53 protein-coding genes and 4 tRNA genes (2 of these 57 running past the window's edge) are annotated in these 56,683 nt (G+C 67.1%); 41 read left to right on the plus strand and 16 right to left on the minus strand.

The genetic code is table 11. From position 1 onward, the window contains the following. The 3 genes in view from ACZ5QD_RS17855 to ACZ5QD_RS17865 are tightly spaced (at most 42 nt apart) and all read left to right on the plus strand, a layout consistent with a single transcriptional unit that may run on beyond the window. A protein-coding gene (locus ACZ5QD_RS17855) for an enoyl-CoA hydratase (protein WP_006894353.1) crosses the window boundary here: on the plus strand, positions 1-331 show its final stretch. The gene continues 446 nt to the left of window position 1, outside the view; the window shows 331 of its 777 coding nt (coding positions 447-777); the start codon falls outside the window, past its left edge; it ends in the stop codon at positions 329-331. A 22-nt stretch (positions 332-353) separates the two neighbouring features. Continuing rightward, the gene (locus tag ACZ5QD_RS17860; protein WP_006894354.1) at positions 354-1,046 is read left to right on the plus strand and encodes a TetR/AcrR family transcriptional regulator; all 693 of its coding nucleotides are present in this window, start codon (positions 354-356) and stop codon (positions 1,044-1,046) included. 42 nt (positions 1,047-1,088) lie between these two features. After that, entirely contained in the window at positions 1,089-1,745 is a 657-nt protein-coding gene (locus tag ACZ5QD_RS17865; protein ID WP_045538042.1) for a PaaI family thioesterase, read from the plus strand. Between the two features lie 16 nt (positions 1,746-1,761). Here ACZ5QD_RS17865 and ACZ5QD_RS17870 read toward each other — a convergent pair whose 3' ends face one another. Continuing rightward, entirely contained in the window at positions 1,762-3,012 is a 1,251-nt protein-coding gene (locus ACZ5QD_RS17870) for a saccharopine dehydrogenase family protein (protein WP_045538043.1), read from the minus strand. Between the two features lie 173 nt (positions 3,013-3,185). On the opposite strand from ACZ5QD_RS17870, the gene ACZ5QD_RS17875 reads away from it, so the two are divergent. Then, a complete protein-coding gene (locus ACZ5QD_RS17875) occupies positions 3,186-4,760 on the plus strand; it encodes an HNH endonuclease (RefSeq protein ID WP_045538045.1) in 1,575 nt (524 codons plus the stop codon). Here ACZ5QD_RS17875 and ACZ5QD_RS17880 read toward each other — a convergent pair. Beyond that, the gene (locus ACZ5QD_RS17880; RefSeq protein ID WP_464366987.1) at positions 4,697-5,314 is read right to left on the minus strand and encodes a class I SAM-dependent methyltransferase; all 618 of its coding nucleotides are present in this window, start codon (positions 5,312-5,314) and stop codon (positions 4,697-4,699) included. The two genes, ACZ5QD_RS17875 and ACZ5QD_RS17880, sit on opposite strands and share 64 nt — an antisense overlap. Positions 5,315-5,409: 95 nt before the next feature. Between ACZ5QD_RS17880 and menD the strand changes: the two genes are divergently transcribed. The 3 genes from menD to ACZ5QD_RS17895 are packed head-to-tail and all read left to right on the plus strand — an operon-like array spanning position 5,410 to position 8,259. After that, a complete protein-coding gene (gene menD / locus ACZ5QD_RS17885) occupies positions 5,410-7,095 on the plus strand; it encodes a 2-succinyl-5-enolpyruvyl-6-hydroxy-3-cyclohexene-1-carboxylic-acid synthase (protein ID WP_464366988.1) in 1,686 nt (561 codons plus the stop codon). Further along, entirely contained in the window at positions 7,092-7,520 is a 429-nt protein-coding gene (locus tag ACZ5QD_RS17890; protein ID WP_006894363.1) for a hypothetical protein, read from the plus strand. The genes menD and ACZ5QD_RS17890 overlap by 4 nt, the downstream gene beginning before the upstream one ends. Before the next feature lie 10 nt (positions 7,521-7,530). Then, on the plus strand, positions 7,531-8,259 hold the full coding sequence (locus ACZ5QD_RS17895) for a demethylmenaquinone methyltransferase (RefSeq protein WP_006894365.1): 729 nt from the start codon (positions 7,531-7,533) through the stop codon (positions 8,257-8,259). Between the two features lie 12 nt (positions 8,260-8,271). Here the strand turns inward: ACZ5QD_RS17895 and ACZ5QD_RS17900 are convergent, their stop codons facing one another. After that, positions 8,272-9,531 (minus strand): geranylgeranyl reductase family protein, encoded by a 1,260-nt coding sequence (locus ACZ5QD_RS17900; RefSeq protein ID WP_464366989.1) that lies wholly within the window; start codon positions 9,529-9,531, stop codon positions 8,272-8,274. 98 nt (positions 9,532-9,629) lie between these two features. Between ACZ5QD_RS17900 and ACZ5QD_RS17905 the strand changes: the two genes are divergently transcribed. Together ACZ5QD_RS17905 and htpX are read left to right on the plus strand one after the other, a co-directional pair. Continuing rightward, a complete protein-coding gene (locus ACZ5QD_RS17905) occupies positions 9,630-10,649 on the plus strand; it encodes a polyprenyl synthetase family protein (RefSeq protein WP_006894368.1) in 1,020 nt (339 codons plus the stop codon). Positions 10,650-10,776: 127 nt separating this feature from the next. Continuing rightward, on the plus strand, positions 10,777-11,646 hold the full coding sequence (htpX, locus tag ACZ5QD_RS17910) for a zinc metalloprotease HtpX (protein ID WP_464366990.1): 870 nt from the start codon (positions 10,777-10,779) through the stop codon (positions 11,644-11,646). Here htpX and ACZ5QD_RS17915 read toward each other — a convergent pair. From ACZ5QD_RS17915 to ACZ5QD_RS17925, 3 genes are all read right to left on the minus strand, one after another. Beyond that, positions 11,634-12,104 carry a hypothetical protein gene (locus ACZ5QD_RS17915; RefSeq protein WP_006894372.1) on the minus strand — a complete coding sequence of 157 codons (471 nt, stop codon included), beginning with the start codon at positions 12,102-12,104 and terminating at the stop codon, positions 11,634-11,636. The two genes, htpX and ACZ5QD_RS17915, sit on opposite strands and share 13 nt — an antisense overlap. 1 nt (position 12,105) lies before the next feature. Then, the gene (locus ACZ5QD_RS17920; protein ID WP_464366991.1) at positions 12,106-12,315 is read right to left on the minus strand and encodes a helix-turn-helix transcriptional regulator; all 210 of its coding nucleotides are present in this window, start codon (positions 12,313-12,315) and stop codon (positions 12,106-12,108) included. A gap of 78 nt (positions 12,316-12,393) precedes the next feature. Next, positions 12,394-12,885 carry a YajQ family cyclic di-GMP-binding protein gene (locus ACZ5QD_RS17925; protein WP_006894373.1) on the minus strand — a complete coding sequence of 164 codons (492 nt, stop codon included), beginning with the start codon at positions 12,883-12,885 and terminating at the stop codon, positions 12,394-12,396. Positions 12,886-13,011: 126 nt separating this feature from the next. Here ACZ5QD_RS17925 and ACZ5QD_RS17930 point away from each other — a divergent pair. The 10 genes from ACZ5QD_RS17930 (at position 13,012) to rplA (ending at position 17,723) form a co-directional block, all read left to right on the plus strand. Next, positions 13,012-13,092 (plus strand) — tRNA-Tyr (locus ACZ5QD_RS17930). Between the two features lie 122 nt (positions 13,093-13,214). Further along, positions 13,215-13,287: transfer RNA gene (locus ACZ5QD_RS17935), tRNA-Thr, on the plus strand. 36 nt (positions 13,288-13,323) lie between these two features. Continuing rightward, a tRNA-Met gene (locus tag ACZ5QD_RS17940) sits at positions 13,324-13,397 on the plus strand. Positions 13,398-13,478: 81 nt separating this feature from the next. Next, positions 13,479-13,646 carry a 50S ribosomal protein L33 gene (gene rpmG, locus ACZ5QD_RS17945; protein WP_006894375.1) on the plus strand — a complete coding sequence of 56 codons (168 nt, stop codon included), beginning with the start codon at positions 13,479-13,481 and terminating at the stop codon, positions 13,644-13,646. Positions 13,647-13,846: 200 nt separating this feature from the next. Beyond that, positions 13,847-14,932, plus strand: coding sequence for a fused (3R)-hydroxyacyl-ACP dehydratase subunits HadA/HadB (locus tag ACZ5QD_RS17950; RefSeq protein ID WP_006894377.1), 1,086 nt, complete (start codon positions 13,847-13,849; stop codon positions 14,930-14,932). 147 nt (positions 14,933-15,079) lie between these two features. Continuing rightward, a tRNA-Trp gene (locus ACZ5QD_RS17955) sits at positions 15,080-15,152 on the plus strand. A gap of 39 nt (positions 15,153-15,191) precedes the next feature. Then, positions 15,192-15,575 (plus strand): preprotein translocase subunit SecE, encoded by a 384-nt coding sequence (gene secE / locus ACZ5QD_RS17960; RefSeq protein WP_006894379.1) that lies wholly within the window; start codon positions 15,192-15,194, stop codon positions 15,573-15,575. 55 nt (positions 15,576-15,630) lie between these two features. Further along, on the plus strand, positions 15,631-16,380 hold the full coding sequence (gene nusG, locus ACZ5QD_RS17965) for a transcription termination/antitermination protein NusG (protein WP_045538057.1): 750 nt from the start codon (positions 15,631-15,633) through the stop codon (positions 16,378-16,380). A 91-nt stretch (positions 16,381-16,471) separates the two neighbouring features. Continuing rightward, a complete protein-coding gene (gene rplK / locus ACZ5QD_RS17970; protein WP_006894383.1) occupies positions 16,472-16,906 on the plus strand; it encodes a 50S ribosomal protein L11 in 435 nt (144 codons plus the stop codon). A gap of 106 nt (positions 16,907-17,012) precedes the next feature. After that, positions 17,013-17,723 carry a 50S ribosomal protein L1 gene (gene rplA, locus ACZ5QD_RS17975; RefSeq protein WP_006894385.1) on the plus strand — a complete coding sequence of 237 codons (711 nt, stop codon included), beginning with the start codon at positions 17,013-17,015 and terminating at the stop codon, positions 17,721-17,723. 58 nt (positions 17,724-17,781) lie between these two features. On the opposite strand, the gene ACZ5QD_RS17980 is transcribed toward rplA, so the two are convergent. From ACZ5QD_RS17980 to ACZ5QD_RS17990, 3 genes are read right to left on the minus strand one after another with little or no spacing between them, the layout of a single operon-like run. Further along, on the minus strand, positions 17,782-18,450 hold the full coding sequence (locus tag ACZ5QD_RS17980; RefSeq protein WP_039866639.1) for a response regulator: 669 nt from the start codon (positions 18,448-18,450) through the stop codon (positions 17,782-17,784). Further along, positions 18,443-20,104: a sensor histidine kinase gene (locus ACZ5QD_RS17985; RefSeq protein WP_278126121.1), complete on the minus strand. Its 1,662-nt coding sequence runs from the start codon at positions 20,102-20,104 to the stop codon at positions 18,443-18,445. The genes ACZ5QD_RS17980 and ACZ5QD_RS17985 overlap by 8 nt, the downstream gene beginning before the upstream one ends. Positions 20,105-20,142: 38 nt before the next feature. Then, entirely contained in the window at positions 20,143-21,567 is a 1,425-nt protein-coding gene (locus ACZ5QD_RS17990) for a CitMHS family transporter (protein ID WP_045538059.1), read from the minus strand. A gap of 209 nt (positions 21,568-21,776) precedes the next feature. Between ACZ5QD_RS17990 and ACZ5QD_RS17995 the strand changes: the two genes are divergently transcribed. Continuing rightward, entirely contained in the window at positions 21,777-22,610 is an 834-nt protein-coding gene (locus ACZ5QD_RS17995) for a DUF2786 domain-containing protein (protein ID WP_433820336.1), read from the plus strand. Continuing rightward, positions 22,604-23,101 carry a TIGR04338 family metallohydrolase gene (locus ACZ5QD_RS18000; RefSeq protein WP_039866641.1) on the plus strand — a complete coding sequence of 166 codons (498 nt, stop codon included), beginning with the start codon at positions 22,604-22,606 and terminating at the stop codon, positions 23,099-23,101. The genes ACZ5QD_RS17995 and ACZ5QD_RS18000 overlap by 7 nt, the downstream gene beginning before the upstream one ends. On the opposite strand, the gene ACZ5QD_RS18005 is transcribed toward ACZ5QD_RS18000, so the two are convergent. After that, positions 23,098-25,161 carry a CocE/NonD family hydrolase gene (locus tag ACZ5QD_RS18005; protein ID WP_045536578.1) on the minus strand — a complete coding sequence of 688 codons (2,064 nt, stop codon included), beginning with the start codon at positions 25,159-25,161 and terminating at the stop codon, positions 23,098-23,100. The two genes, ACZ5QD_RS18000 and ACZ5QD_RS18005, sit on opposite strands and share 4 nt — an antisense overlap. A 117-nt stretch (positions 25,162-25,278) precedes the next feature. Continuing rightward, entirely contained in the window at positions 25,279-26,475 is a 1,197-nt protein-coding gene (locus ACZ5QD_RS18010) for a glycoside hydrolase family 76 protein (protein ID WP_045536580.1), read from the minus strand. Between the two features lie 317 nt (positions 26,476-26,792). On the opposite strand from ACZ5QD_RS18010, the gene rplJ reads away from it, so the two are divergent. The 16 genes from rplJ to ACZ5QD_RS18090 all read left to right on the plus strand — a co-directional run bounded on the left by rplJ (position 26,793) and on the right by ACZ5QD_RS18090 (position 48,620). Continuing rightward, positions 26,793-27,323 carry a 50S ribosomal protein L10 gene (rplJ, locus tag ACZ5QD_RS18015; RefSeq protein WP_006894397.1) on the plus strand — a complete coding sequence of 177 codons (531 nt, stop codon included), beginning with the start codon at positions 26,793-26,795 and terminating at the stop codon, positions 27,321-27,323. Positions 27,324-27,423: 100 nt separating this feature from the next. After that, positions 27,424-27,810 (plus strand): 50S ribosomal protein L7/L12, encoded by a 387-nt coding sequence (gene rplL / locus ACZ5QD_RS18020; protein WP_006894398.1) that lies wholly within the window; start codon positions 27,424-27,426, stop codon positions 27,808-27,810. A gap of 498 nt (positions 27,811-28,308) precedes the next feature. After that, a complete protein-coding gene (locus tag ACZ5QD_RS18025) occupies positions 28,309-29,529 on the plus strand; it encodes an ABC transporter ATP-binding protein (protein ID WP_045536583.1) in 1,221 nt (406 codons plus the stop codon). Further along, complete coding sequence (locus ACZ5QD_RS18030) at positions 29,526-30,332, plus strand: MlaE family ABC transporter permease (RefSeq protein ID WP_006894400.1); 807 nt, start codon at positions 29,526-29,528, stop codon at positions 30,330-30,332. Before ACZ5QD_RS18025 ends, ACZ5QD_RS18030 begins: the two co-directional genes overlap by 4 nt. 2 nt (positions 30,333-30,334) lie before the next feature. Beyond that, on the plus strand, positions 30,335-31,207 hold the full coding sequence (locus tag ACZ5QD_RS18035; RefSeq protein ID WP_039866591.1) for an MlaE family ABC transporter permease: 873 nt from the start codon (positions 30,335-30,337) through the stop codon (positions 31,205-31,207). Positions 31,208-31,212: 5 nt separating this feature from the next. Continuing rightward, the gene (locus tag ACZ5QD_RS18040; RefSeq protein WP_006894402.1) at positions 31,213-32,529 is read left to right on the plus strand and encodes an MCE family protein; all 1,317 of its coding nucleotides are present in this window, start codon (positions 31,213-31,215) and stop codon (positions 32,527-32,529) included. After that, entirely contained in the window at positions 32,526-33,611 is a 1,086-nt protein-coding gene (locus tag ACZ5QD_RS18045) for an MCE family protein (RefSeq protein ID WP_006894403.1), read from the plus strand. Before ACZ5QD_RS18040 ends, ACZ5QD_RS18045 begins: the two co-directional genes overlap by 4 nt. A 2-nt stretch (positions 33,612-33,613) precedes the next feature. Beyond that, complete coding sequence (locus ACZ5QD_RS18050; RefSeq protein WP_006894404.1) at positions 33,614-34,699, plus strand: MlaD family protein; 1,086 nt, start codon at positions 33,614-33,616, stop codon at positions 34,697-34,699. After that, complete coding sequence (locus tag ACZ5QD_RS18055; protein ID WP_006894405.1) at positions 34,696-35,943, plus strand: MCE family protein; 1,248 nt, start codon at positions 34,696-34,698, stop codon at positions 35,941-35,943. The genes ACZ5QD_RS18050 and ACZ5QD_RS18055 overlap by 4 nt, the downstream gene beginning before the upstream one ends. After that, positions 35,940-37,295, plus strand: coding sequence for an MCE family protein (locus ACZ5QD_RS18060; RefSeq protein WP_006894406.1), 1,356 nt, complete (start codon positions 35,940-35,942; stop codon positions 37,293-37,295). The genes ACZ5QD_RS18055 and ACZ5QD_RS18060 overlap by 4 nt, the downstream gene beginning before the upstream one ends. Further along, positions 37,292-38,533: an MCE family protein gene (locus tag ACZ5QD_RS18065; protein WP_006894407.1), complete on the plus strand. Its 1,242-nt coding sequence runs from the start codon at positions 37,292-37,294 to the stop codon at positions 38,531-38,533. Before ACZ5QD_RS18060 ends, ACZ5QD_RS18065 begins: the two co-directional genes overlap by 4 nt. Before the next feature lie 79 nt (positions 38,534-38,612). Continuing rightward, positions 38,613-39,491: a hypothetical protein gene (locus ACZ5QD_RS18070; RefSeq protein WP_006894408.1), complete on the plus strand. Its 879-nt coding sequence runs from the start codon at positions 38,613-38,615 to the stop codon at positions 39,489-39,491. Next, positions 39,491-40,252: a hypothetical protein gene (locus ACZ5QD_RS18075; protein ID WP_006894409.1), complete on the plus strand. Its 762-nt coding sequence runs from the start codon at positions 39,491-39,493 to the stop codon at positions 40,250-40,252. Before ACZ5QD_RS18070 ends, ACZ5QD_RS18075 begins: the two co-directional genes overlap by 1 nt. A gap of 319 nt (positions 40,253-40,571) precedes the next feature. Then, the gene (rpoB, locus tag ACZ5QD_RS18080) at positions 40,572-44,072 is read left to right on the plus strand and encodes a DNA-directed RNA polymerase subunit beta (RefSeq protein WP_006894410.1); all 3,501 of its coding nucleotides are present in this window, start codon (positions 40,572-40,574) and stop codon (positions 44,070-44,072) included. A 37-nt stretch (positions 44,073-44,109) separates the two neighbouring features. Further along, a complete protein-coding gene (locus ACZ5QD_RS18085) occupies positions 44,110-48,066 on the plus strand; it encodes a DNA-directed RNA polymerase subunit beta' (protein ID WP_006894411.1) in 3,957 nt (1,318 codons plus the stop codon). 107 nt (positions 48,067-48,173) lie between these two features. Next, positions 48,174-48,620, plus strand: coding sequence for an SRPBCC domain-containing protein (locus ACZ5QD_RS18090; RefSeq protein ID WP_433820342.1), 447 nt, complete (start codon positions 48,174-48,176; stop codon positions 48,618-48,620). A 13-nt stretch (positions 48,621-48,633) separates the two neighbouring features. Here ACZ5QD_RS18090 and ACZ5QD_RS18095 read toward each other — a convergent pair whose 3' ends face one another. Then, positions 48,634-49,623 (minus strand): alpha/beta hydrolase, encoded by a 990-nt coding sequence (locus ACZ5QD_RS18095; RefSeq protein WP_372452497.1) that lies wholly within the window; start codon positions 49,621-49,623, stop codon positions 48,634-48,636. A 251-nt stretch (positions 49,624-49,874) separates the two neighbouring features. Here ACZ5QD_RS18095 and ACZ5QD_RS18100 point away from each other — a divergent pair, with 251 nt between their 5' ends. Both ACZ5QD_RS18100 and ACZ5QD_RS18105 read left to right on the plus strand, forming a co-directional pair. After that, entirely contained in the window at positions 49,875-52,379 is a 2,505-nt protein-coding gene (locus tag ACZ5QD_RS18100) for a hypothetical protein (RefSeq protein WP_464366992.1), read from the plus strand. A gap of 32 nt (positions 52,380-52,411) precedes the next feature. Next, on the plus strand, positions 52,412-53,515 hold the full coding sequence (locus ACZ5QD_RS18105; protein WP_433820344.1) for a DNA polymerase IV: 1,104 nt from the start codon (positions 52,412-52,414) through the stop codon (positions 53,513-53,515). A gap of 37 nt (positions 53,516-53,552) precedes the next feature. Here ACZ5QD_RS18105 and ACZ5QD_RS18110 read toward each other — a convergent pair whose 3' ends face one another. The 3 genes from ACZ5QD_RS18110 to ACZ5QD_RS18120 are packed head-to-tail and all read right to left on the minus strand — an operon-like array spanning position 53,553 to position 54,839. Further along, positions 53,553-54,056: a nucleoside deaminase gene (locus tag ACZ5QD_RS18110; protein WP_045536606.1), complete on the minus strand. Its 504-nt coding sequence runs from the start codon at positions 54,054-54,056 to the stop codon at positions 53,553-53,555. Between the two features lie 31 nt (positions 54,057-54,087). Then, complete coding sequence (locus ACZ5QD_RS18115) at positions 54,088-54,573, minus strand: SixA phosphatase family protein (protein WP_006894417.1); 486 nt, start codon at positions 54,571-54,573, stop codon at positions 54,088-54,090. Further along, positions 54,570-54,839, minus strand: a complete 270-nt coding sequence (locus ACZ5QD_RS18120; protein ID WP_039866595.1) for a hypothetical protein — start codon at positions 54,837-54,839, stop codon at positions 54,570-54,572. The genes ACZ5QD_RS18115 and ACZ5QD_RS18120 overlap by 4 nt, the downstream gene beginning before the upstream one ends. A 127-nt stretch (positions 54,840-54,966) precedes the next feature. Here ACZ5QD_RS18120 and ACZ5QD_RS18125 point away from each other — a divergent pair, with 127 nt between their 5' ends. Together ACZ5QD_RS18125 and ACZ5QD_RS18130 are read left to right on the plus strand one after the other, a co-directional pair. Beyond that, positions 54,967-55,506 carry an OsmC family protein gene (locus ACZ5QD_RS18125; RefSeq protein ID WP_006894419.1) on the plus strand — a complete coding sequence of 180 codons (540 nt, stop codon included), beginning with the start codon at positions 54,967-54,969 and terminating at the stop codon, positions 55,504-55,506. A gap of 55 nt (positions 55,507-55,561) precedes the next feature. Continuing rightward, the gene (locus tag ACZ5QD_RS18130) at positions 55,562-56,422 is read left to right on the plus strand and encodes a DMT family transporter (RefSeq protein ID WP_039866598.1); all 861 of its coding nucleotides are present in this window, start codon (positions 55,562-55,564) and stop codon (positions 56,420-56,422) included. 32 nt (positions 56,423-56,454) lie between these two features. Here the strand turns inward: ACZ5QD_RS18130 and ACZ5QD_RS18135 are convergent, their stop codons facing one another. Next, positions 56,455-56,683: the 3' portion of a flavodoxin domain-containing protein gene (locus tag ACZ5QD_RS18135; RefSeq protein ID WP_045536613.1), read on the minus strand. 224 nt of this gene lie beyond the right edge of the window; 229 of the gene's 453 nt are visible here — the last part of the coding sequence; the start codon falls outside the window, past its right edge; the stop codon is at positions 56,455-56,457.

Raw genomic sequence — 56,683 nt, forward strand, 5'->3', positions numbered from 1 at the left:
AGCAGTCGGCAAGGCCAAGGCGATGGACCTGGTCCTCACCGGGCGGCAGATGAAGGTTGACGAGGCGGAGCGGGCGGGTCTGGTGTCGCGCGTGGTTCCGACCGACGAGGTGGTCAGCACCGCTCGCGAGGTCGCGGCGACCATCGCGAGCAAGTCGTTCATCGCGGCGTCGTACGGCAAGGAAGCGGTGAACCGCGCGTTCGAGTCGAGCCTCACCGAAGGCGTCCGCGCCGAGCGGAGCCTGTTCTACTCGCTGTTCGCCACCGCCGATCAGACCGAGGGCATGGCGGCCTTCGTGGAGAAGCGGGAACCGGAATTCAAGCACCGCTGATGCGCGAGACGGGACCGGCGTCGTGACGGCGGCGCGGGGGCAGGCCGGATCGAAGAGCGACCGCACGCGCAGCGCCGTGCGTGCGGCCGCCGCGGAGTGCTTCGCGGAGTCGGGCTTTCAGGCGGCTACCACCGCCGAGATCGCCCGGCGTGCGGGAGTGTCGGAGGGCACCGTCTTCCTGCACTACTCCAGCAAGCTCGGCCTGCTCACCGCCGTCACCCGGGAGTTCTACGAGGGGCTGCAGGGCCAGGCCGAGGCGGTTCTGGCGCAGGACGGCGCGACGCCGTCGGAACTGCTGCGCCGCCTGGTCCACGATTGGTGTGCGGTGATGGCGACGCAGTGGGACCTGGTGCAGGTGTACATCCACACCGCCCAGGCGTTTCCCGGCACGGAGCTGGCGTCGGTCGTCATCGATTCCAACCGCCGCTACACGAGGCTTTACACCGCGGTCATCGACGACATGAAGCGGTGCGGAGAAGTGGACGCCTCGCTTCCGTCGGCGCTGGCGCGCGACATGATCTTCGGGACGCTGGAGCACAGCGCGCGCGGCCAGCGATACGCCGGGCGTCCGGTGCACACGGCAGATGTGGGACGGCAGATCGTCGATCTGCTGATCGGCGCCGGCCACGCCGACGCCCGGCGGTCGTCCGACGACGAGAGGCTCGCTCGTATCGAGACCAAGATCGACAGGCTGCTGTCGCAGGGGGAAGTCTGAGCCGACCACAGGAGGCGGTCGCGCGGAAGATACGGTGAAACGATGACGGGCGCAACCGAACAGCAGTCGAGCACAGAGGCGTCGGAGACGTCACCGCACCAGGGCGGGTTCCGCGCCGACTTCGAGGTCACGACCGAACGCGGGGGACCGAGCTACGGCGAGATGGTCGAGCAGGTCCGCACGTTCATGGACAAGGTGCGGTACGCGTCGCCGACCCCCGAGTTGGCCGACGAGGTGATCGAGGACCTCAAGAAGCTCAACGCCAAGCTCGACACGACCCTCGTCGACGAGTGGACGTCACCGTCGGGGACCCGGATCGACCTGCCGTCGCGGGGCAACATCACCCTGCCGCCGTACGAGGTGCGCAACGGTGGGCCGGAGGGGGTGGACGCGGAGGTGACCTTCCGGCGGTTCCATCTCGGAGGCAACGGTGTGGCGCACGGAGGGCACGTCGCGGTCGCCTTCGACGACCTCGGTGGCATGGCTGCGGCTCTGCGAGCCGGCCGGCCGGCGCGGACCGCCTATCTGACGGTGAACTACCGGTCACTGACTCCGTTGGAGACACCACTCGTGCTGCGCACCTGGGTGCACGAACACGACGGTCGCAAGAACTTCGTCCGCGGCACGCTGCATGACGGCGACCGCCTGTGCGCGGAGATGGACGCACTCTTCATCGAGCTGAGGCCCGGTCAGGCGTAGCCGCGACGGGTCGGGCTCACGCCTTCAGTTCGTGCGCCTCGACGACGAAACCCGCCGCCTGCAAGCGATCGATCAACACATCGCCCATCGCCACCGCGGGGGTCAGGACGCCGGCGCGGTCGGGGAGCCGATCACGATCCAGAGCGAGAGCCAGCGATGCCTCGCCGAGCATCACGGCGGTCGCCTTGTATCCGGGGTCGCCGTGCGCGCGCATCTGTGAGCGATACCGGCGTCCGGTGGTCGTGGTGGTGAAGGTCTGGGTGACGAAGTTGCCCGTCTCGCGGGACTTCTCTCCGGGGCCGCTGCCGGGCTTGGGGAGCACCATGTCGAGGACCTTGCGGGTGGGTGCGAAGCTCATCGCGCCGAGGAATGCTCCGGTTCCGACGGTGACGATCCCGGCCAGTGCGGCCGACAGGCCGGGCACGCCGCCGACCGACATCGTCTCCTGGTAGCGGAACGCGTCACCGTACGCACCGTCGAGAAGGTAGTTCGAACGACGCACCACGCGGGTGTTGTAAGAGGACATGAAGAACGGTGCGAGCGTGCCCCGCAGGCTGGGGTCGACCTTCTTCGCGTCGACCGGCGTCATATCGCTGGGCTCGGAGTTGAGGCCCGCGCGCGGAGTCTCACCCGACCCGCCGGAGAGCGCCTGCGGGTTCATGATCAGGCTTCTGGTGTCCGCGTCTTTCGCCATCTCTGCGATCACCCGGACCGAGTCGACCGTTCCGCCGGAGACGCCGCCGCGCAGCGATGTCACCACCATGGTGGTGTCGGTCATCTCCCCCGCGCCGTCTTCGGCGATCGTTCGGTGCAGCAGATACGCGCCGAGGTCGGACGGGACCGAATCGAATCCGCAGGAATGCACGATTCGCGCGCCGGACGCGGTGGCCAGTTCGTCGGCCTTGTCGATGGAGTGCCGGACGAACGGGACCTCGCCGGTGAGGTCGACGTAGTCGGTGCCTGCGGTCGCGGCAGCGATCACGAGATTCTCGCCGTAGCGCAGGTACGGACCCACCGTGGTGCAGACCACCTGCGTACGTGCGCACATCGCATCTAGCGACGACGGCGAGTCCGAGTCGGCCACGATCAGCGGCCAGTCGCGTGCGCGCTCGCCGAGGCGTCGTCGCACCGCGGCGAGTTTGGTCTCCGACCTCCCGGCGAGAGCGATGCGAGTGCTCGCCGGTGCATGGTCGGCGAGGTACTGGGCGGTGAGCTCACCGACGAAACCGGTGGCTCCAAATACGACGACGTCGAATTCGCGACTCATGGGGTCGACCCTACTGGCATCCCGACCGCCGACCCGGTATCTACACCGCCGGCACGAACTGTCTGCGTGCCTGTTCGATTCATCGATCAGTTGTGTCATAGGTGGGTGATAGCGTTCAGGTAATCAAGAAAATATGGTGTGACCAGCTGAAACACTCGGGGGAGGTGGCAGCGATGAGCGATCCGTTCGCTGATTCGATCGCCACCGGCGTGCTGCCGGAGCGGCCCGCCGAACTACTCGCACTGATCGATGCCGCGGCGGTCAAACTCGCCGAGACCTCGCTGTCACCGGAGACCGAACCGGAACTGCTGGCCCACACGCAGATCGCCGAACGGATTCGGCGACGCTGGGACGGCGTCTCCGCAGCAATCCTGGTGGAGGTCTCCGATCGCAACGCGCACCGAACCGCGGGCTATCTGAATCCGCACCAGTACCTCTCGCAAGGGCTGCGGCTGGGAACCCGGGAGGCCAGCCGGCGGCTGCGGATGGCTGAGGCGATCGGCGAGTTCTCCAACTTTCAGGGGCAGACTCTGCCTCCGCGCAAGCCGGCGACCGCCGCGGCGGTGGCGGCCGGGACTGTCGGCGCCGAACACGCGTTGGTGATCTCGGCCGTTTTGGCGAAAGTACCGGGCTGCATCTCGCCGGAGGTCAAAGTCCGTGCTGAGGCGGAGTTGGCCGAGGCTGCGGCTGGGTTGAATCCGGATGATCTGGGCAAGGATGATCTGGGCAAGGTCGGTGACCGGCTGCTCGCTCACCTGGATCCGGATGGTCAGGAGAGCGATCACGTCGACCGGCAACGCCAACGCGGAATCAGCATCCTCCCGCAGGATCGTCAGTTGATGAGCAGAGTCCGTGGCGCGATGACTCCGGAGTTGCGGGCGAAGTTCGAGGTGATCTTGACCGCCTGGGCCGCACCCGGGATGAACAACCCAGCCGACCCGGATTCACCCACCGGAACCATCGACGCCGACGGCATCGACGCCGAGGCTCTGGCGGCGGCGCGGGGCCGGGATCTGCGCAGTGCCGCCCAGCGCACACACGACGCGCTGCTGGCCCTGTGTGATTACGTTCTCGCCCACGGCGGACTCGGAGCACCGACCCGGATACCGGCCGAACTCGTCATCACCGTCGCCGATCAAGAACTCGCCGTCCACGCCGGAATCTCCCTGACCGCCACCGGCACCCGCATCCCGATCGGTGAACTCGTGCGGCTCGCCGCCGACGCCGTCCCGCACCTGGCCGTCTTCCGGAATCACACCAGCGAAGTCCTTTACCAGGGCCGTGGTGCACGGTTTGCGAGTAGAGCGCAGCGGTTGGCGTTGTTCGCCCGCGACCGCGGCTGCACCGCCCCCGGCTACGACCGCCCCTTCGCGCAAACTCAAGCCCATCACGCACCGGACTGGATCACCCCGGGAGGGCGCACCGACATCGACGCCCTCGGCGCCGCCTGCGGGCGCCACAACCGCGCCGTCGGCACCAACCGCGGACAATGGGAGACCACCATCCTCACCGACGGGCCCGATGCCGGACGCATGGCCTGGCGACCAGCCACCACTAACGGACCCTGGCGCCTGAACCCCATCCACCACGCCGGGCAGGCACGGCACCTGCACCCGCGAGAACGGCATCGGCAAGAATCGGGCCCACCACCGGAAAGACCTTCGGAACCCGGCGGACCCGCGAGCTACCGATTCCGGGCCCAGCCGAGCGAGAACGCCGCGAAGGGCTTCGGCGCCGCGTCGGCGTAGAAGGAGTCGAGCGCCACGATCTCCCAGCCCGCCTCGGTCAACATCGTGGGGATGTCGCGGGTGAGGTGGCATCCTCCGCCGAGACGCTTCTGGATCGGCTCCAGTCGGCGCTGCCATCGGCGTACGCCGGGGTCTGGAGCCCTGCCGTGCTCGAGGAAGGCGAGAATCCCGCCGGGTTTGACGACCCGCCGCAGCTCCGCGAGCGCCACGGGGAGTTCCGGAATGGTGCACATGGTGAACGTCGACAACGCCGAGTCGAACGAATCGTCGTCGAAGGGCAGCCGCTGCCCGTCCAGACCACCCCGCTCGATCGGCACGGACGACGCCGCGATCCGCGCGGCCCCGAGCCGCCAACCGGTATCACTCGGCTCCACCGCGGCGACACGCCTCACATCCGCCGGATACCGGCCGACGTTGAAGCCGGACCCGAAACCGATCTCCACCACATCGCCGGACAGCGGCTCGCAGGACCGGCGCCGCAGATCGTCCATCGCGGGCATCCCGCAGGTCTTGACGATGATCCGCGGCAGCACGTGCTCGGAGTAGAAGCCCATGTGCCGACGATATTTCATGGCCGCTTCCGGAGGGCGCGGAGTCGGAGCCGACCTTCGGATCGGCTGCCCCGTCCCGGCGCATAGGGTCTATATCCATGAACCCGTCCACCCTGCAGGCGCGTGTGATCGTCGACGAACTGATCCGCGGCGGTGTCACCGAGGCCGTGCTGTGCCCGGGATCGCGGAACGCGCCGCTGGCCTTCGCGCTGCATGCGGCTGACACGCAGGGCCGCCTTCGGCTCCATGTCCGCATCGACGAGCGGTCTGCCGGATACCTCGCACTCGGATTGGCCGTGGCCTCCGGCCGCCCGGTGCCGATTGTGATGACTTCCGGCACCGCTGTCGCGAACACCGGGCCCGCCGTCTTCGAAGCGAACTACGCGCGGGTGCCGTTGGTCGTGATCAGCGCCAACCGGCCGTACGAGCTTCTGGGCTCGGGCGCCAATCAGACCATCGAGCAGTTCGGCATGTTTGGCACCCAGGTGCGCGCAGCCATCAGCCTCGGGCTCGCGGAGGAAGACCTCGATACCAACTCCCAGTGGCGGTCGGCGGTGGGCCGGGTCCTCGCATCTGCGCGCGGCGCGCGCACCGGCAACGCCGGGCCGGTGCAGTTCGACATCCCGCTGCGTGAGCCGCTGGTGCCCGACGCGGGGGACCTTCCGGACACCGACCTCTCGGTCCTGGATGACGGACGTTTCGCCGGGCGCCCCGGCGACGCTCCGTGGACCTACGCGCCGGTCGGCAAGCTCGACATCCCCCTGGAGATCGACCTCTCGCGCGACACCGTCGTGGTGTCCGGGCACGGCGCCGGAGTTCATCCCGAACTGGCAGCACTGCCGACCGTCGCCGAGCCGACAGCGCCGAGCGCGGCGAACCCCCTGCACCCGCTCGCACTCGGCAAGCTGAGACCGAAACAGGCGATCATCTGCGGGCGCCCGACTCTGCACCGCTCCGTGTCGAGGCTGCTCGCCGATCCGTCGGTGGAGGTGTTCGCGCTGACCACCGGCCCGCGGTGGCCCGACGTGTCCGGCAACGTGGTCGCAACCGGCACCCGGGCGGTGGCCACCGGTGATCCCCGGCAGACATGGCTCGACGAGGCCGCGCGAGTCAACAACCTGGTGGAGCAGGCGGTGACGACCGAGCTCGACGCCTCACACCAGAGCACGGGTCTACACGTGGCTCGGGCCGTCGCCGCCGCGATGACGCCCGGCGACACGCTCGTGGTCGGTGCGTCGAACCCGATCCGGGACATCGCGCTCGCGGGCACCGTCGCCGACGGAGTCAAGGTGATGTCCAATCGCGGGGTCGCCGGCATCGACGGAACCAACGCCACCGCGATAGGCGCGGCCCTGGCCCGCGGACGGACCGTCGCGCTGATGGGCGACCTCACGTTCATCCACGACGCCACCGGTCTCGTCATCGGCCCGGATGAGCCGCGCCCCGCCGATCTGCGCATCGTGGTCGCGAACGACGACGGCGGCGGCATCTTCGGCCTCCTGGAACAGGGCGATCCGCGTTTCGCGCGCGACGCCTACCTCGGCGTCTACGACCGGATCTTCGGCACCCCGCACCGCACCGACCTCGCCGCGATGTGCGCGGGATTCAACATCGGCCACCGCCGCGTGCGACTCGACGAGCTGTCCGACGCTCTCACCGGCCCCGCGCCCGAGGGCGGCATCGAAGTTCTCGAGGTGCGCACCAACCGTGACGGTCTGCGCGAACTCCACGCCCGGATCGCCGCCGGGCTCGACGCGGCACCCGACTATCCTGAGCAGTCATGACCCGGACAGTGCAGCGGCGCATTCAGATCGCGCTGGTGGCCGTCGGCGTCGTGGTGAGTCTCATCGGCGCGGTCATCATCGCCGGCGCCTACCGCAACGACTCGAAGATCGACGCCAACAAGGCCACCGCCGTCGCCGAGGTGATCTCCGCCGACCGCCTGCACGCCGCCGTCAACTTCGTGACCCCGGACGGGGTACTGCGCAACCCCAAACTAGGCCTGCTGTACCCCACGCATCTGTCCACCGGGCAGCGCATCCTCGTCGACTACGACACCACCGATCCCGACAACCTCGCCCGGCCGGTCGGCCGCGATGCCCAGTTGTCGATCGTCCCCGCACTGTCGGTGATCGCCGCGGGCTGGGCGGTGGTGATCGTCCTCATGGTCGGGGTGGCCGAGACCGGGCGCCGCACACGCCGCGATTAGGCTGGACTCCATGACAGACAGCACCGACCACGGCGCCGGAACGCGCGCGAGCCTCGAGAAGGAGCCGTCCGAGGTCGCCGAGATGTTCGACGGCGTCGCACGCCGCTACGACCTGACGAACACGGTGCTCTCATTCGGTCAGGACCGGCTCTGGCGGCGCAACACCCGCCGCGCGCTCGACCTGAAGCCGCGCGACGTGGTCCTGGACCTCGCCGCGGGCACCGCCGTGTCCACCGTCGAACTCGCGGCCTCGGGTGCCACGTGCATCGCCGCCGACTTCTCACTCGGCATGCTCCGAGCAGGCGCGAACCGCAAGGTGCCAAAGGTGGCCGCGGACGCGCTGCACCTGCCCTTCGCGGACGCCTCCTTCGACGCCGCGACCATCTCATTCGGTCTCCGTAACGTCAACGACGTGCCCCTGGCCCTGTCGGAACTCAATCGGGTGCTCAAGCCCGGCGGCCGGCTCGTGATCTGCGAGTTCTCCACTCCGACGCTCAAGCCCTTCCGCACGGTCTACATGGAGTACCTGATGAAGGCGCTGCCCGCCGTCGCCACAAAGGTGTCGAGCAATCCCGCCGCGTACGTGTACCTCGCCGAGTCGATTCGCGCGTGGCCGGACCAGGCCGCTCTCGCGTCGATGATCGGCGACGCCGGATTCGGCGAGGTCACCTGGCAGAACCAGACCGGCGGAATCGTGGCGATCCACCGGGGCGTGAAGAGCGCGCAACCCGCCGCGTGAGTCCCGGACCGGTCAGGTGAACGGCGGCCGGTCCTCCAGAGTCGAAGCGATGCGGCCGGCGCCGCGCCAAGCGCGGGCGATGAGATCGGAGTCGTCCGGGGTCAGGAGATTGCCCATCACGCGCACCACCGCCGACATCAGCCGAGCCGAACGGATCCCGGGCCGGCCGAGCAGCGGCACCGTCTGCGGGACGGTCAGCAGACCCGCGGCCCGGCGCGCCGCGGCGAATGCGACACCGTACTCCGACCGCAGCAGCCCCGGCCATGCGACCGAGTAGTCGTTCTCCGACTCCAGCATGTCGACCGCCAGGGCGGCCGTCTCGATCGCGTAGTCGATCCCCTCGCCGTTGAGCGGATTGACGCACGCGGCGGCGTCACCGATCAGCATCCAATTCGCTCCGGCCACTCCGCTCACCGCTCCGCCCATCGGCAGGAGCGCCGAAGCGATCCGTTGCGGCGCCGACGTCAGCTGCCAGTCACCTGCCACCATCCGCGCATAGTGCTCCACCACCGGGCGCAGAGCCATCGACGCCGGCCGGCCCGCCGTGGCCAGAGCCCCGACCCCGACGTTCACCGTTCCGTCGCCGAGCGGAAAGACCCAGCCGTAACCGGGCAGAAGCGCACCGTCCGGATCGCGGAGCTCGAGATGCGAGCCCATCCATGCGTCGCCGGACCTCCCCGAGTCGACGTACGACCGCGCGGCCACGCCATACGCGGTGTCACGGTGCCACCGGCGCCCGAGCGACTTTCCGAGCGCCGATCGCACACCGTCCGCCACGATCACGTCCCGCACGCGGATCTGACGCCGTTCACCGTCCCGTACCACGGTCACCGACTCGATCCGGCCGCCGACCAGCTGCGCGCCGACGGCCTTGGCCCCGGACACCATCCGGGCGCCGCGCGAGAGCGCGAAACGGCGGATCGCGTCGTCGAGTTCGGTGCGGGCGATCGCGCTGCCGTACGCGCCGAAACGGTCGGCGGCCGGCCAGTCGACCCGCTGCCGTGCGCCCCAGCCGTTGAGCTCCAGGCCCCGGATGCGCGGACGGCCGTCGAGCAGACCGCTCATGCCGAGTCGGTGCAGGCCGGTCACCGCCCTCGGCGTCAGCCCGTCGCCGCACGTCTTGTCCCTGGGGAAGACCGCCGCGTCGAGCAGCACCACATCCGATCCGCGGGCCGCGGCATGGGCTGCGGCCGCCGCACCGGCGGGTCCGGCGCCCACCACCAGAAGGTCGGCGGAATCGGGAACGGCTTCGCCGGGCGTCGCGCTTGTCACCCGACCAGTATGTCTGTCGCCGTGAGCAGTTACGCTTCTGGTGTCGCCGAACGACGAATCCGCGGCGTTCGGATCACCGATGGGATTGGGCCAAACACGTGAAGTCCACTTTTGCCGGACTGGACCTCGGGACCGGCGAGTTCGCCGGGCAGGTGCAGGAGTCGCTTCAGCGCGTCGAGGATCTGTTGATCAGCGAGCTGTCGTCGGGGGACGACATCCTGGTCGAAGCCGCCACCCATCTGGCCAAGGCCGGTGGCAAGCGGTTCCGTCCGATGTTCGCGATCCTCGCCTCGCACTTCGGTACGACTCCGGGGAGCGACGACGTCATCACCTCGGCCACCGTCATCGAGATGACCCACCTGGCCACCCTGTACCACGACGACGTCATGGACGAGGCCTCCCTCCGCAGGGGAGCGCCGAGCGCCAACGCGCGCTGGTCCAACTCGATCGCGATCCTCGCGGGCGACTTCCTGTTCGCGAGGGCCTCGCACCTGGTGTCGACACTGGGCCCGGAGGCGGTCCGGATCATCGCCGACACGTTCGCCGAACTGGTGACCGGGCAGATGCGTGAGACCGTCGGCGTCAGCGCCGGCGGCGACCCCATCGATCACTACCTCAAGGTGGTGTGGGAGAAGACGGGGTCGCTGATCGCGACCGCCGGGCGCTTCGGCGCGTACACCGCCGGCGCTGACGCGACCACCGTCGACACGCTCGCCCGGCTCGGCGACGTGGTGGGCACCGCATTCCAGGTCTCCGACGACATCATCGACATCGCCTCCGTGAGCGGCGACTCGGGCAAGACGCCCGGCACCGACCTCCGCGAGGGAGTGCACACGCTGCCGGTGCTGCTGGCGCTCGCAGGCGACGGGCCGGGCAGCGAGCGGTTGTCGCAGCTCCTCGTCGACCCGCAGAGCGGAGCGGCACGACCACTCGTCGACGACGGCGAGGTGAACGAGGCCCTGAACCTGCTCGTCGACTCGGCGGGCATGAAGCAGGCCCGCGCTCGCCTGGAGGCGATGGCCGACGAGGCCGACGGGCTCCTCGCCGGTCTGCCCGCGGGACCGGCGAACGACGCTTTCAGCTCACTCGTGCGCTATACGGTCGACCGCGTCGGCTGACCGTCGCGACTCGCGTATTCTTCGCGCGTAGTGACTGCGGTAACGGCTGGAACTATCGGGGTGGTCCTGCACGTTTGCCACTGTGAATGAAGTTCTAAGGACAGTGTTCTTCTGACAGTGAGGTGCCATGCATTTCAACGGCCTCAAGACGGCGGCGTTGATGGGCTTGATGTCCGCGATCATCGTCGGCATCGGTGCGTTGTTCAACAACCCGAACATCCTGGTGTTCTCGGTTCTGCTCGCCGTGGGCACCAACGCCTACGCCTACTTCAACAGCGCAAAGCTGTCGCTGCGGGCGATGCACGCGCAGCCGGTGACCGAGGTTCAGGCGCCTGAGCTCTACCGGATCGTGCGCGACCTCGCCACCCAGGCGCACCAGCCGATGCCCGCGCTCTACATCAGTCCCACCGAGTCGCCGAACGCGTTCGCGACGGGGCGCAATCCCAAGAACGCCGCGGTGTGCTGCACGTCCGGGATCATGCAGTTGCTCGACGAGCGCGAGCTGCGGGCGGTGCTGGGCCACGAGCTCTCCCACGTCTACAACCGCGACATCCTGATCAGTTCCGTCGCCGGCGCGATGGCCGCGGTGATCAGCGGCCTGGCCAACATGGCCATGTGGATGGGAGCGTTCGGCGGCAACCGCGACAACGGGCCCAACCCGCTGGCGATGATCCTGATCGCGATCCTCGGTCCGGTGGCCGCGATGGTGATCCAGATGTCGGTGTCCCGGTCGCGGGAGTACCAGGCCGACGCGTCGGGCGCGGAGCTCACCGGTGATCCGCTGGCGCTCGCATCCGCGCTCTCGAAGATCTCGGGCGGCATCGCCGCCGCACCGCTGCCTCCGACGCCGGATCTGGCGAACCAGTCGCACCTGATGATCGAGAGCCCGTTTCGCCCCGGCGAGAAGCTGTCGCGCCTGTTCTCTACGCACCCGCCGACCGCCGACCGGATCGCGCGGCTCCACGAGATGGCGCGCAACGGCGGTCAGCGGTTCTGATCCTGCTTCCGCTTCGCCGCCCAGCGCCCGACGAGCACCGCGGCGAGGGCCCCGACGACTCCTCCGGCGACGGCCCCGCCGACGCCGTCGCCGGGATCGATTTCGGCGATGACGGCCGTGGCCATCGAGACCGCGCAGCCCCCGAAGTAGCAGCCGATCAGAGCGGTGCGCACCCACGACTCGCCGCCGTAGGCGAGGGCGTGGGCGTCGACGCCGCGAGCCCGGCAGTACCGCTGCCACTCGACCGACGGGATCAGCAGTCCGAGGAAGAAGGCCACGGTGACCCAGGCGGGAACGAACCACGCGGACACCGCGGCCAGCGTCCACAGCAGGATCGTCGCCAGTATGAACACGTAGGCGTAGGCCTCGAGCATCACGGCCCGTTCGCGCTCGTCGCCCCACGAGTCGTCGGTGTTGCGCAGCAGGAGCGCGGGAAGGGTCTTCGTCTGAGGTGACATGTCAGTGCTCCTCGGGTAGCGGAAAAAGCTCTTCGACCGAACTGTTCAAGGTCCGAGCTATCCGAATCGCCAGGTACACCGACGGTGCGTAGTCGCCTCGCTCCAGCGAGACCACGGTCTGCCGGCTGACACCCACCGCCGTGGCGAGATCTGCCTGCCGCAGACCGGCTCGAGTGCGTGCCGCCTTCACCGGTGACGGAATTTCGGACATGCAAGAAGTCAAGCCGACTTGTCATCAGTGTGTCAAGTCGACTTGACTCGGGGTCTGTCGCTGAGGAGCTGTGGAGGGCTAGCGGTAGTTCACGAACTGCAGCGCGATGCCGAAGTCCTCGCCTTTGAGCAATGCGATGACGGCCTGCAGATCGTCACGCTTCTTCGACGAGACACGCAGCTCGTCGCCCTGGATCTGAGCCTTGACTCCCTTGGGGCCTTCGTCACGAATCTTCTTCGAGATCTTCTTGGCGTGCTCGGAGTCGATGCCCTGGACCAGCTCTCCGGTGATCTTGAAGGTCTTGCCGGAGGAGACGGGCTCACCGGCGTCGAACGCCTTGAGGGAGATGTCCCGACGGATCAGTTTCTCCTTGAACACCTCGAGGCCGGCCAGGGCGCGCTCCTCGGCGTCGGAGGTGATCACGATCTTCTCTTCACCGGACCAGTCGATGGTGGTGTTGGTGCCGCGGAAGTCGTAGCGCTGCGAGAGTTCCTTGCCCGCCTGGTTGAGGGCGTTGTCGACCTCCTGGCGGTCGACCTTGCTCACGACGTCAAACGAAGAATCAGCCATGAGAACCAGCCTATCAGCGGTCTGAACAGCAGATTTGCGCGGACATACGGGGTACGTTGTATTCTTCTACCCGTTGCCTTCACCGGCTTCTCCGCGCGAGCGGAGCGGTTTCGTGGACGGCGGCACGGCAGATTGCCCGAGCGGCCAAAGGGAGCGGATTGTAAATCCGTCGCGCAAGCTACATAGGTTCGAATCCTATATCTGCCACTGAGGACTTGCACCGCGCATAATCGGCGTGACCAGCGGTTTTGGTTAAACTGAGAGCGTGTGTGTAACCTCGTTGAGGCTCTTCGGTTACGGACTGTTCGCAGGCTGGACCCGGACGGCACGCCCCCTTAGCTCAGTCGGCAGAGCGTTTCCATGGTAAGGAAAAGGTCGACGGTTCGATTCCGTCAGGGGGCTCGCTTGGTTGTGACCGACTCGGTCGCGGCCGAACAGGGCGGTGTAGCTCAGCTGGTTAGAGCGCACGACTCATAATCGTGAGGTCGGGGGATCGAGTCCCCCCACCGCTACACATACCGCCTGCGCACGGTGGGACCTCGGCCCCCAAGCGTGGGACCGAAGAACTGCAAGACGCGAAAGTAGGCAACAAAGTGGCTTCCTCAACCGATGTGCGGCCGAAGATCACCTTGGCGTGCGAGGTGTGCAAGCACCGCAACTACATCACCAAGAAGAATCGACGCAACGACCCCGACCGTCTCGAGCTGAAGAAGTTCTGCCCGAACTGCGGCAAGCACGAGACTCACAAGGAGTCGCGCTGAGGCGTCGTCGCTTCCGCGACCCCTCCCGAGCTTTTCAACGAGCCGTCTCACTTGGTGAGACGGCTCGTTTGATTTTGTCCGGAGCCGATCGGAGTGGACAATCTTCGTAACGAATCAGTTGCGAATCGTTTCCCCGGAGGCCTTGTTCCACACCGATCGCCGGGGCCGTGCGGCCTGACCGCGCCGAGTGAGGAGACACCGTGACCGGTCAGCTGGAGGACATTCGGGTCGACAACCCACTGGAGGCTGCGCCGATGGGCGATCCGACCGCGGCGGAGGTCGCTGAACACACCAAGTCGATGGTCGGTTTCAAGTACACCGTCGACGACTACTACGAAGTCGGTCGTCAGGACATCCGCAGGCATGCGCGGGCGGTCCAGGACTCCCATCCGGCGTTCTGGGACGAGGCAGAGGCCGCGAAGCTCGGCCACGACACGCTCTTCGCGCACCCGACCTTCGTCTCGGTGCTCGGACTCATCGCGCAACGCAGGCTGTTCGACGACGTGATCACCGGATACGACATGTGGCAGATCATGCAGACCGATCAGCGGCTGATCATGCACCAGCCGATGCGCTTGGGCGACCGGCTGGTCTGCGACGTCTCGCTCGAGTCGTTCCGGCAGTCGATGGGCGCCGACCTGCTCGTCAGCAAGAACATCATCTGGAATCAGCACGAGGAGCCGGTGATGACGACCTTCACCTCGGTGGCCGCCCGACCCTCGGTGGATGTGGATCCGGGACTCGTCGCGAAGCTCAACGAAGTGATGATGCAGGTGGACGTCGATCCCGCGGTCGGGAAGACCGTGCACGGACCGTTCAGCAGGTACGACGAGCCCGACCCGGTGGTGGAGCCCAAGGCGTACGGGGCTATCGACTTCGACACCCTCGAAGTGGGGCAGGAACTCCCGCAGGTCACCAAGACCCTCACGCTCGGAAACCTGGTGAACTACGCGGGCGTCTCGGGCGACCCGAACCCCATCCACTTCTCGCCGGAGGTCGCGGAGGCGGTCGGCCTCGAGAGCGTGGTGGCGCATGGAATGCAGACGATGGGCCTCGGTGCCAGCGTCATCGGCTCGTTCGTCGGAGACCCCGCGGCCATCCACGAGTACAACGTGCGGTTCACCAGTCCGGTCTACGTGCCGGCGGTCGGCGCGGCGCAGGTGGACTTCGGCGGCAAGGTCAAGTCTCTCGACCCGCAGACCCGGCGGGGAGTGATCGCGCTGGTCGCCAAGCAGTCCGGGCGGAAGATCTTCGGCCGCGCGCAGGCGCTGGTGCAGTTCAACTGACGCCGCCCAGTCGGGGCGAGTTGGGGCGAGCGGCAGCTTTGCTCTACACTCATCTGAGTCTGATGCTTCAGAATCACGCGCTGCCTGAGGGTGGCGCGTTGGTTTTGTTAGCCTTGGATCAAAGTGTGGGTCGACGGGCCCGCGCAAAGGGGCGTAGCTCAATTGGCAGAGCAGCGGTCTCCAAAACCGCAGGTTGCAGGTTCAAGTCCTGTCGCCCCTGCCCACCGGGGCACTAGCAGACGAAGGGATCGGTGAGAAGGTGGCCAAGCGAGATCGCAAGGCTTCTTCAGACGTCAACGACGATCTGGTGGTCGACGACGTCGCCCAGTCCGACTCCGCCGAACTGCGTCCCAGCGGCAAGCGCTCCGCGCGCGGCCGTCGGGGTGCCGGCTCTGCGACCGCGGTCGCAGAGCGTACCGCCGAGTCCGCCGCGACCGATACCGGCGTCAGCCGCAATCCGTTCGTCCGCATCTGGACCTTCCTCAAGCAGGTCGTGTCGGAGATGCGGAAGGTGGTGTGGCCGACTCGCAACGAGATGGTCAACTACGTGATCGCCGTCTTCGCGTTCGTCGTGGTGGTCACGGCGTTCATCGCCGGCCTGGACATCGGATTCGCCAAGCTGACCCTGCTGGTGTTCGGCTGACAGGCAACTATTACAGGGCGGCCAGCCCGAGTGACCAACGAAGGAGCGTGGGGCAGTGAGCACCCCGGAGAACGAGATCGAATCGCCGGAGATCGGCGACGAGACCGCCGAGGCCACGCCGGTGGATGTGTCCGCTGACGACGTGAACCAGAACGCCGAGGTCACCGAAGCCGTCGATCCGGTCGCCGAGTTGAAGGCGCAGCTGCGCCGCCTGCCCGGGGAGTGGTACGTCATCCACTCGTACGCGGGCTACGAGAACAAGGTGAAGACCAACCTGGAGACGCGCGTCCAGAACCTGGACGTCGGCGACTACATCTTCCAGGTCGAGGTGCCGACCGAAGAGGTCACCGAGATCAAGAACGGCCAGCCGAAGAAGGTCAACCGCAAGGTGCTTCCCGGCTACATCCTGGTGCGGATGGAACTCAACGACGAATCGTGGAGCGCCGTCCGCAACACCCCGGGAGTGACCGGATTCGTGGGCATGACCTCGCGTCCGTCGCCGCTCTCGATCAAGGAAGTGGTGCAGTTCCTGATGCCGCGCGCCGAGGTCCGCAAGGCGGAGGCCGCCAAGGCCGCCGCGGCTGCGGGCGAGAGCGTCGAGGCCGCTGCCGCCGCCGCGTCGAACCTCGTCGAGGTCGACTTCGAGGTCGGCGAGTCGGTCACCGTCATGGACGGACCGTTCGCGACCCTGCCGGCCTCCATCAGCGAGGTCAACACCGAACAGCGCAAGGTGAAGGTGCTCGTCTCGATCTTCGGTCGTGAGACCCCGGTCGAGCTCGGCTTCAACCAGGTCGAAAAGCTCTGACCTCGCGCCGCAGCCGTCGAGCGCTGTGACCAGAATTGAGACTTCCGCGTATCCAGCGTGCGCGGATCTGTAGGAAAAAGGACAAGAGGACATGCCTCCCAAGAAGAAGAAGATCGCCGGAATCATCAAGCTCCAGATCCAGGCGGGCCAGGCCAACCCGGCGCCGCCCGTGGGGCCGGCGCTTGGTCAGCACGGCGTGAACATCATGGAGTTCTGCAAGGCGTACAACGCCGCGACCGAATCGCAGCGCGGCAACGTGGTGCCGGTCGAGATCTTCGTGTACGAAGACCGCTCGTTCGACTTCAAGCTCAAGACCCCGCCGGCCGCCAAGCTGCTGCTCAAGGCCGCAGGTCTGCAGAAGGGTTCGGGTGAGCCGCACGTCAACAAGGTCGGCAAGGTGACCATGGACCAGGTCCGCGAGATCGCCAAGACCAAGACCGAGGACCTCAACGCCAACGACATCGAGGCGGCCGCCAAGATCATCGCCGGCACCGCGCGTTCGATGGGCATCACGGTCGAGGGCTGAATCCCTCATCCGAGAGACCGATACCTGAAACACCCCGTGGGAGGGCCGCGCTCGGCCCACTAACCACTAACTCCCGCCGATACGGCGGGGAGAAGGAACAGAGCACATGAGCAAGAAGAGCAAGGCCTACCAGGCCGCCGCCGAGAAGATCGACCGCGACAAGCTGTACAGCCCGCTGGAGGCTGTGACGCTTGCGAAGGACACGTCTTCGAAGAACACCGACGCCACCGTCGAGGTCGCCATGCGACTGGGCGTCGACCCCCGCAAGGCCGACCAGATGGTCCGCGGCACCGTCAACCTGCCGAACGGCACCGGTAAGACCGCCCGCGTCATCGTCTTCGCCGCCGGTGACAAGGCCACCGAGGCGGCTGCGGCCGGTGCGGACGAGGTCGGCGCCGAGGACCTGATCGAGAAGATCCAGGGCGGGTGGCTCGACTTCGACGCCGCGATCGCGACGCCGGACCAGATGGCCAAGGTCGGCCGTATCGCGCGAGTCCTCGGACCGCGCGGCCTGATGCCGAACCCGAAGACCGGCACCGTGACCACCGATGTCACCAAGGCCGTCAACGACATCAAGGGCGGCAAGATCAGCTTCCGCGTCGACAAGGCCGCGAACCTGCACTTCGTCATCGGCAAGGCGTCGTTCGACGCCGCCAAGCTGGCCGAGAACTACGGCGCCGCGTACGACGAGATCATGCGCGCCAAGCCGTCGGCCGCCAAGGGCCGCTACCTGAAGAAGGTCACCGTCTCGACCAACACCGGCCCGGGCATCCAGGTCGATCCCGCGGTCTCGCGCAACTTCACCGAAGAGGCCTGATCCTCAGCAGAGCCTGAGAAAAGGGGGCACCGCCGATCGGCGGTGCCCCCTTTTCTCGTCATCGGGCGCGGCGATACTCCTGACGCGGACGGCCGGTTCCGCCGTATTGCAGTGACATCCGGAGCGCGCCGCAGTCGACCAGGGCTGCGAGATGGCGCCGAGCGGTCGCCGCGGAGACTCCCACTCGGGCCGACACGTCGTCGGCGAAGAGCACCGAGTCCGGGCCGAACAGGTCGAGTATGCGCTGCTCGGTCGGTGAGGGGTTGTCGTTGCGCTTGGCGGTGGCAGGCTTCCCGAAGCGCAGCGCTCCGAGCGCTGAGTCGACGGCAGACTGATCGACGTCCGCGGAGTCCAGTACACGGCGGTACTGGATGTATCCGGCGAGGCGGCGCGCGAGGTCGGCGTCGGCGAAGGGCTTGATCAGGTAGCTCAGCGCGCCGGCGCGCATCGCCGACCGGACAGCGGCTGAATCGGTCTCCGCGCCGACGACGAAGCAGTCGCGATCGAGTTCGCCGATCAGGTCGATCCCCGAGCCGTCCGGCAGGTACACGTCGAGCAGCACCAGTTCGATCTCAGGATGGTCGGCCAGTGCCGTACGCGCCGCCGCGATGGAGCCCGCGCGAGCGACCACGCGGAAGCCCTGCACCGCGGCGACGATCGCGGAGTGCAGGGCGGCGACCCGGAAGTCGTCGTCGACCACGAGCACCCCGTAGTCGGTCTCAGTCATCAGATTCATCCTCCGCTGTCTGCTCTGTGGTCTGCTCGGTCGCGATCACGCCGGGAAGGCCGGCCACCAGCACCGCGCCGTGACCTGATTCGCGGCCTCCGGGGTCCGCGACGCGCACTTCGCCGCCGATCCGTCGCGCCAACTGTCGCACGATCGACATCCCCATCCCGCGGCCGCCAGGGACCGCGCCTGTCTTGGTGGTGATCCCTTCGGCGAAGATCTGCTCGGGATCGGAGAAGGGGATGCCCGCGCCGGAGTCGGCGACGGTCACCCACAGCACCTCGCCGGGGCCGTCGTACGAGTCGGTGAGTATCTCGACCTCCACCTCAGCGTCGGTTGAGCCCGCGGCCGCCTCGATGGCGTTGTCGAGCAGGTTTCCGACCACGGCGGTGACGGTGACCGGATCGGTCAGGCTTCCGGTGACCCAGGTCTGGTCGCCGAGACGGAGGGAGACGCCGTGTTCGCGGGCGTGCGCCGCCTTCGCCTCGAGGAACGCGTGGAGGTGGGGTTCGGTGACGTTCTCGATGCCGTCGAGTCCGCCGCTCGCGCCGGTTCCGGTCAGTTCGTCGAGATAGTCGAGGGCGTCGTCGACATGCCCGTGCCGCAGGAGTCCAGCGAGCACGTGCATCCGATTCGCGGTCTCGTGTCGCTGGGCGCGGAGAGCAGTGCTCATCACCTGGATGGAGTCGTTCTCGCGCGCCAGTGCTTCGAAGTCGGTGCGGTCGATCACCGACACCACCATGCCGAGGTCCTGCCCTTCGGTGATGATGCGGTGCGACGAGACCAGGACGATCCGGTCGCCGACAGTGGCGGCGATGGGATCTGGCGTCGGAGTGGACAGGACTCGGCGAACCCGCGGCGTGAGGCCGATGCCGTCGACCGGGCGCCCCACCGGGTGGTGGAGGGACAGGAGTTCGCATGCGGTCTCGTTGGCCACACGCACCACGCCGGTCGCGTCGACGGCCAGCACGCCGTCCGACAAGGAGTGGAGTACGGCACCCTGGTTCCGGACGAGTTCGGCGAGTTGGTCGGGCTGCAATCCGAGGGTGAGGCGCTGCCAGCGCCGAGCGAGAAGGATCGATCCGATTGTGCCGATCGCCATGGCGCCGAGCGCGATCCAGACGGTGGTCAGGATGTCGCGGCGGGACTCGCCGGCGAGTTGACCGGTGGAGACGCCCACGCTCACCAATCCGATCACCTGTCCGCCGGCGCCACGGATGGGCACCTTGCCGCGGACGGATTCGCCGAGCGTGCCGCGGTCGGTCGTCAGGTCAGTCTCGCCGCTCAGAACGCGGTCGGCGTCGGTGGAGACGTGCTTGCCCAGCTCCACAGGGTCAGGATGGGCCAATCGCACGCCGTCGGCGTTCGCGATCACGATGAACAGTGCGGAGGTCGCGCGACGGACCGCTTCTGCCTGGCGCTGGACCGGTCCGTCGACCAAGTCTGTCGCCGGCAGCGACGTGCCCTGGTGGCTGCCGACGCCGGCGACCACGTCGGGGTCGACGGCGACGGTCTCGGCGATCGCGAGCGCCCGCTGCCCGTACTCTTCGCGAACCCGGTCGTCGGCCCCGGAGATCACCGCGCCGAAGCCGACGCCGAGGCTGACCGCGATGACGACCAACTGCAGCAGCAGCACCTGAGTTCGCAACCGCATGGCGACAGCCTAGTGTCGCGATACCGCGTGCCACCGGGTCACAGCGGGATCGCGCCGATCAATCCGCCGACGACGAGCATCGCGAGCGAGACCAGTGCGGCGCGCCAGAGGACCTGCTTGTGATGGTCGGCGAGGCTCACTCCGGCGAGAGCGACCAGCAGCAGGATCGCCGGGACCAGCGGGCTCTGCATGTGGAAGGGCTGGCCGGTGATCGACGCCCGAGCCATCTCGGTCGGATCGATGCCGTATTCGGCCGCGGTCTTCGACAGAACCGGCAGCACGCCGAAGTAGAACGCATCGTTGCTCATCAGGAAGGTGAGCGGGATCGACAGGACGCCGATCACCACGGCCATATGCGGTCCCATCCAGGAGGGGATGCCGTCCGCGAGCCACCGAGCGATCGCGTCGACCATTCCGGTGCCGCTGAACACGCCGGTGAGCACGGCGGCCGCCAGCACCATGGCGACTACCGAGACGATGCTCGAACTGTGCCGGGTGATCGCCTCCTGCTGATCCTTCAGATGCGGGAAGTTCACTGCGAGGGCGATCGCGGCCGCGATCATGAAGAGAACCGGGATCGCGATGATGTCGGCGCCGAGCACGGCCAGCAGCGCCACCGTCAGCGCCGCGTTGACCCAGAACAGCTTGGGACGAAGAGTGGTCCGGGTGGGATCGAGGACGCCGGTGAGCGCCGAGTCTCCGTCGTTCGCGTCGTCCGAACCCCACGAGGAATCGGCTGCCGGCGTTCCGACAGCTTCGGCGGCGGTGATCGAGGCAGAGCCGCCGGTAGGCATGTCGTCGCGTCCGGCCCCGCGCGATGAGGCGAGCACCGATTCCCGGATCTCGATCCGCCCGATGCGGCGGCGCTCCAGCACACCGAGGTGGAATGCGAACGCGAAGACCACCAGCATGCCCGCCGCCAGCGCCGGAAGCATCGGCAGGAACACCGCGTTCGTATCGATCTTGAGGGCGGTCGCGGCGCGGGCGGTGGGGCCGCCCCAAGGCAGGATGTTCATCGTGCCGTTCGCGAGACCGGCGACCACGGTGAGCACGACCGGGGAGACGCCGAGCTTCAAGTACAGCGGGAGCAGCGCGGCGGTGGTGATGATGAAGGTCGTCGATCCGTCACCGTCGAGGGAGACGACGGCTGCGAGAGCCGCCGTGCCGACCACCAGGCGAGCGGGATCGTTGCGTACCAGTCGGACGATGAAGCGCACGATGGGGTCGAAGAGCCCGACGTCGATCATGAGTCCGAAGAAGATGATCGCGAAGAACAGCATCGCGGCGGTGGGGGCGAGGTCGGCGATGCCGTCCTTGATCATGTCGCTGACCCCGAGTCCGGCACCGGCGAACAGGGCGAACGCGACCGGGACGAGAATGAGCGCGACCACCGGTGTCGCGCGTTTGGTGATGATCAGGAACATGAAGGTGGCGACCATCGCCAACCCGAGCGCTACCAACATTGCGTGCTCCTTCGTGCCGTGAAGTTCCGGAAGGTCGTGTGACCCGCCACTTGAGCACTCTGGTCGTAACGTGAATCACAGTCGAGGTTGTGTGCGTTAGTCGCCTTTCGCGCATTGTGCGCAGGGCCCCGTACAGCGCTGGCGTCGAACGCGTGGACCTGTGGACAGTGGCCTGGGAGACGTCACGGTGCCCCGATAGCCTGTGACTCATGCGCGACGACAAACTGCTCACCCGGATCGGCGGTCTCCTGCGGCAGGCGGAGGGCACGGACAACGAGCACGAGGCGGAGGCGTTCATGGCGGCCGCTCAGCGGCTCGCGACGGCGGCCTCGATCGATCTCGCGATGGCCCGGGCGCACGATCCCGCAGCCAGGAAGTCCGCCGCGCCGATCACCCGGCAGATCGAGATCGGCAAGGCGGGCAAGCGGGGACTGCGGACATACGTGCAGTTGTTCGTGCAGATCGCACAGGCCAACGATGTGACATGCGACGTGGCGTCCAATTCCACCTTCGTGATCGCTTACGGCTTCGAGACCGACATCGACGCCTGCGAGGCGCTGTACACGTCGCTGGTGATTCAGATGGTGGCCGCGAGCGATGCGTACCTGAAGTCGGGGGCGTACAAGGGGGAGACCGCCAGGCAGATGGTCACCAAGACCGCGGGCTACCGCCGTCGACGTGTGGTCGAGGAGAAGGCGCTCTCGCCGATCACCGCCCGGCTCAACTTCCAATCGGCGTTCGCGGCACGGATCGGCACCCGGCTCCGCGCGGCGCGCGACGAACAGCAGCGGGAGACGGTGCGCATCGAGACCGAGAGCGGCCCGGCGCGCTCGGTCTCCTCGGCCGTCGCGCTGCGGGACAAACAATTGGAGATCAAGGACTTCTACCGCTCCGAATCGAAGGCCCGCGGAACGTGGCGTGCGAGCAGTGCCACGGCCGGGTACTCTTCGGCCGCGCGCCAGGCCGGCGACCGTGCCGGCCGGCGCGCGCGCATCGGTGCCGACCGGGAGTTCGGTGCGCCGCGCGGCGCGCTCGAATCGTGAGCCGCGACCAGACGCGCCGACGGCTGTACGACGCCGAGCGCCTGGTGTTGCGGATGTTCGAGCGGGCGGGCGGCGCGCATACGGTGCAGCTCGCCGGCACCGAACTGACGTTGCCTGCGGAGGCGAGGTTCGGTTCGGTGGACGACGTCTCCGCGTACGCCCGGCGGGTTCTGGCCCTGCCGTCGGTTCGGGCGGAGTTCACTCGGGCGATCGTCCCGGTCCGGGTTCGGACGAGACGAGGCGAACGTGCCGCGCACTACGAGCGGGCGACCGCGACCATCGCCGTCCCGGACTCGGCCGGCGGTCGCTGGGCACTGCGGGAACTCGTCGTCCTGCACGAGTTGGCGCATCACTTGGACGAGGTGGGCGCTCCGGCCCATGGTCCGGCGTTCGTCGGAGCTCTGATCGGGCTCGTCGAGCGGGTCCTCGGGCCCGAGGCGGCGTTGGTCTACCGCGTCGTCTTCGGCGACAGCGGACTGTCGGCGCGCTAACCCCGCTGCGCGGTCGCGGCGACGATCGGCACCGGGGCGGCACCGAGCTCGCCGTCGGTCTGGAAGGTCAGGTAGCTGGGCTTCGCCGGGTCCAGGACCAGCTGCTGACGGCGCCCGCGGGCCTTGATCAGGTCGGGGACGATCGTCAGATAGCGCGGCAGGCTCGCCGCGTACACGTCCACCCGCAGACGGTGGCCCGGGGCCAGGACCGCGTCCGTGGGCACGAGGTCGACGTCGATGCGGACCGGCTCGTCCGCGGGAACGGGCAGCCGGCGTGACCGCGTCAGGTAGTGGTACGCGTCGAGCAGCACGCCGTCGTCGGTGTAGGTGGACCGCGACGGGTCGAGCGCGCGGTTGGAGGCTGTGAGTGCGCCGTTGGTCAGCACGGTCGACGTCCCGTCGGGTGCGACGTCGTTGACCGTCACGGCCCAGATCCCCTCGTGCGCCGTCGTGGAGACGTTCAGACGCAGATTCATCTCGCCGGAGACCTGCGTCGGCCGGTCGACCGGCTCGCTGGTGAACGACAGGGCCGCCTCCTCCTGGAAGCGGGCATCGGTCGCGAAGCTGTCGCCGAGCACGATGGCCGCGCCCGCGGTCACCTGCGCGAGATCGCGGGAGACGAATCCGCGCAAGCTCGGCCGGATCCGCAGGGAGCGGCGCCGGGAGGCCGGTGAACTGCGCAGCGTGCCGTCGTGTTGCGCGTGCAGTGCGGTTCCGGTGGGCCCCTCGGTCAGGAACAGGCGCCGCGGTGCCACCTCCTGCCGGGGGAACGACGGTCCGCACGACCACGCGCCGCCCTGCTGTTCCAGGGTCACCGGTCCGTAGGCGTCGACTCCGTTCTCGACGCCCTTGAGCCAGCGGTCGAACCACGCCCGCTGGAGGACGTCGAGGCGGGGCGGTGCGAACGGGCGCTCGTGACCGAACCCCGGGTCGAGGTGGTAGCCGTCGGCGATGAGCGCCTGCTTGCGTCCGGGCTCCATCTGCAGCTTGGAGTAGACGCGCGTGGCACTGCGGCCGAAGAGATCGTGCCAGCCGCCGACCGTGAACGTGGGACACACGATGTTCTCGATCGCGGGATCGCGCTCGGCGAAGTACGGATCGTCGAAGATCCGGTCGTCTCGAGCGGTCAGGAAGCCCCACATCAGCGACGGCATCTCCGTGGCCGGAGACTTCACGCGCGCCGACAGCCACCGGTACGCGTCGCCGCGCAGCACGTCGGCGACGGCGGTGGCCGGGTTCGGCAGCCACTTGAGCCCGTTGACCAGTGCCAGCCACAGCGGGATGAAGGCCGACGGCATACCGCCGGTGATGTAGATGTCGCGGACCACGTCCTCGCTGCCCTCGACGGCGAAGACGGCTTTGAGTTCCTCGGGGCGGTGTCCCGCCGTCTGCAGGGAGTTGATGGCCGAATACGACCATCCGGTCATCCCGACGCCGTCGGCGTACCAGTCCTGAGCGCTGATCCAGTCGATCACCTCGAGGCTGTCCTGCTGTTCGCGGGAGCCGAGGATCTGCCATTTGCCGTGCGAGGTTCCCGTTCCCCGGACGTCCACCAGGACCTGTACGTACCCGGCGCGCACCAGATTCCGGTTGATGCCGAAGACGTCCCACAGCCCCTTGGAGAAGGTGCGCGTGATGCGCGTGGCGCCGGCGAGCGGCCCCTCGTCGGCGACCATCATCGCGCTGGCGGTCTGGACGGTCTTGCCGATCACGGGAGCGTGCAGTGCGTGGTCGAGCCCGTCCAGCACTGCCCGGTTATAGGGATTCATGTTGAGGATCGCCGGCAGGGGAGTGCGGATCGGCTGACCGAACCGATTCGCCGGCCGGACGAGCGTGGCGCGCAGGGTGACCCCGTCGCTCATGGTGAGACGAATGCTGCGGTCGATGTGAACGCGCGGATAGGGCTTCGGCCCGTCGACGGCTCGACGCCATTCGAGGCCGGCGACTCCGCCGGCGGCATCGCGGTAGTCGGGTGCCGGGATCAGAGCCGGACGTTCCTGCGGGACTGCGAATCCGCTCTGCCCCTCGGCCAGGCCGCCCAGGTCGTACTGAAGCGTCATTCTCACGTCCCCCCTTTGCATTCGTCACAGTGCGGGCTGGAGTCGGCCCGAGCGCATCGGTGTGGCGTGAGTCACGCGGGCGTCCTCCCTAATCTAAAACGATGCACAGCCAGATCGTTAATCCGGGGTTGCCGAACCGGTGTGCTCGCTTGACCCGATCGTGACCGAGACAGCCGCCTCGAGCAGGATTCCGGCCGAGATCTGAACGGAGAGATCCCGTTCGGGGACGCTCGACGACTTGACTGCGCCGCCGATCCTCTGCGCCGCGGCGCCGGTCGCGTCCGGCAGACGCGCCGGCCTGTGCCAGTCCGGTCCGAAGACCGGCAGTCCCTGCGGGTCGGTGGCGCGGTTGTCCCACGCGGCCTGTGCCGCGGTGAGGACCAGTCCCGCCGCCGCTGAACGCAGTTCGCCGGCGCCCGCCGCCTCACGGGGAAGGTCTGTCGCGACCAGTGCGAGATAGCGGGCGAGGATGCCGGCGAAGAGGCCGCCGTCCCCGCCGCCGGCGCCGCGAATCACACCGTCGACGGTCATGCGGTCGCCGACTGCTCGCAGGATCCGGTCGATACGGTCCAGGTGCACGGGTGAACCGGTGAGGCGAAAGGCCTCGGTCTCGGCACCGAGGGCGACGCCCTGGCAGTAGGTGAAGACCGTTGAGTCCAGCTCACGCGTGCCGTCCGGTCGGGACCACACGCCGTCGGCGATCAATCCCGACGGCAGGCGCAGTTCGCGTTCGATCCAATCGGCCATCTCCACGGCACGGTCGGGTCGGCCGGTGCGGGCCAGCAGAATCGCGGCCGGACCGTTGGCGGGGGTGTTGAAGAACGAGTCGGTGGTCCGCCAGGGGATTCCGCCGCCGAGTTCGGGTGACCACGCGTCGTGCATCCTGTCCCGCAGCGTGTGCAGCGCCCGGCGGTGCGATGCGCCCGCGGTGTCGTGCAGATGGCGACCGGCGCGTTCGAGAGCCAGGCCCAGCCACGCCATGTCGTCGTAGTAGGCATTGGTCCAGTGCGCGACGTTCCGCACCCAGATCCCGCGCAGCAGCGCCGCGGCGTCGTCGGCGCAGCGCCGGTCCTCCCGGTGGACGGCGCCGTCGACGAGCAGGTCCACCAGATGGGCCTGCCACCAGTAGTTCCATGACGCTGTCAGGCGCTCGCGCGAGAGCGGTCGTCCGGGCATCGGCCAGGCGACCCGGCCGATGCGGGTGAACGGCAGCCAGCCGCCGACCCGGCGCAGGTGGCGAGCGGCGATCGCGGATTGTGCGGCGGCGGCTCGGTCCTGTGCCTGCACCTCGGCCGATTTGGAATCGGGGCTCATGCCGGTTAGCCTATTAGCCGGTGCAATGAGTCCGACGAGGTCGGACACTTTGCGTCAGTTCAACCAGAGACCGTTGGTTGTCGGAAGTGTTTCCGATCGAAGGCCCGATGCGAGTCGGCGGCCCACGCAGGATGAACGTGGTGAGACCATCTCACGGCCTTTGTGCCGTGCTATGCGCGCCCCGTGCCTCCTGCCCGGGGCGTTTTTCATTTCTCGCGGACCCCTCGTCGAGCGCCCCCGCCTCCCACCGCATTCTCTGGACAGAGGTGCCCCGGTACGCCGGGGCACGACGAATGTGACACGAGAGGAGGCGAAGTATGGCTAAGGCTGACAAGGTCTCTGCAGTTGCAGAGATCACCGAGCAGTTCAACGGTTCCACCGCTGCTGTGATCACGGAGTACCGCGGACTGACGGTGCCGCAGCTCCAGGAGCTGCGTCGCTCGCTCGGCGAAGGCGCTACCTACTCCGTCGCCAAGAACACCCTCGTCAAGCGCGCCGCTGCTGAGGCGGGCCTCGAGGGTCTCGACGACCTGTTCTCCGGTCCGACCGCGATCGCCTTCATCGAAGGTGAGCCGGTTGTGGCCGCCAAGGCGATCAAGACGTTCGCCAAGGACAACAAGAACCTGGTCATCAAGGGCGGCTTCATGGACGGCCGTGCGCTGTCCGTGGCGGAGATCGAGCAGATCGCCGACCTGGAGACCCGTGAGGTCCTGCTGGCAAAGCTGGCGGGCGCCATGAAGGGCAACTTGGCAAAGGCCGCAGGGCTGTTCACCCAGCCCGCATCGCAGGTCGCGCGGCTCGCCGCGGCCCTGCAGGAGAAGCAGGAAGCCGGCGGCGAAGCCGCGTAGCTCACTGCACTCTCCACTTCGGCTCCGGCCGATCACCCATGAACCAGCCTGCGACGCAGGCGCCCCCGTTCCGGCGGGGATCTAACGGAAGGACGCCATCATGGCGAAGCTCACCGCTGACGAGCTCATCGAGCAGTTCAAGGAACTGACCCTGCTGGAGCTCAGCGATTTCGTGAAGAAGTTCGAAGAGGTCTTCGAGGTCACCGCTGCCGCTCCGGTCGCCGTCGCCGCCGCCGGTGCTCCGGCCGCCGCTGCCGAGGCCGCTGCCGAGCAGGACGAGTTCGACGTCGTTCTCGAGTCGGCCGGCGACAAGAAGATCCAGGTCATCAAGGTCGTCCGCGAGGTCGTCTCGGGCCTGGGCCTGAAGGAGGCCAAGGATCTCGTCGAGGGTGCCCCGAAGGCTCTCCTGGAGAAGGTCAGCAAGGAAGACGCCGAGGCTGCCAAGGCCAAGCTCGAAGAGGCCGGCGCTTCGATCTCGCTCAAGTGATCTGATCGACGATCACGAGATCGCCGCATAGGCGATCGCCGAGGCGGGGCTCGCAGGGATACCTGCGGGCCCCGCTTTCGTCGTTCTCTCAGGCGGTTGTCGAGACGGCCGGAGCGGCCGCCGGAGCGGCCGCTGAACGACCCCAGGGCGGGCGGTCTTCGCCCGAGGCGGGCGCCGGGGCCGGGCCGACATCGCGGGCCACTGAGGGGCCGCTGGGCACACTTTCCGCTGGTGTGACGGGTATCTCGCTTCAGATCGGCGTTCGCTTTGGACCACGCCGCTTCTTTGGGTATTCTCAGGCCACCAAGATGTTACTAGCGGGTACAGCAACTTCGGAGCAGAGTTCGGCTCCCGACTCCGAAGTGTGACTTGAACCTCTGGTGCGTTAGAGTGACCGCAGCCACAGCCGTCCCAGGTCGGTGGCTGCGAAGACTCTGTAGGGGGAGCGAGGCGCCTCGCCTCACCTACGTGGTACCTAGAAAGGTCTGGAGGAACACTGTGGGTGTTGAGGTCAAGGTCGAGGGACTGACGAAGTCGTTCGGCTCACAGAACATCTGGCGAGACGTCTCGCTGACGCTGCCCGCCGGAGAGGTCAACGCCCTGCTCGGTCCGTCCGGTACCGGTAAATCGGTCTTCCTCAAGACGCTGATCGGCCTGCTGCATCCCGAGCAGGGCTCGGTCGTCATCGACGGCACCGACATCACCGAGTGCTCCGCCAAGGAACTCTACGAGATCCGCAAGCTGTTCGGTGTCCTGTTCCAGGACGGCGCCCTGTTCGGCTCGATGACGCTCTACGACAACATCGCCTTCCCGCTTCGTGAACACACGAAGAAGAAGGAAGACGAGATCCGCCGCATCGTCATGGAGAAGGTGGAGCTGGTCGGTCTCGCGGGCGCCGAGGGCAAGCTTCCCGGTGAGATCTCGGGCGGTATGCGCAAGCGCGCCGGACTCGCCCGCGCACTGGTCCTGGACCCGGAGATCATCCTCTGCGACGAGCCGGACTCGGGTCTCGACCCGGTGCGAACCGCATACATCTCGCAGCTGCTGATCGACATCAACGCCGAGATCGACGCCACGATCCTCATCGTCACGCACAACATCAACATCGCCCGCACCATTCCGGACAACATCGGCATGCTGTTCCGCAAGGAACTCGTCATGTTCGGCCCGCGCGAGCAGCTGCTCACCTCGGAGCAGCCGGTGGTCAAGCAGTTCCTCTCCGGCGACCGGTTCGGTCCCATCGGCATGTCCGAGGAGAAGGACGAGGCGGTCGCGGCGGCGGAGGCGGCAATGCAGGCCGCCGGTATCTCCGGCGGCGGCACCAAGGACGACTTCTCCGAGATCATCGCGCAGGTGCAGCCGAACCCCGGCATGCCGGTGCGCAAGGCGGCCATCCGCCACCGCGCGAACGTGCTGGCCATGCTGCCCTCGCTGCCGGAGAACGCTCAGGCCGCGATCCGCGCGTCGATCGCCGAGGAGGACGAGCGCGCCGCGCAGTCCCCCGAGTCCGTTGCGACGCTCGTGGCCCTCGCCAACACCGACTTCAGCGACCCCGCGGCAGTACAGGCCGCGCAGGACCAGGCTGACACCCAGGTGATCGAACGTCCGACCGACGTTCTCGCCACCGCGGCTGACGATGCTCAGACGCAACCGATCGATACCGCTGCGATCGAGACCGCCGTCAACCAGTCTGATGGACAGGGGAGTACCCAGGCATGACGAGTGCCACCTCGCGTGGCGTCGACAAACTGGCGAAGGCCGGTGAGGGCGCGCTTGCCCAAACCGGCAATATCGTCCAGTTGTTCGTCGACGTCGCCCGCCAGCTTTTCGTGCGGCCTTTCCAGTTGCGCGAATTCATTCAGCAGGCCTGGTTCATCGCCAGCGTCACGATTCTGCCGACCGCGCTCATCGCGATTCCGTTCGGCGCCATCGTCTCGCTGCAGACCGGCTCGCTGATCAAGCAGCTCGGCGCCGAGTCGTACACGGGTGCGGCGTCGGTGCTCGTCGTCGTGCAGCAGGGATCGCCGCTGGTGACCTCGCTGCTCGTCGCGGGAGCCGCTGGCTCGGCGGTCGCGGCCGATCTCGGCTCACGGACCATCCGTGAGGAGATCGACGCCATGGAGGTGCTCGGCATCAACCCGGTCCAGCGGCTGGTGGTGCCGCGCGTGCTGGCGATGGTGCTCGTCGCAGTCCTGCTCAACGGCCTCGTCGCCGTGGTCGGCATCGGCGGTGGCTACTTCTTCAACGTGGTCGTGCAGGGCGGTACGCCGGGTGCGTACCTCGCCTCGTTCGGCGCGCTCGCTCAGTTGCCCGACCTCTACATCTCGACGCTGAAGGCAGTGATCTTCGGTGTGATCGCAGGTGTGGTCGCGGCGTACAAGGGCCTCAATCCGAAGGGCGGCCCGAAGGGCGTCGGTGACGCGGTGAACCAGTCCGTCGTCGTGACCTTCCTGCTGCTGTTCTTCGCCAACCTGATCATTACTGCGGTCTTCCTGCAGATCGTTCCGCCGAAGGTAGGTTAGTGATGACTCGTGGTGTGACGATCGCCAAGAGCCGGCCGGAGTACCTGCTCTACGAGACCCGCAAGCAGCTCGGGCGTCCGCTCAAGCTCCTCGACGGCGCCGGCGAACAGATGTCGTTCTATGCGCGCACGCTCGCTTGGATCCCGCGGACCCTGGTGCACTACACCCGAGAGGTGATGCGCCTGCTGGCCGAGGTCGCCTTCGGTTCGGGAGGTCTGGCCGTCATCGGCGGCACGGTCGGCGTGATGGTCCTGATGTCGGGATTCACCGGCGTCGTGGTCGGTATGCAGGGCTACGCGGCCCTCGACCAGATCGGTTCGCAGGCACTGACCGGCTTCTTGTCGGCCTACGTGAACACCCGTGAGGTGGCACCCCTGGTGGCCGGTCTCGCATTGTCGGCGACGGTCGGCTGCGGCTTCACCGCTCAGCTCGGCGCCATGCGGATCTCCGAGGAGATCGACGCGCTCGAGGTGATGGCGGTGCCGTCGATTCCATTCCTCGTCAGCTCCCGGGTCATCGCCGGCTTCATCGCCGTGATCCCGCTGTACGTGCTCGGCCTGATGGCCGCCTACCTCGCGTCGCGCGTGGTGAACACGGTCTTCAACGGTCAGTCGACCGGTTCGTACGACCACTACTTCAATCTGTTCCTGCCACCCGTCGACGTCCTGTGGTCGTTCGGCAAGGTGCTGATATTCGCGTTCGTCATCATCATGATCCACTGCTACTACGGCTACTTCGCCAGCGGCGGGCCCGCCGGCGTGGGTGTGGCCGTCGGTCACGCCGTGCGAACGGCGCTGGTGCTGATCGCGGTGATGGACTTCTTCCTGGGCCTGGCGATCTGGGGTACGACCACGTCGATCCGAGTGGGAGGTTAGGAAACGTGGGGACGCTCAAACGCAGGCTCCTGGGCCTGTTGTTCTTCGTCGTCGTCATCGGTCTGCTGGCGGTCTCGGTGCTCAAGTTCCGGGGGACGTTCGACGACTATTCGACGGTGACGCTGCGTACGGACAACGCGGGCAACTCGCTGGTCAAGAACGCCGACGTGAAGGCCAACGGGGTGGTCGTCGGCTCGGTGCGCAATGTGGACGTGGAGCCCGGCGGCAAGGTCAACGTCGAACTCGGCATCAATCCCGACCAGATGCACAATCTCCCCGACGGCACCACGGCCCGGGTGCTCCCGAAGACACTGTTCGGTGAGCGGTACATCGCTCTGCAAATCCCGGAGAGCTCGGACGGCGGCACGCTGAAGGACGGATCGGTGATCCTGACCGACCCGAAGGGCAACTCGCAGGAGGTCGAGGATCTCTTCGACGCGCTGCTCCCGGTCATCAAGGCGATCCCGCCGGAGGACCTCAACGTGACGCTGAGCGCGATCTCGCAGGCGATCGGCGGCAAGGGCCACCAGATCGGCGAGATCGTCGATCGGCTCAACACGATCTTCACGCGGGTCAACGCGAACATGACCGATCTGCAGGGCACCATCCGCGGACTGGCGTCGTTCTCGCAGACCTACTCCGAAGCGGTGCCGGACATCATCGACGCGCTCGACAACCTGCGCATCACCGGTAACACCGTGGTGGAGCGGCAGGGCGATCTTCGGTCGACCATCCAGACGCTGAGCGTGGCCGCGGTGGACACGACCAAGTTCCTCAAGGCCAACAAGAAGGACATGCTGAACCTGTTCATCGACTCCGAGCCCTTCCTGAAGGCTGCGGCGCGCCAGTCGCCGACCTTCGGCTGCATGTTCCACAACTTCGCCACGATCGTCCCGAAGGTGGGCCCGATCGTCGGCAAGGGCACCGCCAACCCCGGCGTCCACGTGAACCTGCAGTTCGTGAACCCGCGCGGCCGGTACCTGCCCAACCAGGACGAGCCCCGGCTGCTGTGGGTGGATCCGCCCGCCCGCTGCTACGAGCCCGCCACCAACGGCCGCCCGTTCCCGCAGTACCCCGGCGGCGGTGTTCCCGACGGCTCGTACCAGCCGCCGTCGCGTAACCCGGGTCCCAAGACCTGGCCGGATCTGCCTCAGCCGCAGTTCAGCGGCACGCCGAGCGGCACCGTGTCGGAGACCGACTACCAGCGCCAGATGCAGGTGCTCTACGGGGCGTCGTCGGGTGTGAGCCCGGAGCAGGTGCCGCTGTGGGTCACCTCCATCGGTGCCGGATCGCTGCAGGGAGCGCAGGTGACCGTCAAATGAGAGGCGTCGTCGCACCCCTGGTGAAGCTGATCATCTTCGCCCTCATCACGATCTTCGCCACCGCGATGCTCGGTCTGACCATCGCCAACGCCGGCTCCGGCGGCAAGGCGAGCTTCAAAGCCGTGTTCGACGACGCGGCCATGCTGAACCCCGGCGACGATGTCCGCATCGCGGGCGTCCGCGTCGGCCAGGTCGAGAGCGTGGAGATCACCGACCGCAACAAGGCGCTCGTCGGATTCAGCGCCGACCGTGATCGGCTGCCCAAGGGCACCCAGCTGTTCATCCGGTACCGCAACCTGACGGGACTGCGTTACATGGCGCTGGAGAAGGGGCCCGGATCGGCGAACGACACCGTCGGCGCCGGATACACCTTCACCAACTCGCCCACGCATCAGAGCACGCACGACGCGGTGAACCTGACCGAGCTGTTCAACGGCTTTCGTCCGCTGTTCAAGCAGATCACCCCGGAGGACATCAACAAGCTCGCCGAGACCATGATCAAGGTCTTCCAGGGCGACATGGACACCACCATCGGCGACCTGATCAGCGACACCGCCGGACTCACCAACGCCCTGGCCGACAAGGACAAGGTGATCGGAGAGATGATCACCAACCTGACCAAGGTGCTCAACACGGTGAACCGGAACGACGACCAGTTCACCAGCCTCCTGGTGAACACCGAGAAGCTCATCACCGGGCTCGCGGCTCAGCGCGGGTCGGTGGGATCGGCGATCACGTCGGTGTCGAACCTGACCACGGTGACCGGTTCGATCCTGAGCAAGACGCGACCGGCCATCCAGGGCGACATCGCGGGGATCAAGTCGCTGTCGGACCAGCTGAACTCGCGCGACGACGACATCGAGAAGGCGCTGACCAACCTTCCGGTCAAGCTGCAGAAGATCGGCCGGGCCGCGACCTTCGGCTCCTGGTTCCAGTTCTATCTGTGCGGCATCGACGTCGTCGCGGGCAACGGTAAGTCCACCCTGCTGACGCAGCCGGTGGTGCCGCTGCCGAACATCAACCACGTCCTCTACACCAGCGCCGCCACGCGATGCTGGCGCGACATGAAGCCCGGGGGGTGAGCATGACCGACCGACAGAACACACCCGACGGGCAGCCGGAAGTTCCGACGACGCCTAAGAAGAGCCGACGGTTCGCCGGCCGACGGAGTGCGACGAGCATCGGCGCACTCGGTCTGCTGATCCTGATCATGGCCGCGGTGTCGTCCTTCTATCTGAAGGACCTGCCGCTGCTGGGCGCGGGAGCGCGCTACACCGCGCAGTTCTCCGAGGCCGCCGGGCTCAAGGCGGGCAACGAGGTCCGTGTCGCCGGCGTCAAGGTGGGCGAGGTGACCGAGGTCGCGCTCGACAACGACAAGGTCGACGTCACCTTCACCGCGAACAACACCTGGATCGGCAACCAGACGCAGGCGTCTATCCAGATCAAGACGGTGCTCGGCCAGAAGTACCTGGCGCTGAACCCGCGCGGCAGCGAACTGGCCGACCCCCGGGTCAAGCTCACCGACACGGTCGCGCCGTACGACGTCATCGAGGCCTTCGGTGACGCGGCCGATCAGATCGAGAACGTCGACACCGACGAGGTCGCGAAGTCGCTGCGAACGCTGTCGGCCGCCTTCTCCGGCACCAACGCCGACGACATCAACTCGTCGTTGACCGGCATCTCGCGGCTGTCGAACACGATCGCGAGCCGCGACCAGGAGGTGCAGCGGCTGCTGAAGGCGACCAAGGACGCCTCCAAGATCCTCGCGGACCGGAACGAGGAGTTCACCCGGCTGATCGCCGGCGCCGGCGTCCTGCTCAAGGAACTGAACAACCGGCAGAAGAGCATCTCGGCTCTGCTCGCGAGCACCACCACGCTGAGCAAGTCGCTCAGCGGCATCGTGAAGGACAACGAGGCGCAGATCGGTCCCGCACTCGATTCCCTCAAGGGCGTGACCGACATGCTGACCAGGCAGAACAAGAATCTGCGCGACACGATCACGTACATGGCGCCGTTCTACCGCGTCTACGCGAACGTGCTCGGCAACGGTCGCTGGTTCGAGGCGACGGTCACCAACCTGCTGCCGCCCGCACTGCCGCAGCAGAACACGACCAGGCTGCCGAACATGACTAAGAATCTGAACAACGGTGGAACGGGGGCCGGCGGATGACGGAGTCAGGTCAGACCTCCGGTCTGTTCAACAAGCGCAACATCGTCTACGGCGCACTCGGTCTGGTGCTCGTCCTCATCATCGCCGCAGGCGGCTGGTGGGCGTCGACCCTGATCGGCACCACCAAGGTGCACGCCACGTTCACCAGCGCGGTGGGCATCTACAAGGGCAGCGACGTCCGGGTGCTCGGCGTCGACGTCGGCAAGGTCACCGACGTGACCCCGCGCGGCGACGTGGTCGAGGTCGACATGCGGGTGAACCGCGGTGTGAAGCTCCCGGCCGATGTCAAGGCCGTGCAGATCATCCCGTCGATCGTCGCCGACCGCTACGTGCAGCTCACCCCCGCCTACTCCGGCGGGGCGCAGGCGGGAAGCGACGTGACGCTGTCGACCAAGCAGACCAAGGTGCCGGTGGAGATCGACGCGATCTACGCCAACCTTCAGAAGCTGTCGAAGTCGCTCGGACCCGAGGGCGCGAATCAGAACGGTGCCGTCACGGACTTCGTGGACGTCTTCTCGAAGAATCTGGACGGCAACGGCGCGAAGCTGGGCGAGGCGATCACGAACCTGTCCAAGGCCGCGGGAACGCTGTCCGACGGCAGCACCGACCTGATGAGCACGATCCGCAACCTGAACGTCTTCGTGGGTGCGCTGAAGGAGAACGACGCGCAGGTCCGGCAGTTCAACAGCCAGATGGCCTCGTTCAACACCTTCCTGGCCGGCGAGCGCGACCAGCTGGGCAAGGCGCTCGACAGCCTGTCGTACGCGCTGGGCGATGTCGCGACGTTCATCTCCGACAACAACGACAAGATCGGTCAGGCCGTCCGCGACCTGCAGCCGACGGGTCAGGCGCTGCTGGACAACAAGGATCACCTGCTCGAGATCCTCACCGTCCTGCCGGTCACGATCAGTAACCTGATCAACGCCTACGACGCGGAGTCGGGCACCGTCGCGATGCGCGTCAACATCCCGGAGTTGCAGGACCCGCTGGCCGCCGGCTGCCGGTTGCTCGACTTGGGCAAGCTGCTGCCCGGCAATCCGATGGCCGTCGACTTCAGCCGCAAGCTCGCGCCGCTGGTCAACAACTGCAAGAACGTCGCCACGCAGATCACGAAGGGCGTTCTGGAACCGGTGCTGCCGGTGCTGCCCTTCGGAATCATGAGCGGTGACAAGGAGCAGAAGAACCCGGCACCGGGTACCGTCCCGGGCAATCCGGACCCGAGTCTTCCTGGAGGACAGCGATGAAGGTGAAACTGTCGACGCGAGCCCGCGTCGCCGGTATGGGTGCCGCACTCGCGACCGTTCTCGCGGTGACCACCGGTTGCTCCGGTATCCAGTCGGTACCTCTGCCGGGCGGTGTGGACGTGGGGTCGAACCCGCGGACCTACAAGGTGGTGTTCAACAACATCCTGGACCTGGTCCCGCAGTCGGTCGTGAAGATGGACGGCATTCCGGTCGGCCAGGTCACCAAGGTGGAGGTGCCCACCGGTGCCTGGGATGCGCTGGTGACGATCAAGGTCAAGAACAGCGTCGATCTCTCCGACGAGGCCTCGGCCTCGGTTCAGCAGACCAACCTGCTCGGCGAGAAGTTCGTGGCGCTGTCCGAGCCGCAGGGCGTGACGGCGCAGACGCCGCGTCAGCCCGAGTCGGAACCCATCCAATCGGACCGCACCCGCACCGTCACCGATATCGAGCAGTTGCTCGGCGCACTGTCGATGCTGCTCAACGGCGGCGGCATCAACCAGCTCGAGCCGATCATCACCTCACTGAACGAGGCGCTCGGCGACCGGCCGAACACGGTGCGCTCGCTGCTGAAGCAGTCGGAGAAGTTGATCGACAGCCTCAACAAGCAGCGCGACGACATCATCAGCGCGATCGACGGCGTCAGCAAGCTGTCGGCGCGTGCCAATCAACAGACGGCTCAGATCGAGCGGATCCTGAACCAACTGCCTGCGGGTGTGAAGGTGCTCGAGGAGCAGCGCCCGCAGTTCGTTGACCTGCTCACCAAGCTCGACGATCTGGGCCAGGTCGGCACCGACATCCTCGGCAAGGCGCACGATCAGATCATCACCGACCTGAAGGCGCTGCGCCCGATCCTGTCGGAGCTCGCGAAGTCGGCACAGGACGCGGTCACCGCGTTGCCGCTGATGCTGACGCATCCCTTCCCGGACGATCTGCTGCCCGGTGTGCACGGCGACTCGACCAACCTGTTCGCGACCCTCGACCTCCGGCTGCTGAATCAGCTCGAAGCGCTCGGCGTGGGACAGGGCAAGCCGGTGTACCAGGCGCCGACCGTCAGCCCGCCGAAGATCGACCCGAACAACCCGTACATCAACGGCAACGGACCCCGCTGGGGCTGGCCGACGATCTCGCTGCTTCCGCCGGCGGCCAACTCGCGGAAGGGTCCGAACACTCCTCCGTCGGGTGGCACGTACCCGATGAATCCGTCGTCGGGGACCGCCCAGAGCAAGTCGGGCCAGAAGAACTCGGTGCAGAAGAAGTCGTCGGACAAGAAGGCTCAGTACTCGCCGATGCCGTCGGGAGACGAGAACTTCCTGGACGGGCCGCTGCGGATGCTCGGAGGTGGTGACCAGTGACCAGTCGTCTCGTCAAGATTCAGCTGATCGTCTTCGTGGTGATCGGTGTGCTGGCGATCGTCTACGTCGGTGCCAAGTACGCCCGGCTCGACAAGCTGGTCGGCGTCTCCACCTACAAGGTGACCCTGCACATGCCCGACGCGAGCGGCATCTTCACCAACGCGGAGGTGACCTATCGGGGAGTGCCGGTGGGTCTGGTCGGTGACATGAAGATGGTGCCGAACGGCGTGGACGTGACGCTGGACATGAACTCCGGCGCACCCAAGGTCCCCGCCTCGGCTCAGGCGGTGCTGGCGAACCGATCGGCGATCGGTGAGCAGTTCATCGACCTGCAGCCCAAGACGAGCGCGGGGCCCTACCTGGAGAACGGATCGCGCATCCAGGGCGCCGAGACGCCCCCGAAGCTGCAGGACGTCATCGCCGACACGATCAGCCTCACCAAGACCATTCCGGTCGATCAGCTGAGCAGTGTGATCCGTGAACTCGGCACGGCGTTCAACGGCAAGGGCGAGGACCTCACGCACTTGATCTCGTCCCTGGACAAGCTGTCGAAGGACGGCGTCCGGAACATCGAACCGATCACGCAGCTGCTGCAGAACTCCAATGTGGTGCTGTCGACGCAGGCCGACCAGTCCGACGAGATCCTCGCATGGTCGAAGAATCTCGACCGGGTCTCCGCCCAGCTGGTGAGTTCGGATCCGGCGATCCGCCGCATTCTGACGAACGGCCCGCCGGCGGGCACCGCGCTCTCGACCTTCCTGCAGGACAACGGTGCGGATACCACCAAGCTGATCCATCAGCTCGGCGGAACCGTTCACGCGGCGGCGCCGGCGTCGTTCGCCACCGGTGCCACCTTCGCGATGCTGTCGGCATTGTCGGCGGGCAGCCACAGCGCCGCTCCCGGCGACGGCCAGATCCACTTCGGCATCGTTCTGGAGACCGGCAACCCGGTGAGCTGCACCAAGGGCTACGAGAGCACGTGGGCGATGATCGCCGAGATGAAGAAGCGCAACCCGAACTTCGACGTCAATTACGACGATTTCCCGTTCAACACGAAGGCCAACTGCAACGTGCCCGAGGGGAACCCCACGTCGGTCCGCGGTGCCAACCGCGCCGCGCTGGCGAATCCGTACATCGCACAGCCGTGGGACAACACGCCGAAGAAGGATCCGGACAAGTTGAACCTGAATCCGCTCGCGACCCAGCTGGCCGCTCTGATGGGTGTGCATCCGAAGTGACGCCCGGCCGATCCGTCGCCGTCTCCGCGGCGGCGACGGATTGGCACGGCGTGCCTCGCGATGACTACAGTTGCGCTCGATGACACACGAAGACACCAGCCAGCCGCAGGACGAACCGGTGGACGCCGCGACGTCCGCCGAGCCTCCCGTCGCGTCCGAATCCGCTGAGGCGGACACCGTCGAGGTGAAGTCCGCTGAGGCAGAGACCGCTGAGGTGGAGACCGCTGAGGCAGACGTAGAGGACGACGCTGCCGAGGACGACGCAGCCGCGCCGAAGCGTTCCCTGCGGTTCTGGTCCCGGTGGTCCAGCGGCACCGAGGAGGCCGACACCGACGACGCGTCCGCGCGGTCGCCTTTCGCCTCCTTGGCACTGGCTGCCGCCGTCGCGGCTCTCATCGCTGCGGTGGTGTGTCTCGGATACTTCGGCTACACGGGGATCCGCGCATACACGGTCGACTCGGAGGCCGATCAGCTCCGCAACGAGTCGGTCGATGCGGCCGAGCAGGCCGTCCTCAACATCACCGCGGTGGACCCCAAGGACACCGCGGGCTGGAAGAAGCGTCTGGAGTCGTCGCTCACCGGAGATGCCCTCAAGCAGGTGAACACCGGCGTCGTGGCCGACGTCGAGCAGCGTGTCGCGGCCTCCGGGGGACAGGTCGGCAAACTCGAGTCGCGTATCACGCGCAGCGCCACCACGGAGCTGAGCACCGACGACGACACCGCCACCGTTCTGGTGTTCGCGAACGTCGCATCGACGATCCCCAATCAGCCCGTCGCGCAGCAACAGATGGGCTTTCTCCTGACGATGGTCGACGTCGACGGTGTGCGTAAGGCGACCAAGGTGGTCGCGCTGAACCCGATCGACTACACCGACACCGGCTCCGGGGTGTCGACCGCGCCCGGCCAGGGCACCGCGGACCAGTCGCAGGACTCGCAGCCGCAGGAGGGTGGAAACTGATGGCCGGCGGACGTCCGAACAAGCCCGGTTCCGGAAAGCGGACACCGAAGGTCGCGGGCCGAGCGGCGCCGCGCGTCACGGTATCGAGGCCGGTTCAGGCCGACACAGACGAGCAGATGCAGCACTCGACGGTCCCTACCGAGCCCGTCGATACCGCCGGACCCACCGTGTCCGGTGTGGAGCGCAAGCGCCAGGTGGCCGCGCAGAAGGCGGCCCGGGAAGAGGCCGCCGCTGCCCTGAACCAGGGGCGCCCCCCGCGCGACACCTCGTCGACACTCCGGCTCGCGGCGATCACCGGGGCCGTCGCCGTCGTACTCGGCGTCATCGCCACCGTCCTCGCATTCCATCCCGGTGTCACCGTGAGCGACAACCGTGCGTTCGTCGACCAGCGCGAGACCGACAAGGTGCTCAGCCAGGCGCGGGCCGGCGCGTGCGCGCCCTTCCAATTCGACTACAAGAAGCTCGACCAGTGGGCCGCGTCCACCCGCGACACCTTCACCGGTGGAGCGCTCGACCAGTTCGAGACCTTCTTGAAGACGAACCGCAGTGTCATCGAACAGTCCAAGACGGCGTCGGAGTGCCAGATCGACGCTCTCGGCCTGTCGGACCTCACCGATGATCGCGCGGTGGTGGTCGGCACACTGATCGTGAGCACCTCGCGGGACGGCGTGATCGCCGACTCCCAGGTGCCGCATGTCCAGTACACCTTGACCAAGGACGATGGCGGGAATTGGAAGATCAGCGAAGTCGGACAGTTCTGATCGAGGGCGCTGAACAGGCTTTTCTGACCGATTCGGCGCGTTTCGCTTGACGTGACAGCCTCGGCACGTCACGCTGTCACAAGTTGATTGTCTCCAGGTAGGCAGCCGTCGACAATCATTCTCCGGCAGGGGTATACCCATTGCCATAGATATCTGATACAGTTGGACGTTGCGCTGGCTGCCTCCTGTCCGCTGATCGATCATCCTTCCAGCCCTCCCTCCGGGGACGGTTCTCGGGTGTGATGTTTGTGCAGGTCGCACGACCACCGCAGGCCACCATGGCCACGCACCGAGAAACTTCGTGTTGGAAGGACGCATCTTGGCACTCGACCGCCAGTCCACCTCAACCACAGCGGGAATCATCCCGGGCGCGCCGCACCGCGCTTCCTTCGCCAAGATCGACGAGCCGCTCGAGGTTCCGGGTCTGCTGGATCTGCAGCTCGACTCGTTCGAATGGCTTGTGGGTACGCCCGAGTGGCGCGCAAAGGCGATTGCACGGGGTGAGGAGAACCCGGTCGGCGGACTCGAGGAAGTCCTCCGCGAACTCTCGCCGATCGAAGACTTCTCGTCCTCGATGTCGCTGTCGTTCTCTGATCCGCACTTCGACGAGGTCAAGGCCTCGATCGATGAGTGCAAGGACAAGGACATGACCTACGCGGCGCCGTTGTTCGTCACCGCGGAGTTCATCAACAACAACACCGGTGAGATCAAGTCGCAGACCGTCTTCATGGGCGACTTCCCGATCATGACCGACAAGGGCAGCTTCATCATCAACGGCACCGAGCGTGTCGTGGTGAGCCAGCTGGTCCGCAGCCCCGGTGTCTACTTCGACTCCACGATCGACAAGACCACCGAGAAGACGCTGCACTCGGTGAAGGTGATCCCGGGCCGCGGCGCCTGGTTGGAGTTCGACGTCGACAAGCGCGACACCGTGGGTGTCCGCATCGACCGCAAGCGTCGTCAGCCGGTCACCATCCTGCTCAAGGCACTCGGCATGACCAACGAGGACATCGCCGAACGCTTCGGTTTCTCCGAGATCATGATGTCGACCCTGGAGAAGGACGCGACCACCAATCAGGACGAGGCCCTGCTCGAGGTCTACCGCAAGCTGCGTCCGGGTGAGCCCCCGACCAAGGAGTCCGCGGAGAGCCTGCTGGAGAACCTGTTCTTCAAGGAGAAGCGCTACGACCTCGCTCGCGTCGGCCGCTACAAGATCAACAAGAAGCTCGGCCTCACGGCGAACCCGATGGTCGGCGAATCCACGCTGACCACCGAGGACATCATCGCCACGGTCGAGTACCTGGTGCGCCTGCACGAGGCCGACCCCAACATCACCACCATGATGACCGTCCCGGGCGGCGTCGAGGTGCCGGTCGAGGTCGACGACATCGACCACTTCGGCAACCGCCGGCTCCGCACCGTGGGTGAGCTGATCCAGAACCAGATCCGCGTGGGCCTGTCGCGTATGGAGCGGGTGGTGCGTGAGCGCATGACCACCCAGGACGCCGAGGCGATCACCCCGCAGACGCTGATCAACATCCGCCCCGTGGTCGCGGCCATCAAGGAGTTCTTCGGAACCAGCCAGCTGTCGCAGTTCATGGACCAGAACAACCCGCTGTCGGGGCTGACGCACAAGCGTCGTCTCTCGGCGCTGGGTCCGGGCGGTCTGTCGCGTGAGCGCGCCGGCCTCGAGGTCCGCGACGTGCACCCCTCGCACTACGGCCGCATGTGCCCGATCGAGACCCCCGAGGGTCCGAACATCGGTCTGATCGGTTCGCTCTCGGTGTACGCGCGGGTGAATCCGTTCGGCTTCATCGAGACCCCGTACCGCAAGGTGGTCGACGGTGTGCTGACCGACGAGATCGAGTACATGACCGCCGATGAGGAGGATCGCTACCTGATCGGTCAGGCCAACACCAACTACGACGCCGACGGCACCATCACCGACGAGCGCGTCCTGGTCCGCATCAAGGGCGCCGAGGTGGAGTTCGTTCCGGCCAAGTCGGTCGAGTACCTTGACGTGTCGCCGCGCCAGATGGTGTCGGTCGCCACCGCGATGATCCCGTTCCTCGAGCACGACGACGCCAACCGTGCGCTGATGGGCGCCAACATGCAGCGCCAGGCGGTGCCGCTGGTCCGCAGCGAGGCGCCGCTGGTCGGCACCGGCATGGAGCTGCGTGCGGCGGTCGACGCCGGCGACGTGATCGTCACCGGCAAGACCGGTGTCGTGGAGGAGGTCTCCGCCGACTTCATCACGGTGATGGCCGACGACGGAACGCGCGACAGCTACCGGCTGCGCAAGTTCGAGCGCAGCAACCACGGCACATGCGCCAACCAGGTGCCGATCGTCGACGAGGGTCAGCGGGTGGAGGCCGGTCAGGTCCTGGCCGACGGCCCCTGCACCGACCAGGGCGAGATGGCGCTGGGCAAGAACCTGCTCGTGGCGATCATGCCGTGGGAGGGCCACAACTACGAGGACGCGATCATCCTGTCGCAGCGCCTCGTGGAAGAGGACGTGCTCACCTCGATCCACATCGAGGAGCACGAGATCGACGCCCGCGACACCAAGCTCGGTGCCGAGGAGATCACCCGGGACATCCCGAACGTCTCCGACGAGGTGCTGGCCGATCTCGACGAGCGCGGCATCGTCCGCATCGGTGCCGAGGTCCGCGACGGCGACATCCTGGTCGGCAAGGTCACGCCGAAGGGCGAGACCGAGCTCACCCCGGAGGAGCGCCTGCTGCGCGCGATCTTCGGTGAGAAGGCTCGCGAGGTCCGCGACACCTCGCTGAAGGTGCCGCACGGCGAGACCGGCAAGGTCATCGGTGTCCGCACGTTCAGCCGCGACGAGGACGACGACCTGGCGCCCGGCGTCAACGAGTTGGTCCGCGTCTACGTGGCGCAGAAGCGCAAGATCCAGGACGGCGACAAGCTGGCCGGCCGCCACGGCAACAAGGGCGTCATCGGCAAGATCCTCCCGCAGGAGGACATGCCGTTCCTGCCCGACGGCACCCCGGTCGACATCATCCTGAACACCCACGGTGTTCCGCGTCGTATGAACATCGGCCAGATCCTCGAGACCCACCTCGGCTGGGTGTCGAAGGCCGGCTGGAACATCGACACGGAGAAGCTCGAGGAGGAGTGGGCCAAGCGCCTGCCCGAGGCGATGCACTCGGCTCCGCCGAACACGAACACCGCGACCCCGGTGTTCGACGGTGCGAAGGACGACGAGCTCGCGGGTCTGCTCGGTTCCACCCTGCCGAACCGCGACGGTGAGGTCATGGTGGGTCCGGACGGCAAGGCGACGCTGTTCGACGGTCGTTCCGGCGAGCCCTTCCCGTACCCGGTCTCGGTCGGCTACATGTACATCATCAAGCTGCACCACCTGGTGGACGACAAGATCCACGCGCGTTCCACCGGTCCGTACTCGATGATCACCCAGCAGCCGCTCGGCGGTAAGGCCCAGTTCGGCGGCCAGCGCTTCGGTGAGATGGAGTGCTGGGCGATGCAGGCCTACGGCGCCGCCTACACCCTGCAGGAGCTGCTGACCATCAAGTCGGACGACGTCGTCGGCCGCGTGAAGGTGTACGAGGCCATCGTCAAGGGTGAGAACATCCCCGAGCCGGGCATCCCGGAGTCGTTCAAGGTGCTCCTGAAGGAGCTCCAGTCGCTGTGCCTCAACGTGGAGGTCCTCTCCAGCGAGGGCACCGCCATCGAGATGAGCGACACCGACGACGAGGACCTCGAGCGCGCTGCTGCCAACCTTGGCATCAACCTGTCGCGCAACGAGTCCGCCACGGTCGACGATCTCGCCAACTGATCCTCACCTGACTAGAAGAGACACTGAAAGGCAACTAGTGCTCGACGTCAACTTTTTCGACGAACTGAAGATCGGCCTTGCGACGGCCGACGACATCCACAACTGGTCGTACGGTGAGGTCAAGAAGCCGGAGACCATCAACTACCGCACGCTCAAGCCCGAGAAGGACGGCCTGTTCTGCGAGAAGATCTTCGGACCGACTCGCGACTGGGAGTGCTACTGCGGCAAGTACAAGCGCGTGCGCTTCAAGGGCATCATCTGTGAGCGCTGCGGCGTCGAGGTGACCAAGGCCAAGGTGCGCCGTGAGCGCATGGGCCACATCGAGCTGGCCGCTCCGGTCACGCACATCTGGTACTTCAAGGGTGTGCCGAGCCGGCTGGGCTACCTGCTCGACCTGGCGCCGAAGGATCTCGAGAAGATCATCTACTTCGCCGCCTACGTGATCACCGCCGTCGACGACGAGCTGCGTCACGCCGAGCTCTCGACCCGCGAGGCCGAGATCGGTGTGGAGCGCAAGGCGATCCTCGACGATCTCGAGGCCGCTCTCGCCGAGCGTCAGCAGAAGCTCGAGGCCGATCTGGCCGAGCTCGAGGCCGAGGGCGCCAAGGCCGACGCCAAGCGCAAGGTCCGCGACGCCGCCGAGCGTGAGCTCAAGCGCATGCGTGACCACGCGAACCGCGAGGTCGAGGCTCTCGACGAGATCTGGGACAAGTTCACCAAGCTCACCCCGGGCGATCTGATCGTCGACGAGCGTCTGTACCGCGAGCTCGAGGACCGTTTCGGCGAGTACTTCACCGGCTCGATGGGCGCCGAGGCCATCAAGAAGCTGCTCGAGAACTTCGACATCGAGGCCGAGGCCGAGTCGCTGCGCGAGACGATCCGCAGCGGCAAGGGCCAGAAGAAGCTGCGCGCGCTGAAGCGGCTGAAGGTCGTGGCGGCGTTCCAGCAGTCCGGCAACTCGCCCCAGGCGATGGTGCTCGACGCCGTGCCGGTGATCCCGCCGGAACTGCGCCCGATGGTTCAGCTCGACGGTGGCCGCTTCGCGACCTCCGATCTGAACGATCTGTACCGCCGTGTCATCAACCGCAACAACCGTCTCAAGCGACTGATCGACCTCGGTGCTCCCGAGATCATCGTCAACAACGAGAAGCGGATGCTGCAGGAGTCGGTGGACGCGCTGTTCGACAACGGCCGTCGCGGCCGTCCGGTCACCGGGCCGGGCAACCGCCCGCTGAAGTCCCTGAGCGATCTGCTCAAGGGCAAGCAGGGCCGATTCCGTCAGAACCTGCTCGGCAAGCGCGTCGACTACTCGGGCCGAAGCGTCATCGTCGTCGGCCCGCAGCTCAAGCTGCATCAGTGCGGCCTGCCGAAGCTGATGGCTCTGGAACTGTTCAAGCCCTTCGTGATGAAGCGTCTGGTGGATCTCAACCAGGCCCAGAACATCAAGTCGGCCAAGCGCATGGTGGAGCGTCAGCGCCCCGCCGTCTGGGATGTCCTCGAAGAGGTCATCGCCGAGCACCCGGTTCTGCTGAACCGTGCGCCGACGCTGCACCGACTCGGCATCCAGGCCTTCGAGCCGCAGCTGGTGGAGGGCAAGGCCATCCAGCTGCACCCGCTGGTCTGTGAGGCGTTCAACGCCGACTTCGACGGTGACCAGATGGCCGTGCACCTGCCGCTGTCCGCGGAGGCGCAGGCCGAGGCCCGCATCCTGATGCTGTCCTCGAACAACATCCTGTCGCCGGCATCGGGCCGCCCGCTGGCCATGCCGCGTCTGGACATGGTGACCGGCCTGTACTACCTGACCACCCAGAAGGACGGTCTGACCGGCGAGTACACCGGTGCCACGGACGGCGACGTGGAGCGCGGCGTCTACTCGAGCCCGGCCGAGGCCATCATGGCCGTCGACCGCGGTGCGCTGACCATCCAGTCGCGCATCAAGGTGCGGCTGACCGACCAGCGTCCGCCCGCCGACGTGGAGGCGGAGCTGTTCCCGGAGGGCTGGACCCGTGGTCAGCCGTGGGAGACCGTCACCACCCTGGGACGTGTGCTGTTCAACGAGCTGCTGCCGCGCGACTACCCGTTCATCGACGAGCAGATGCCGAAGAAGCGTCAGGCCGTGATCATCAACGATCTCGCCGAGCGCTACCCGATGATCGTCGTCGCGCAGACCGTCGACAAGCTGAAGGACGTGGGCTTCTACTGGGCCACCCGCTCGGGCGTCACCGTCTCGATGTCGGACGTTCTGGTGCCGCCGGCCAAGGCAGAGATCCTGGAGCGCTACGAGGAGCGGGCCGACGGTCTGGAGCGCAAGTTCCAGCGCGGTGGTCTTACCCCCGACGAGCGTCGCGACGCCCTGGTCGAGATCTGGAAGCAGGCCACCGAAGAGGTCGGTAAGGCGCTCGAGGACTACTACCCCGACGACAACCCGATCACGATGATCCCGAAGTCGGGTGCCACGGGCAACATGACCCAGGTCCGCAACCTGTCGGGTATGAAGGGCCTGGTGACGAACCCGAAGGGTGAGTTCATCCCGCGCCCGATCAAGTCCTCGTTCCGCGAGGGCCTGACCGTTGCCGAGTACTTCATCAACACGCACGGCGCTCGTAAGGGTCTGGCGGACACGGCACTGCGTACGGCCGACTCGGGCTACCTGACCCGTCGTCTGGTGGACGTGTCGCAGGACGTCATCGTCCGCGAGACCGACTGCGGCACCGAGCGCGGCATCGTGGTGCCGCTCGGCGAGAAGCAGCCGGACGGCAGCATCATCCGCGACGCCCACGTCGAGACCTCGGCGTACGCCCGTACGCTCGCGGCCGATGCGGTCGACGCGGACGGAAACGTCGTGGTGGAGCGCGGGCACGACCTGGGCGATCCGGCCATCGAGGCTCTCCTCGCGGCAGGCATCTCCGAGGTCAAGGTCCGTTCGGTCCTGACCTGTGCCACCGGCACCGGCGTGTGCGCGCACTGCTACGGCCGTTCGATGGCCACCGGCAAGCTCGTCGACATCGGCGAGGCCGTCGGCATCATCGCGGCGCAGTCGATCGGTGAGCCCGGCACGCAGCTGACGATGCGTACCTTCCACCAGGGTGGCGTCGGTGACGACATCACCGGTGGTCTGCCGCGAGTCACCGAGCTGTTCGAAGCCCGTGTCCCCAAGGGCAAGGCCCCGATCGCCGAGGTCTCGGGCCGGGTCCGCATGGAGGACGACGACCGGTTCTACAAGATCACGATCATCCCGGACGACGGGAGCGACGAGGTCGTGTACGACAAGCTGTCGAAGCGTCAGCGTCTGCGCGTGTTCCGCCACGAGGACGGCAGCGAGCGTCTGCTGGCCGACGGCGATCACGTCGAGGTCGGTCAGCAGCTCCTCGAGGGCGCTGCCGATCCGCACGAGGTGCTCCGCGTGATGGGCCCGCGTCAGGTGCAGATCCACCTGGTCAACGAGGTCCAGGAGGTGTACCGGAGCCAGGGTGTGTCGATCCACGACAAGCACGTGGAGACGATCGTCCGCCAGATGCTGCGCCGTGTGACGATCATCGACTCCGGCGCCACCGAGTTCCTGCCCGGTTCGCTCACCGAGCGCGCCGAGTTCGAGGCGGCCAACCGGGCCGTTGTCGCCGAGGGCGGGGAGCCGGCTGCCGGCCGACCGGTCCTCATGGGCATCACGAAGGCCTCGCTGGCCACCGATTCGTGGCTGTCGGCGGCGTCGTTCCAGGAGACCACCCGCGTGCTGACCGATGCGGCGATCAACAACCGCAGCGACAAGCTCGTCGGCCTCAAGGAGAACGTGATCATCGGTAAGCTGATCCCGGCCGGTACCGGTATCAACCGCTACCGCAACATCGAGGTCCAGCCGACCGAGGAGGCCCGCGCAGCGGCGTACGCCCTGCCGACCTACGACGACACCTACTACAGCCCGGACGGCACCTTCGGTGCCCCGAGCGGTGCCGCCGTTCCGCTGGACGACTACGGCTTCGGCAGCGACTTCCGCTGATCCGACCGAACGCAGGGTCCCGTCTCCATCCGGAGGCGGGACCCTCGTCGTTTCGTGCCTCGACCCGGCGAACGCCGCCGATTTAGAACGTGTTCTACGATGGCCGCATGGCTCTGATCACCGACAGTTCGATCGACATCGACGCTCCCGCCGCCGTGGTGTGGCAGGTGCTGACCGACTTCGATGCGTACGGCGAATGGAATCCCTTCCAGGTGGAGTGCCGATCCACCCTGCGGCCGGGCGATCCGATCGACATGCGCTTCCGGCTCGGTCCGGGCGGGCTGAAGCGGACGCGTGAGTACATCGACGCCGTCGACGAGGGCCGGTCGTTCTCCTATCGGATGAAGCCCGCGCCGTTCGGCGCGGTGCGCAGCCTGCGCAGGCACACCGTGGTGGACCTCGGCGACGGACGCAGCCGTTACGAGTCGCACTTCGAGATCACCGGCCCGGCGTCGGGCATCGTCAAGCTGCTGTTCGGCAAGGAGCTCGTCGCGAAGTTCGCTGCCGTGACGCGGGCTCTGGCGCCACGTGCGGAGGAACTCGCCCGGGAATGAGCGCGGCGTGCGCTCAGGCGCCGATCGCGCGCGCGATCATCGGCCATGAATTGCGAAGGTCGGCGTAGAACAGGCCCCAGGTGTGGACGCCGTCGGGCCGGTGCACGAAGGTGTGCGGGATACCCAGGGCGCTCAGCCGGTCGGCCATATTCGTGGTGCACCGCAGCGCGATGGCCTCCATGATGTTGCCGCCGACGAGCCCGCCGCCGGTGCGCAGCGGATCACCGTCGACGGGACCGGGCAGGCCCGAACCCGCCGACAGGTAGACGGCGGTGCCCCGCAGCTTGGCGGCATTGAGCACTGGATCGTGGGCACGCCAGGCCGGGCCGCCGGGAGGTCCCCACATATTGAGCACGTTGCCGCTGCCGCGGGCGACGATCGCCGTGGCCGCGATGGTGCCGAGCGGATCGGCGGCGCCGGGACAGCCGCTGTACGCGGCCACGGCGCGGTACTTTTCGGGTGCCTGCGTCGCGAGGTCGAGTGCCGGACCGGCGGACATGGAGACACCCGAGAGTGCGCTGACTCCGTTGGTGCGGAAGGCTCGGTTCACCGCTGCGGGGAGCTCCCGGTTGACGAAGGTCTGCCACTTGTTGCGGCCGAGGATCGGGTCGTCGGAGATCCAGTCGGTCATCATCGAGAACCGTCCGCCGATCGGCAGGACCACATTGGTGCGCTTATCGGCGAAGAACCGGCGAACCGGTGTGTTGTTGTACCAGGAGATCCCGTCCTCGGCACCGCCGGCGCCCGGAAGCATGTAGAAAGTCGGAAGTCCGCTCGGCCGTCCGGCGGGATGCAACACGTGCGCGCGGATCGTGCGATGCATCGACGGCGAGTACACCGAGATCAGGCTGACGGTGGCACTGATCCGCTGTTCCGCGGTCACGCGGGGCGCCGCATCGGCCGGAGCGGCGGGCGGCACCAGGAGCGCCATCGTGCCGGCGAGGGCGATGATCGCGAGGCGTGCGATCCAGGGCATGCGTCGAGTGGTGCGAGTTCCTGCCATACAGGTCACCGTACGAGACGGGTGTGACGGATGGGAAACCGGCAAAGCCGGTCGTTTCTGAATCGATAGCGTCGCGAGACTCGGCCCCCGTCGCCGGCGTGCGTTCGCTAGGAATGGATTTGTGCCACCTCCACCTGGGTGAAGTCAGATTTGTGCCACGTCGTCCGTTCGGCCGAAACGAACCCGGAATCTGGCACGAATTATGATTCGACCGATTTGCGAAGAGATCCGCCCCCTTCTGGAGAAGAACTGTGACTGAGCCCATGAACCGTGCGCAGCGCCGCGCACTCGATCGCGCCGAAGGCGCGCGCCGCCGCCGGCTGAAGAAGGGGATCGCTGCGGTGGGAGCCGTCGCGGCTCTGGGTGCAGGTGCGGCCATGGCTCCCGCGGGTCACGCCTTCGCGGAGACCTCGACCAGCGCGATCGCCGGGCTGGGCGATCTGGACCCGAACGCGATCCTCGGGATGCTCGACGATCCGATGGTCTCCCAGTTCGTCGAGATGTGCCGGACGGGTGCGCTCGCGACCGGTCCGGACTCGTCGAAGAGCACGGAGTTCGATCCGGCGGCCCCGCCGCAGGCGATCGCGGACTGCAAGGGTTCCAACGGAACGGGCGTCGCGTTGGTGCTGCCCGAGACTCTCGAGGTCGGCCAGGCGGCCGAGAACATGGTGCTCGACCTCAGTGACGACATCAACCTGCTCGTCGTCAAGTACCGGATGGGGGAGCGGAACCTGCTCGAGATCCTCGGCGGCGTCACCCTCGGCAGCGACCTGGTGAAGGGCGCTGCCTCCGCGCTGGGCATGCCGAGGGTCGATCCGGGCGCGTTCGACAAGTACAAGACCTACGCCGAGATCCAGCGCGACGCGGCCCTGCCGGTGAACAGGGCGGCGAAGGACGGATGCCTCCAGAACGACGGATCGATCAAGAACACGGTGCTGGGCGGCTGCCTCTTCGTCGGCGGTACGAAGGTCACCAAGGGCGAGGATCTCAATCTCGAGAAGCGCACCGAGGCGCTCAAGCTCGCCGAATACCTGACCAACCACAAGTACGACTACACCCAGCCGCAGGATCTGCCTGCTCCGGTGAAGCCGATCGGCAGTTCCACCATCGTCGGCGACGGCATCAACGTCGCGCTGTCGATGCGCGGGGGAACCGCGCTCGCGCAGACCGCCAACGCGCTGGCGGTAGCGCTCGCCGGCGCCGATCACGGGCGGACGTCGACCGCGCAGTCGCAGCTGGGTCTCGCGTCCGCGGTGAACATGGACACCAGCGACATCAAGTTCACCTGGTTCGGACAGGAACTCGACTTCACCCAGCTGCGCAATGCGGGTCTGCTCGACTCCAGCCTCGCGGGTGAGGCCGGGGCCGACGCCGCCGGAATGCTCGATCTGGTCGACGGCATCAACGGCAATCTGCCGGGTCTGAAGGAGGTGGCCTGCTTCGGCTTCAAGACGCGGGCGACGGCGGAGGGCCTCGGTTCGTGTACCAACGCCCTCGGCACGTTCGACTACTACAAGGATCTGCGTCCGGTCACCGACGGCGGTCACCGCCAGGAGCAGTGGGGACTGACCGACGTCACGTCGTTGCTCTTCGGCAACGATGCGCTGCTGAAGCAGATGGCACCGCTGCTGTCGGGCGACGGCGACCTCGGCTCGATGATGGACACTCCGTTCGTGGCCGACATGCTCAAGGCGCTGATGTCCGGCGAGGACCGGATCAAGTTCGCCAAGGACTTCGTGCGGTTCACCAAGGACGTGCAGACGGTGTACGCCAAGGAACCGGTGTTCGAGGCCGACGGGGTGACCCCGAAGCTCGATGCCGACGGCAAGCAGGTGATGCGGGTCAAGACCGCGCCGCGGATGGTCGGCGTGTACGAGTGGGTCAATGAGGAGTACCAGGCGCCGGTCGTCGACGAGAACGGCGCTCCCGTCATCGACGAGGAGACCGGCGAGCAGAAGACCGAGACCAAGACCAGGTCGGTGAAGAAGCCCAAGCTCGGTCCCGACGGCAAGCAGCTGATGGAGCAGGCCACCGATGAGTCCGGTGCGCCGATCCTCGATCCGGTGGTGGAGCGGACCGTCACCGCGCACTGGCTGACCAGTGATTACGGACTGCGCAACCCGATCACCGTGGAATGGCTCGGACACCAGATCGTGTTCTTCCCGCCGGTGGAGGTGAACGGCAGCACTCGCCCGAACCTGATCGGACTGCCGCAGATCACGAGGATCACTCAGGGTGCGCACGCCGGCCTGCTGCCGAAGATCAGCCTGGTGCAGGTGGACAATCCGTTCGGACTCGGCACCCTGAGCCTCGACAACCCCTTCGATCCGATCGGGACACTGCGCAACTACCTGAACGCTGTCACGATCGGCGACGACGTGAAGTTCGCCAAGAACCTGATCGACGGGCTCACTGCGAAGCAGACAGGGCCGACAGGGCCGGGGAGTCCTGCCGAGCCGACGCAGGATGACGACACGGCGACCCTCGCCGCGGTCACCACCTCCGCTCCCGAGCGTGCGCTCGACGACGCGGTCGTCGGCGAACCGTCGACGAATCTGCCTCCGATGATCGTCAACCCGGCCCCGGAGCCGGCTCCGATCGAGATCGTCGAGCCCGCGCCGTCCCAGGAGACGCCGACCCAGGAGACGCCGTCTGAGGAGCCCGCCACCGAGACGCCTGCGAGCGAGACCCCTGCGAGCGACCAGCCCGCGCCGGAGACTTCCGCCACCGAGCCCGAGCCCGCCCTCGCGGGCTGATCCGCCCGCCGGTGTTCCCATACAGTTGACGCATGGGTGTCCCGACCCGCTACCGATGGCTGCTCCACGTCGACCTCGACCAGTTCCAGGTCTCCGTGGAGCGGCAGCGGCGACCGGAGTTGGTCGGACAGGCGGTGATCGTCGGCGGGGACGGCGATCCGACGCGTGCCCGGCAGGTGGTGACCTGCGCCTCGTACGAGGCGCGCGCGGACGGAGTACGGGCAGGTATGCCGATGCGCGCCGCGAGCAAGAAGGCGCCCGACGCGGTATTCCTCCCGCTCGACATGGAGGAGTACGAAGCCGCATCCGAGCGCGTGATGGACGTCCTCCGGGGATTCGGCGATGCACTCGAGGTGTGGGGCTGGGATGAGGCCTATCTGGGAATCGAAGACCGCGCGGGCCCGCGTCTGCTGAGTGCCGCCGACGTCATCGAGACGGCGCGGAGCATCAGGCGAGCGGTGGTGGCGGCGACCGGGTTGGACTGCTGCGTGGGCGTCTCCGACAACAAACAGCGTGCCAAGGCGGCGACCGGATTCGCGAAGCAGGCCGTCCGGAGTCCGGAGGCCGGCGAGGAACAGCGGGTCTTCGTGCTCGACGACGGCAACTGGGCCTCGCTGATGAACCACCGTCCCTGCCGCGAACTGTGGAGCGTGGGATCGCGGACCGCGGCCAAGCTGTCGGCCGCGGGAATCGACACGGTGGCGCAGCTCGCCGCCGCCGATCGAGACGACTTGACGGCGATGTTCGGCCCGCACCAGGGCGACTGGCTGTACGTGCTGTGCCGGGGCGGAGGCGATGACGCGATCTCCGACGAGCCGCGGATCGCCAAGTCGCATTCGAAGGCGCGGACCTACGACACCGACCTCACCGATCCCGGCCGACTGCACGAGGCGGTGCGGGCCCTCACCGAGGAGGTGCTCGAACAGGTGGTCGCGGAGAGGCGCACCCCGTTCCGTGTCGGCCTCACCGTACGGACGGCCACATTCTTCACCAGAACCAAGATGCGTAAGCTGTCGGCTCCGACGACGTCTCTCGAGGCGATCGCGGCTGTCGCGGACGATCTGCTCGACGCCTTCGAGATCGACCGGCCGATCAGACTGCTCGCGGTGCGGCTGGAACTGCTCGACCCGGAGTGAATCCGGCGGCAGTGCGGCCGCCGGATTCCGGCGCGGGTCAGGTGAGGTTCACTCCGGCCGAACGAGCGTGCAACTCGCGGATCTCGTCGGCCAGTTCGGGGGCCGGACCGGAGACGGGGACGTCCGGTGCGACCTCGTTGATCGGCAGGGCCGCGACCGGGCCCTCGGGCAGGCCCCACTCGGTGCGCCAGGTGCTGAGCCGGCGGGCGCCGACCGCGTAGACGATCCGCCCCAGCCCGACCCACGCGTGCGCCGCCGAACACATCGGACAGTGTTCGCCGGAGGTATAGACGGTGGCCGCGGCTCGTTGTTCCTCGGTCAGATTCTTCGCCGCCCACCGGGCGATCGCGAACTCCGGATGCCGCGTGTGGTCGCCGGCACCGACCCGGTTGCGGTCGGCGAACCGGACCATGCCCTCGGCATCGACGATCAGCGAGCCGAACGGTTCGTCGCCCGAGTCGAGCGCTTCGCGGGCGAGAGTGATGCATCGACGCAGGTGCACCAGGTCCACGTCGGTCGGTGCGGTGATCGTGTGGGTCATGCGGCCGACGTTACCGTGGAGAACCCCGCGGTCAGCGGGGTACCCGGAACGCGAGGAGCCGGGCGTCGGCGTCCACGTCGAGCCCGAGGCGATCCCAGGGCACACCGATACGCAGCACCGCGTAGGCGGACGTCGGAAACCGGTCGATCTCGCCGGCCGGATCGAGGCTCAGGGCGGTCTCCGGCATGCCGGGGAAGTGCCCCACCACCAGCACGGTGGACGCTTCGGGCGGGGTGTGGATCCGAACCGCCTCGAACACCTCCGACGGCGTCCCGCCGTACAGATCGTCGATGAACTCCACCGGCGCGGCGACGCCGGTCTGTTCGAGGGTCATCCTCGTCCTGAGCGAGGTGGAACAGAGGACCTGATCGACGGCGAGGCGGTCCTCGGTCATCCATCGTCCGGCGAGCTGCGCCTGCCGCATCCCGCGCTCATTCAGCGGGCGATCGTGATCGTAGACACCGTCCGGATAGGCGGACTTGCCGTGCCGCATCAGAATGAGAGTGCGGTCGGTCATGCGGCACCGGTACTGCGCACGGTGCGGTCGGCCGCCATGAGCCGAAGCAGTTGAGCGGTCTCTCGCCACGCCGAGACCTCCTGCACGTAGAGGACGTGCTCCTCGATGCGTTCCTCGGTGAGCGCCTCGTCGGCGAGCTCGGTCAGTTCCAGCAGTTCGTCGACGCAGTGGTTGATCAACGCCGGGATGCGCGAGCCCCCGCAGGCATCGTCGATGTCCTGCGACGACAGTGTCGTCATCCGCTCGAGTTCTCTGCGATAGCTCATGCCCACACGGTAGATCCAGGGGGTGACAGAACCGGGCAGGCGCGGCCGCGGCGGGGCCGGACGAGGCTTAAACCCGCTGTGGCCGCAACCCTGTGCGGCGCCTCGGGATCTTCGTACGGTTCCATCCATGACGACAACACAGCTCATCGACATCCCGGATTCGCGGACCCCGCTCAACTCCATCGCCGCCGCCACGGCCGATGCCGTCGCCGCCAGGGCGAGCAATGCCCAGGTGGTCTTCGGCGCATCCGCGGTGGCGACGGCCGGAGTGTCGAGCGAGGTCTCCCTGCGCTCGTTCAGCGTCCGGGTCGACGAGCCGCCGACCCTCGGCGGAACCGACAGCGCGCCCAACCCGGTCGAGTACTACCTGGCCGCACTGCTGTCGTGCCAGGTGGTGACCTACCGCTTCTGGGCCGAACGGCTCGGGGTGGAGTTCGACGATCTCACTCTGTCGGCCGAAGGTGATCTGGACGTCCGCGGGTTCTTCGGACTCGACGCCGACGTGCGACCGGGATTCACCGCGGTGCGCGTGATCGCCGACATCTCCGGACCTGCGTCGGACGGGGACTACCAGCGGCTCCAGGAGACCGTCGAACGCCACTGCCCGGTGCAGGACCTGACGGTGAACGCCACGCCGGTCACCACCGAACTCCGCATCGCACGCTGAGTCCCACCGGCCGGTAGCCGACTCGGGCGGTGTCGCGGGCACTAATCTGTCAGTGATGCATACCTGGGCACCGATACTGCTCGCGATCACCGCAGCAGTGCTGATCGCCGGCGGAACCGTGCTTCGGCAGCGGGCGTCGGCCGCCAGTGGCGCCATCACCGCCGGCTGGTGGCTCGGAGCCGTGATCGCTCTGGCCGGCTTCGGTCTCCAGGCCGCCGCGCTCGGCCTCGGATCGATACTCGTGGTCCAGCCACTGGTGGTGCTGGCGGTCCTGTTCGCGCTGCCCATGGAGGCCTGGATAGACAGACGCCGGTTCGAGCGCGCCGAATGGCTGTGGGGTCTGACGCTCGTGGTGTGCGTGGTCCTGTTCCTGGTGCTCGCGCGCCCGGTATCGACCGATCGGCGACCGAACGTGGTGGTCATGGGCATCACGGTCGGGGCATTGGTGCTGGGGATCATCGGAATCGTGGTCAATGCCGAACGGTGCCGGAGCGCGCATTTCCGAGCGCTGAGCTACGGTCTGGCGTCCGGAGCGTTGTTCGGCGTGTCCGCACTGCTCATCAAGGCTGTCGCCCTGCGCATCGTGGACGACCCGCTGTCCGTGCTCCCGCATGCCGAGCTGTACCTGCTCATCGCGGTCATCGTGCTGGCGATCGTCGCGCAGCAGCGGGGTTTCGGTGCCGGCGATCTGCAGACCTCGTTCCCCGCGATGAACGTGATGGAACCGACCGTCGCCATGATCCTCGGCGTCGCACTGCTTGGCGAGAACATCTACGTCAGCGCGCCGACGGCCGTGTTCCTCTGCGTCGTGGCGCTGGTCGCGGCGACGGCGGTGGTCAAGCTCGCCCAGGACGCGGCGGTCCGAGGCGGACAGCGGAGTGAGACGCGTGAAGAGCGGGTGAACGTCGGACCGTGACGTCCACGCACTGAGTCGGGGTGTGTGCCGGCTCAGTCCTGCTCGATGAGCGCCGGGAGCGACTGCGCCCATTCCTCGGCGGCCTTGGCCGGCTTCACCGCCGAGGACGCGTCGTGGCGGAAATGCTCGCCGACCTGGACCGCGCCCAGCTCGGTGAGCTTGGCAGCCATGATCTCGCCGCCCTTGTTGTAGGTGTCGCCGTAGACGGTGTCGCCCATGCCGAACACCGCGAAACGCAGCCCGGCGAGGTCCGGCTTCTCC

The organism is Gordonia sp. J1A (assembly GCF_055393515.1).

Bases quoted from the DNA above. Each gene is read 5' to 3' on its own strand.
- ACZ5QD_RS17865 (WP_045538042.1), top strand. From the start codon at position 1,089: ATGACGGGCGCAACCGAACAGCAGTCGAGCACAGAGGCGTCGGAGACG.
- ACZ5QD_RS17870 (WP_045538043.1), bottom strand. From the start codon at position 3,012: ATGAGTCGCGAATTCGACGTCGTCGTATTTGGAGCCACCGGTTTCGTC.
- ACZ5QD_RS17875 (WP_045538045.1), top strand. From the start codon at position 3,186: ATGAGCGATCCGTTCGCTGATTCGATCGCCACCGGCGTGCTGCCGGAG.
- ACZ5QD_RS17880 (WP_464366987.1), bottom strand. From the start codon at position 5,314: ATGGGCTTCTACTCCGAGCACGTGCTGCCGCGGATCATCGTCAAGACC.
- menD (WP_464366988.1), top strand. From the start codon at position 5,410: ATGAACCCGTCCACCCTGCAGGCGCGTGTGATCGTCGACGAACTGATC.
- ACZ5QD_RS17890 (WP_006894363.1), top strand. From the start codon at position 7,092: ATGACCCGGACAGTGCAGCGGCGCATTCAGATCGCGCTGGTGGCCGTC.
- ACZ5QD_RS17895 (WP_006894365.1), top strand. From the start codon at position 7,531: ATGACAGACAGCACCGACCACGGCGCCGGAACGCGCGCGAGCCTCGAG.
- htpX (WP_464366990.1), top strand. From the start codon at position 10,777: ATGCATTTCAACGGCCTCAAGACGGCGGCGTTGATGGGCTTGATGTCC.
- ACZ5QD_RS17915 (WP_006894372.1), bottom strand. From the start codon at position 12,104: ATGTCACCTCAGACGAAGACCCTTCCCGCGCTCCTGCTGCGCAACACC.
- ACZ5QD_RS17920 (WP_464366991.1), bottom strand. From the start codon at position 12,315: ATGTCCGAAATTCCGTCACCGGTGAAGGCGGCACGCACTCGAGCCGGT.
- ACZ5QD_RS17925 (WP_006894373.1), bottom strand. From the start codon at position 12,885: ATGGCTGATTCTTCGTTTGACGTCGTGAGCAAGGTCGACCGCCAGGAG.
- rplK (WP_006894383.1), top strand. From the start codon at position 16,472: ATGCCTCCCAAGAAGAAGAAGATCGCCGGAATCATCAAGCTCCAGATC.
- rplA (WP_006894385.1), top strand. From the start codon at position 17,013: ATGAGCAAGAAGAGCAAGGCCTACCAGGCCGCCGCCGAGAAGATCGAC.
- ACZ5QD_RS17980 (WP_039866639.1), bottom strand. From the start codon at position 18,450: ATGACTGAGACCGACTACGGGGTGCTCGTGGTCGACGACGACTTCCGG.
- ACZ5QD_RS17985 (WP_278126121.1), bottom strand. From the start codon at position 20,104: ATGCGGTTGCGAACTCAGGTGCTGCTGCTGCAGTTGGTCGTCATCGCG.
- ACZ5QD_RS17990 (WP_045538059.1), bottom strand. From the start codon at position 21,567: ATGTTGGTAGCGCTCGGGTTGGCGATGGTCGCCACCTTCATGTTCCTG.
- ACZ5QD_RS17995 (WP_433820336.1), top strand. From the start codon at position 21,777: ATGCGCGACGACAAACTGCTCACCCGGATCGGCGGTCTCCTGCGGCAG.
- ACZ5QD_RS18005 (WP_045536578.1), bottom strand. From the start codon at position 25,161: ATGACGCTTCAGTACGACCTGGGCGGCCTGGCCGAGGGGCAGAGCGGA.
- ACZ5QD_RS18010 (WP_045536580.1), bottom strand. From the start codon at position 26,475: ATGAGCCCCGATTCCAAATCGGCCGAGGTGCAGGCACAGGACCGAGCC.
- rplJ (WP_006894397.1), top strand. From the start codon at position 26,793: ATGGCTAAGGCTGACAAGGTCTCTGCAGTTGCAGAGATCACCGAGCAG.
- rplL (WP_006894398.1), top strand. From the start codon at position 27,424: ATGGCGAAGCTCACCGCTGACGAGCTCATCGAGCAGTTCAAGGAACTG.
- ACZ5QD_RS18030 (WP_006894400.1), top strand. From the start codon at position 29,526: ATGACGAGTGCCACCTCGCGTGGCGTCGACAAACTGGCGAAGGCCGGT.
- ACZ5QD_RS18035 (WP_039866591.1), top strand. From the start codon at position 30,335: ATGACTCGTGGTGTGACGATCGCCAAGAGCCGGCCGGAGTACCTGCTC.
- ACZ5QD_RS18045 (WP_006894403.1), top strand. From the start codon at position 32,526: ATGAGAGGCGTCGTCGCACCCCTGGTGAAGCTGATCATCTTCGCCCTC.
- ACZ5QD_RS18050 (WP_006894404.1), top strand. From the start codon at position 33,614: ATGACCGACCGACAGAACACACCCGACGGGCAGCCGGAAGTTCCGACG.
- ACZ5QD_RS18055 (WP_006894405.1), top strand. From the start codon at position 34,696: ATGACGGAGTCAGGTCAGACCTCCGGTCTGTTCAACAAGCGCAACATC.
- ACZ5QD_RS18060 (WP_006894406.1), top strand. From the start codon at position 35,940: ATGAAGGTGAAACTGTCGACGCGAGCCCGCGTCGCCGGTATGGGTGCC.
- ACZ5QD_RS18070 (WP_006894408.1), top strand. From the start codon at position 38,613: ATGACACACGAAGACACCAGCCAGCCGCAGGACGAACCGGTGGACGCC.
- ACZ5QD_RS18075 (WP_006894409.1), top strand. From the start codon at position 39,491: ATGGCCGGCGGACGTCCGAACAAGCCCGGTTCCGGAAAGCGGACACCG.
- ACZ5QD_RS18090 (WP_433820342.1), top strand. From the start codon at position 48,174: ATGGCTCTGATCACCGACAGTTCGATCGACATCGACGCTCCCGCCGCC.
- ACZ5QD_RS18095 (WP_372452497.1), bottom strand. From the start codon at position 49,623: ATGGCAGGAACTCGCACCACTCGACGCATGCCCTGGATCGCACGCCTC.
- ACZ5QD_RS18105 (WP_433820344.1), top strand. From the start codon at position 52,412: ATGGGTGTCCCGACCCGCTACCGATGGCTGCTCCACGTCGACCTCGAC.
- ACZ5QD_RS18110 (WP_045536606.1), bottom strand. From the start codon at position 54,056: ATGACCCACACGATCACCGCACCGACCGACGTGGACCTGGTGCACCTG.
- ACZ5QD_RS18115 (WP_006894417.1), bottom strand. From the start codon at position 54,573: ATGACCGACCGCACTCTCATTCTGATGCGGCACGGCAAGTCCGCCTAT.
- ACZ5QD_RS18120 (WP_039866595.1), bottom strand. From the start codon at position 54,839: ATGAGCTATCGCAGAGAACTCGAGCGGATGACGACACTGTCGTCGCAG.
- ACZ5QD_RS18125 (WP_006894419.1), top strand. From the start codon at position 54,967: ATGACGACAACACAGCTCATCGACATCCCGGATTCGCGGACCCCGCTC.
- ACZ5QD_RS18130 (WP_039866598.1), top strand. From the start codon at position 55,562: ATGCATACCTGGGCACCGATACTGCTCGCGATCACCGCAGCAGTGCTG.